The organism is Phyllobacterium myrsinacearum, assembly GCF_014138285.1.
GTDB lineage: Bacteria > Pseudomonadota > Alphaproteobacteria > Rhizobiales > Rhizobiaceae > Phyllobacterium > Phyllobacterium myrsinacearum_A.
In genome coordinates this window covers 115,344-171,122 of record NZ_JACGXN010000002.1, presented here as the reverse complement: position 1 = coordinate 171,122, position 55,779 = coordinate 115,344, and the positions used below count along the sequence as shown (strand labels likewise).

Below are 55,779 nucleotides of genomic sequence, written 5' to 3'. Positions count from 1 at the left end.
AACTGGCTCGCTTTCACTTGACATAGCCCTCGGCGTCGGCGGTTTGCCGAAAGGCCGTATTGTCGAGATTTACGGACCTGAAAGCTCCGGTAAGACGACCCTGGCGCTGCATACGATTGCTGAAGCCCAGAAAAAGGGCGGTATCTGCGCCTTCGTTGACGCGGAACATGCACTGGACCCGGTCTATGCCCGCAAGCTGGGTGTGGATCTGGAAAACCTGCTGATATCGCAGCCCGATACCGGCGAGCAGGCACTTGAGATCACTGATACGCTGGTGCGCTCCGGGGCAATCGATGTGCTTGTTGTCGACTCCGTAGCTGCCCTGACACCGCGTGCGGAAATCGAAGGCGAGATGGGTGATTCTCTCCCCGGCCTGCAGGCGCGTCTGATGAGTCAGGCACTGCGCAAGCTGACAGCGTCGATTTCGCGCTCCAATTGCATGGTCATCTTCATCAACCAGATTCGCATGAAGATCGGCGTGATGTTTGGTTCGCCCGAAACCACGACGGGCGGCAATGCGCTGAAGTTCTATGCTTCGGTTCGCCTCGATATTCGCCGTATCGGTGCGTTGAAGGAACGCGACGAGGTCGTGGGCAACCAGACCCGCGTCAAGGTCGTCAAGAACAAGCTTGCGCCGCCCTTCAAGCAGGTTGAATTCGACATCATGTATGGTGAAGGTGTTTCCAAGACCGGCGAACTGGTTGACCTCGGCGTCAAGGCAGGGATCGTTGAAAAGTCCGGTTCATGGTTCTCCTATAATTCCCAGCGTCTGGGGCAGGGCCGCGACAACGCGAAACTCTTCCTCAAGGATAATCCTGAAGTCGCCAATGAGATCGAACTGGTGTTGCGCCAGAACGCCGGTCTGATTGCCGAGCAAATGCTGGATAAGGGTCCGGACGATGTTGAAGACAATGATGGCCCCGAGGCCGCTGAAGGCTGATCTTCCAGGACGGGCCGTTTCTGGTCTGTGATTGAAAACCCGCATCCAGCCTCTGGATGCGGGTTTTTCTTTTGTGAAGTGTTTTCATGCTGCAAGACCTTGCCTCAGCTGGGCTCAAATCTCCCTCAAGCTCAGCATGAGGGAGAGGGCATGCATTTGAAGACAGTGCTGTTCACGAGCAAAGCCCATCATCACAGGGATTTTCTGGACAGGCAGCGGCCACATCGCTACAAGCGTTGCGTTCCGCCTCTTTGCTGCAACAAGGGGCTATTTCGCTTTGGTTTTAGACAAGTCAGAAGGCAATACACATGAGTGGCGTCAACGAAATCCGGTCGACATTTCTGAACTATTTCAAGAAGAACGGCCATGAGATCGTGGCGTCGAGCCCGCTTGTCCCGCGTAATGATCCGACGCTGATGTTCACCAATGCCGGTATGGTGCAGTTCAAGAATGTTTTCACCGGTCTGGAGCAACGGCCCTATAGCCGCGCCACGACATCGCAGAAATGCGTAAGGGCAGGCGGCAAGCACAATGACCTGGATAATGTCGGCTATACCGCCCGCCATCATACTTTTTTTGAAATGCTCGGAAATTTCTCCTTTGGCGATTATTTCAAGGAAGAGGCCATCAGCCTTGCCTGGAACCTGATCACCAAAGAATTCGGCCTTGACAGGAACAAGCTGCTGGTCACCGTCTATCACACGGATGATGCAGCCGCCGGGTTCTGGAAGAAGATTGCCGGCCTGTCCGATGACCGCATTATCCGTATCGCGACCAGTGACAACTTCTGGGCCATGGGTGACACCGGTCCGTGCGGCCCGTGCTCGGAAATTTTCTATGACCACGGTGAAGACATCTGGGGTGGTCCTCCCGGCAGCGCCGATGAGGATGGCGATCGCTTTATCGAGATCTGGAACCTCGTGTTCATGCAGTTCGAGCAGATCACCAAGGAACAGCGCATTGAATTGCCACGCCCGTCGATTGACACGGGCATGGGGCTGGAGCGTCTGGCTGCGGTGCTGCAGGGCGAGCATGACAATTACGATATCGACCTGTTCCGCGCGCTTATCCGCGCGTCGGAAGATGCAACCGGCGTCAAGGCGGAAGGTAAATTCCGGGCCAGCCACCGGGTGATTGCCGATCATCTGCGCTCATCGAGCTTCCTCATCGCCGACGGCGTGCTGCCGTCGAATGAAGGCCGGGGTTATGTGCTGCGCCGTATCATGCGCCGCGCCATGCGCCATGCGCAGTTGCTGGGTGCCAAGGAGCCGTTGATGTGGCGCCTGCTGCCGGCGCTCATCCGCGAAATGGGGCAGGCCTATCCGGAGCTGATCCGCGCTGAATCACTGATTTCCGAAACTCTGAAGCTCGAGGAAACCCGCTTCCGCAAGACGCTGGATCGCGGCCTTGGCCTGCTCAGCGACGCAACGGAAGGTCTTGGCGAGGGTGATCGTCTCGATGGCGAGACGGCTTTCAAACTCTATGACACGTTCGGTTTCCCGCTCGATCTGACGCAGGATGCGCTACGTCAGCGTGGCATCGCTGTTGACACCGACGCTTTTGCCGCCGCCATGGAACGACAGAAGGCGGAAGCGCGCGCCCATTGGTCCGGTTCCGGCGATGCGGCTACGGAAACCGTCTGGTTCTCGGTGCGTGACAAGGTCGGTTCCACCGAATTCCTGGGTTATGAGACCGAAAAGGCCGAAGGCGTCATCACTGCACTCGTGCGGGACGGTGCGCAGGTGGACAGCGCCGGCGAAGGCGAGAACATTGCCATTGTGGTCAACCAGACGCCGTTCTACGGTGAATCCGGCGGCCAGCAGGGTGATACTGGCGTCATTTCCGGTGACGGCTTCACAGTGGTCGTGACCGACACACAGAAGAAGAATGACGGCGTGTTCGTGCATCTTGGCAAGGTTCTCAAGGGCACCGTGAAGTTGGATGAGCCGGTTGAGCTGGTGGTCGATAGTGCGCGCCGGACGCGTATTCGCTCCAATCACTCGGCGACACACCTGCTGCATGAAGCGCTGCGCGAAACACTTGGTACGCACGTTGCCCAGAAAGGTTCACTCGTCGCACCGGACCGGTTGCGCTTCGATTTCTCGCATCCGAAGCCGATTTCGGACAAGGAACTGGCTGTGATTGAAGATCTGGCCAACGAGATCGTATTACAGAACGCACCGGTCAGCACCCGTCTGATGGCGGTTGACGACGCGATAGCTGAAGGCGCAATGGCGCTGTTCGGCGAGAAATATGGCGATGAAGTACGCGTTGTTTCCATGGGAACGGCGCTGCATGGTGAAAAAGCGGGCAAGAGCTATTCGACTGAACTGTGCGGTGGCACGCATGTTCGCGCAACCGGCGATATCGGCCTGATCCGGATTGTCTCGGAAAGTGCCGTGGCTGCCGGTGTCCGCCGTATGGAGGCATTGACCGGCGAAGCTGCACGCCGCTATCTCGAAGAGCAGGATGACCGGGTCAAAGCCATTGCCAGCGCGTTGAAATCCACGCCTGCCGATGCGTTGTCGCGTGTAACAACGTTGCTGGATGAGCGCCGCAAACTGGAGCGCGAACTCGTCGAAGCGCGCAAACAGTTGGCGCTTGGCGGTTCCAGCAATGGCGGCGCACAATCAGAGACTGTCAATGGCGTTGGCTTTATCGGCAAGGTTGTGACTGGCGTCAATCCGCGCGATCTGAAGCCTCTGGCCGATGATGCCAAGAAGACTGTCGGTTCGGGCGTCGTCACGTTCATCGGCGTCTCGGAAGACGGCAAGGCAAGTGCGGTTGTCGGCGTCACCGATGACCTCGTCGGCAAGTTCAGCGCTGTCGATCTCGTCAAGATCGCTTCCGCCGCGCTTGGCGGTGCTGGCGGTGGCGGGCGTCCCGATATGGCGCAGGCAGGCGGACCCGATGGTTCGAAGGCCGAAGCCGCTGTGACGGCGGTGCGCGACGCTTTGGCTGACTAGTTCAACGACCCGCTTTTCTAGTCGCGTGCAAGCGCGGCTGGTCGTGATCATCCTGACACGCGCAGGCCGGTGAGCCCGATGCCTCGAAGGCCGAAGCCGCTGTGGCAGCTGTGCGAGATGCTTTGGCTGACTAGTTCAACGAACCGCTTTTCCAGTCGCGTGCAAGCGCGGCTGGTCGTGAGCATCCTGACATGCGCAGCCAGGCGGACCCGATGGTTCGAAGGCCGAAGCCGCTGTGACGGTGGTGCGCGACGCTTTGGCTGATTAGTTCAACGGACCGCTTTTCCAGTCGCGTATAAGCGCGGCTGGCGACGACCATCCTGAAGGGCATACCGGTGGCTGTTAGCCGCAAGGCCGAAGCCGCAGTAGCCATCGCGAGCCACGCTTTTGCCGGCCCGTTCTGGCATTTGTTTCCAGTCCGTATGAGTTCCCGCAATCGTCCTGAAACTGCGCAGGCAGGCGCATTTGACGGCTCCAGAAGTGAAGCTGCGATAGCAGGCGTGCGCGAGGCATTGGCTTGCTATTTCCAGTAATATGGTTCCAGCCGCGTATCGGCGCAGCTGGAACATACCGGTGTGAGAATAGGCTCTCCACCGCGCCACCCCATTTCCTCATGTTCTTCTTGAGGTAATTTGTACACCTGCCCGTCATGTCTATCAATTAAACTATAGTAGAATTTAAAATATGCCGCGTTTCCGGTACTATTCTCCATGTCCCTGGCGCGTGCGTTTTGTTTGAAATTTTGAGCAGTGTTTTTGACTTATTATTTTTGAGAATTCTTGTGAAAGCTATACCGGCTCTTTTGTGTACTGCGATGGCACTTGCTTCCTGTCAGACGTCGACGGTGGTCAAAGATGTCCATATGCGGAGTGATACTGCCTACGGCCCCAGTGTCATGGCTTATTACGCTCTGTTCACGTCACTGAGCGTGCAGCCCTATTATTCGACAACGGTCGGATATGGATTCAAGACGCGCTATGTCGGGCCAGGCAAAAGCCTGATTTCCGAAGCGTGGAGCTACGGGAAACAGCTGCCATTCACCAAGGGATTGAGCACCCGGATACCTTGTTACTTCCAGCCGTGTGTGCCCACGCGTGAAGACACGGGCATGGTCTCGATGGACGAGGCGGACTTTGCTGCCGCTGCATCAAAGGGTTTTGAGTTCGAACTGGCAGGAAAGGCGGGGAAGATCGTTGGCAGCATTCCGGCCCACGCCTTCCGTAGGGTGCTCGACCTTAAATCGGGAATGAAATTGCCATCGGCGACGCCAAACTGTGCTGCGCTGGCAAAGCCGGGGAAACCGGCCAAAGAGGAAGAAAAGGCTGAAGACGATGAGTGAATTTCGCGGACGGCCTTGATTCAGGCAGTGGATAGATCGTCAAAGCAATCGAGGAGCACTGCGTTCGTTTGAGTTGCTATGACTTTGAAAGTTACTCTGTGTCCCTGATGCAGGAAACAGCATTGCGGGCAGTCGCCCTTTTTCACAGTAATCACCATTTCGTAGTGTCCCGGGCCACGAAATGGTTCGTATTCATGCGTACCTGGGCTGGTCGGTGTTATCCCTGGTTTAAACGCCCCAACTGGTTGGTCGTTGTAATAAAACCTGAGTTCATGGGGATCCGTCGTCGATGGATATTCGCTCATGACGAAAGGTAACGCATTGTCAATCTTGAGAAAAGCGAGAGATTCTGTGTGTTGCACGTCGTGATAATCACATCATGTGGCAATCCGTAAGGCTCTGCGTCGAGAACCGGTTTGGGTCCGGGGAGTTTGAGCCGCCGAGCACACCATTAAAAAGCAGTTGCAGAAATGAAATCGGGCCCCCGTCACCGAGGGCCCGATTGTTTCGTCCATCCCCGCCAGAAGCGGGTCTTTTCAAGGATGGCCGATCAGGCGGCCATGGCCTTGCGCAGGTTCTCGTCAATCTTGTCGAGGAAGCCAGTGGTGGACAGCCAAGGCTGATCCGGACCGATCAGCAGCGCCAGATCCTTGGTCATGAAACCGGATTCAACCGTATCAACGCAGACTTTTTCCAGCGTGTTGGCGAAGCGGTCCAGTTCCGCATTGCCGTCGAGCTTGGCGCGGTGGGCAAGGCCACGCGTCCAGGCGAAGATCGAAGCGATGGAGTTGGTGGAAGTTTCCTGCCCCTTCTGGTGCTGGCGGTAATGGCGTGTCACCGTACCGTGGGCAGCTTCCGCTTCCACCGTCTGACCATCTGGCGTCATCAGGACGGAAGTCATCAGGCCGAGTGAGCCAAAGCCCTGCGCCACGATATCGGACTGCACGTCACCATCATAGTTCTTGCAGGCCCAGACATAGCCGCCGGACCACTTCAGCGCCGATGCAACCATGTCGTCGATCAGACGATGCTCATAGGTGATCTTCTTCTCGGCAAACTTGTCCTTGAATTCGGCGTCGAATACTTCCTGGAAGATATCCTTGAAGCGGCCGTCATAGGCCTTGAGGATGGTGTTCTTGGTCGAGAGGTAGCAGGGAACGCCGCGATTATAGGCATAGTTGAGCGAGGCGCGGGCAAAGTCGCGGATGGAATCATCCAGATTGTACATGGCCATGGCAACGCCGGCACTTGGCGCATCATAGACGTCGTGTTCGATCGTCTTGCCGTCTTCGCCGACGAATTTGATCGACAGCTTGCCCTTGCCGGGGAACCGGAAATCGGTCGCGCGGTACTGATCGCCGAAAGCATGACGGCCGACGATGATTGGTTGCGTCCAGCCTGGAACCAGACGGGGAACGTTCTTGGCAATGATCGGTTCGCGGAAGATAACGCCGCCGAGAATGTTGCGGATGGTGCCGTTGGGCGACTTCCACATCTTCTTGAGGCCGAATTCCTCAACGCGCTGTTCGTCAGGCGTGATCGTGGCGCATTTGACGCCGACGCCATATTTGTTGATCGCATTGGCCGCATCAATGGTGACCTGATCGTCGGTCGCATCGCGGTGCTCGATGCCCAGATCGTAATATTTCAGGTCGATGTCGAGATAGGGATGGATCAGCTTCTCTTTGATGTACTGCCAGATGATGCGGGTCATCTCGTCGCCATCGAGCTCGACAACCGGGTTTGCAACCTTGATCTTAGCCATGAATAGTCAGCCTCTTTTTTGCTGGTCTGGGAATGCCAGCATCGGTTTTCGTTGAGGGTTCGCGCCCCTATAGCACTCGCAAACCAGAACGCAAAGACAGGCTTTAACGGTTTGATGGCAATCCATGCGGAATAATGGGCATGAGGGCGAACCATGCACCGTAACCCTGCGAAATACCGGCTTTGCAGCACTCAGGATTGCTCATCAAAAATTCGCGAGCTAAGAGGACGCCAGATACTCTAGGGAACACAGATGGCAGGTACAGACAGACAGCGCACTCTCATCGCCGAAGGGCCGGCGATCATATTGGTCGAACCGCAATTGCCGGAGAATATCGGCATGGTGGCGCGGGCCATGGCCAATTTCGGTCTGGCAGAGCTGCGCCTCGTCAAACCACGCGAAGAATTTCCCAACGATAAGGCGCGCTCCGCTGCAAGCCGTGCTGATCACATCATCGATGGGGCAAAGGTCTATGATGATCTGCCGTCGGCTATTGAGGATCTGCATTTCGTCTACGCGACGACCGCACGTGAGCGCGACGCCTTCAAACAGGTGCGGGGACCTGTCGAAGCAGGGCAGACACTGCGCCAGCGTTTCAACCGGGGCGAGAAAACAGGCATTCTTTTCGGCCGCGAGCGTTTCGGCCTCAATAATGACGAAGTCAGCCTCGCCGATGAGCTGGTAACATTTCCGGTCAATCCGGCATTTTCGTCGCTGAATATCGCACAGGCGGTTTTGCTCATGTCCTATGAGTGGATGAAGTCAGGGTTGGAGAAGGAAACGGACACGGCCTTCCGGGGGCCCGAGCTTGAGCCCGCGCCGAAGGAGCAGCTGCAGGGCTTTTTCAACCATCTGGAAGATGCGTTGCAGGCACGGGGCTATTTCCGTCCGATGGCCCGCAAGGAGATCATGGTCAACAATCTGCGCGGTGTGCTGACCCGAGCCGGATTTTCCGACTCGGAGCTAAAGCTCTTGCGCGGCGTTGTTGTCTCGCTGGATTATTTCAGCCCCAAGACACCGCGCGGTTCGGGGGCGCCAGAAGGGCGCAAGCGGGAAAAACCAGCGGCCAAGAAACCAGCGGCCAAGCCAACGAAACACGAGGATAAATCGGGCGATGAGTGACATAACAGACCGGCCGATCATTGCGTTTGACAGCGGCATTGGCGGTTTGACTGTTTTGCGCGAGGCGCGGGTGCTCATCCCGGACCGACGCTTTGTCTACATCGCCGACGATGCCGGTTTCCCCTATGGCGATTGGGAAGAGGAACCGTTGCGCGCGCGCATTCTCGGCCTGTTCGAGGGTTTTATTGCCAAATACGATCCGGAGATCGCCATCATTCCCTGCAACACAGCGTCGACGCTGGTGCTGGACGATCTGCGTCAGGCCTTTCCGTCCGTACCTTTTGTCGGCACTGTTCCGGCCATCAAACCCGCAGCCGAGCGTACCTCGTCGGGCCTTATCACGGTGCTGGCAACGCCTGGCACGGTCAAGCGCGCCTATACGCGCGATCTTATTCAATCTTTTGCCACGAAATGCCATGTACGGCTCGTTGGCAGCCAGAATCTGGCGCGCATGGCCGAAGCGCATATACGCGGTGATCATCTCGATGATGCGGCGATAGAGGCGGAAATCGCGCCATGTTTTGTCGAAATGGATGGTAAACGCACTGATATCGTCGTTTTGGCCTGCACGCATTACCCGTTTTTGGCCAATGTGTTCCGGCGTCTTGCCCCATGGCCCGTCGATTGGCTCGATCCGGCCGAAGCGATCGCCCGCCGTGCCTTGTCGCTGCTCAAGCCGAACGGTACCGGCACCGAGCCGGAGCATGGCGACGATATCGCGGTGTTCACATCAGGTAACCCCGACTTTTCCACCCGGCGGCTGATGCAGGGCTTTGGGCTTGCCACGGCCTGATCATGGCAGCGGGCGGTGGGACTGAAATCCCACCGCCGTTGGTTTTAAACCAATGCCGCTTCTTCCGTTTTCACGGATTGGCCAAGCTCCTTGCGGATGACAGGAGCAACTTCCGTCCCGTACAGCTCGATAGCCCTCAGCGTGTTCTTGTGCGGCAGGCTGCCGAGATCGATCTGCAACATGAAGCGATCGTGCTTGAAGTAGGTGTGTTGCAGCATGATCTTGTCGATGACTTCCTGTGGCGAGCCGACCAGAAGTGCGCCACGTGGGGTGCGCCCCGCCTCAAACTGTGCCCGGTTGCTCGGCGGCCAGCCGCGTTCGCGGCCGATCTTGTTCATCACCACCTCATAGGATGGCCAGTAGCCATCTGCTGCGGCCTGTGATGTCTCCGCGACATAGCCGTGCGAATTGATGCTGACTTTAAGCGTCTCCGGTGCATGACCGGCCTTTGCTCCCGCTTCACGGTAGAGATCGACCAGAGGCGCAAAGCGATGCGGTTCGCCGCCGATAATGGCAACGGCAAGCGGCAGGCCGAGCGTTCCGGCGCGGATGACCGAGGCGGGGGTGCCGCCGACGGCAATCCATACAGGCAGCGGATTCTGCAACGGACGTGGATAGACGCCAAGATTGTTGATCGGCGCCCGAAGGTTGCCTTTCCACGTCACGCGTTCGCTGGCTCGCAGTTTCAATAGCAGGTCGAGCTTTTCGGTGAACAGCTCATCGTAGTCGTTAAGGTCATAGCCGAACAGGGGAAATGACTCGATGAACGAGCCGCGACCCGCCATGATTTCCGCACGGCCCGACGAGATGAGGTCGAGCGTCGCGTATTCCTGGAACACGCGAACCGGATCCTCCGAGCTCAAAACGGTGACGGCGCTGGTCAACCGGATATTCTTGGTGCGTGCGGCGCCTGCGGCCAGAACCACGGCCGGAGTGGAAATGACGAAATCCGGGCGGTGATGCTCGCCGATGCCGAACACATCGAGACCGACCTGATCAGCCAGCTCCATTTCTTCCAGGAGGTTCTGCATGCGCTGGTGTGCGTCGATGGCAACACCGCTCTTCGGGTCAGGGCTCATGCCTGCAAATGTATAGATGCCGAGTTCCATGATCTTCACCTTCGTATCTTGTGTTGCTGCATAGGTAGGCACAGCTCCATTGCTTGTGAAGAACGCACATTCCGGTTGCCGAGGCACCAAAAGGAAACCGCCCCTGATGGGGCGGCCTGCTTATATCAGGTGCGTGATTCGTGGTTCGACAAGCTCACCATGAGGGCGAGGGATGGCTGCATGCTAATCGTCAGCGTTGCAGAACAAGCCAATCACCTGCGTTCAGAATATAACTCCCTGCAATCCTCACTCTCCCTCATGGTGAGCTTGTCGAACCACGCACGATGGTCATGCAATCAGATATCAGTATCCAACGGTGAAGCGCTGCTGGATGTGTTTGCCTGCCTCTGCTTCATCGACAATGGCGACAGCAAGGTCAGCCGCGCTGATAGTGCTGTGGCCCTCGGCATTGAACACGGGATTGTCCTTGCCGAGCCGATAGGTGCCGGTACGCGGGCCGGGCACAAGGGCGAATGGTGGAGAGATAAAGCTCCAGTCCAAACCATTTTCGGTCTTCAGGTCGTTCAGGGCCTGACGGGCGCCCAGGGCGCCTTCGCGATATTCGGCCGGAAAATCAGGGCCATCGACGAATTGCTTGCCTTCCTGATTCAACAGGCTTCCCGCACCGCCGACAACGATCAGGCGCTTCAGACCCGCCTTCTTCGTGGCTTCGCTGATTGCCTTGCTGGCTTTGACATGAACGGCCTGAATGTCAGGAACACCCCAGCCTGGATTATATGCCGAAAGCACGACGTCGTGACCCTTCAACTTTTCAGCGAGATCCGCGACATCGAGCACATCAGCTTTGACGGCTTTGATACCATCAAGCTTTTCAACCTTGTCGACGTTGCGAACCAGCGCCGTGACGGAATGACCGCGCGAAACGGCTTCTTTCAACAATTCTGTACCGACAAAACCTGTGGCGCCGATCAGTGCAATTTTCATTTTGGTCTCCTGAATGCTTGGGTACGGTTTGTTTTCTGGTTACTATTGATAACCATCTATGCTACAGGACGACGCTTGTGAAGAACGCACTTTTTCCGTTTCAGGGAACACCGGGGTAACCACCCCGGAAGCGATGAGGATTTTGGAAGATGAGCATACATTCGAAACCTGATGGCGATGTGCCCCTGCTTTCAACATCGGCTGCGATGACGACAGATGGTGCCGGCAGTTGTCCGATGCGGGAAGTGCTCGACATTGTGGGCGACAGCTGGAGCCTTCTGGTGATTATTAATCTTCAGGGTGGTCCTCGCCGCTTCAATGTGTTGCGCCGGATGGTGGAGGGGATTTCGCAGCGCATGCTGACGGTCACGTTGCGCTCGCTTGAGCGTGATGGTCTGGTGTCGCGTACAGTCAAGCCGACGTCGCCGCCGGAGGTTACCTATGCGCTGACCCCGATCGGTCATTCGATTGCGGTTCCTATCGGTTCCTTGGGGGACTGGGCGGTCAAGAACCGCGATCATTTGCGTGAAGCCCGCAAGGTTTTTGATGAGGCGCAGCAGGGATAGGAATTTCACGGTTAAGTATGCAACGTCTGCCGCACAGTGCTTTTGCAGGTTGTTGTCTCGGAACTCTCCTGTATTACGGGCGTTTTCCCTGTATGAAACCAACAGGGAGAAAGACAATGCCTGCAAAATCCCAGGCGCAGCAGAAGGCTGCTGGCGCTGCTTTGTCCGCCAAGCGCGGCGAGACCAAAAAAAGCGAACTCAAGGGCGCATCCAAAAGCATGTATGACTCGATGAATGAGACGCAGCTTGAAGAGTTTGCGGAGACAGACCGCAAAGGTCTGCCAAACAAGGTCAAATCCAAGAAATAAGATTGAGGTGCGCACTGCCATTACTGGCAGATGCGCGCCTTGCATGCCTTGCCGTGACAGCCGAGATCAAGATGCAGATTGCCCTGATGTGCTGCGTCGCCTTCCGGTCCGATGACAGTCATGAACTGCTCGCAGCTGCTCTTGTGGATCGAACGCCAGAATTCCTGTTCTTCCGGCGTGCCCTTCCAGCCCGACCCAAGTTCCGTGGTTTTGCCGTTGGTGAACTTGAATGACATGATATCCAATGCGTTGGCGAAGGCATGTTCCGATACGCGTCCCTTATTGCCATTGTTGACCTTGCGGCACTGATAGTCGGAACCCGTTGAAATGCTTTCGATCCCGGCGCCAAAAGACTTCTGCGCTGCTTTCTGCACGTCGCCAATCCATCCGGCAAGAGTTCCGGCCATTGTGCAGTTGGTGATGATGGGGGCTGCAAATTTTACCGGATTCTCCTTGCCGATTGCGGTGATCTTGAGCGGTGAGCGTTCGCCGCATGTGCCCTCGGAAAGCGGAGGAATGATTTCACCTTGAACGTCGCCGTTCATCAGCGCCGGACAGGCATTCTGGTACACCCGGTCGGGGGAGGTGGTGGGGTCGGGTTTTTCTGCCGTGTCTTCATCATCGGGTTTTGAACTGTCTTCGGCGCCTGCCTTCTGGCCCGCTGGAAGATTCGGACCAAGTTGCTCGCCGGTTTTCACATCGGGTTTTTCCGCGGGTTTGACATCCTTGGTGTCAGGTACAGGCTTTTGTTCAGGAACCGGGGTCATTTCCGGATCGGCTTTCTGAATGTCTTCGGCTGGCTTTTCGTCGGGCTTGGGGGCCTCAGGTGAGGGTTCGCTGCCGGGTTTGGCTTGCGGTATCGGTGGCACAAGGGGCAACACAGTTCGGCTGACCGAATGGTAATGCCGCCGCTGGCGTGCATCGGCAATGTCAGCTGTACCGAGCAAAGCCGTTGTTGTAAAACATGCCGTGAGGGATAAAAGAATGATCGTCGAGCAGCGCGACTGCTGTAAGGATAGGGTCATTTCCGGCTCTACTCCTGTTAAGCGTATAGCCTAACGCCTGACAGACAGTATCGGTTTCAAACTTTATAACCCCTTGAAATGCTCTGTCTCGCTTGACATCACGAAACCTTCACACTAGAAGCCACCCCAGCGCAGGGCTCAACGGCTCTGCGTTTCATTTGACGTGTCCCGTGAGTGATTTCGCAAAGCGTGCGTGAATCATTCTGTCAGTCTTCAAAAACAGAAGGCAGAGGAGGGCGCGTTTCCTTGAATCGAGGCGCAAGCTTCGATTTGTGTTTGTTTGAAAGGAAATGCGATGAGCAAGCGCGAATCGTCCAAGTATAAAATTGACCGCCGTATGGGCGAAAACATCTGGGGTCGTCCGAAGTCCCCGGTAAATCGTCGTGAATATGGTCCTGGCCAGCACGGTCAGCGCCGCAAGAGCAAGCTTTCCGATTTCGGCGTACAGCTGCGCGCCAAGCAGAAGCTCAAGGGCTTCTACGGCGACATCTCGGAAAAGCAGTTCCGCAAGACCTACGAAGAAGCTTCCCGTCGTAAGGGCGATACCGGCGAACAGCTGATCGGCCTGCTCGAGTCGCGTCTGGATGCAGTGGTGTACCGCGCCAAGTTCGTTCCGACGATCTTTGCAGCGCGCCAGTTCGTCAACCATGGTCACGTCAACGTCAACGGCCGTCGCGTCAACATTCAGTCCTACATCTGCAAGGCAGGTGACGTGATTGAAGTGCGCGAAAAGTCGAAGCAGCTCGTTATCGTTCTGGAAGCCGTTCAGCTCGCTGAGCGTGATGTTCCTGAATATCTCGAAGTTGATCACAACAAGATGGTTGCCAAGTACACACGCGTTCCGGCCTTCTCCGATGTGCCATACGCTGTACAGATGGAACCAAACCTGGTTGTCGAATTCTATTCGCGTTAACGCATAACCCCAAAAATCTCCTCGGATTTTTGGAAAGGATTATGCGTCACTCAAATTGGTGCTGCGTCCTTTATGCGTCCAATAGGACGCATGGCGCAGCACGCAGTTCTGAGTTTATGGAAAGCCGCCCAGAGAAATCAGGGCGGCTTTTTTTGTTTGATACCTTGCCGGAGCGCGCATGACCGACCTTCAGGATGTTGTCGACAGTGTCTATCAGGATCTTGCCAGCCGGATCGGCGAGGGCAAGCTGGCGGATTATATTCCGGAGCTTGCCACGGTCGATCCGAAACAGTTCGGGCTGGCCTTGTGCACCGTCGATGGCCAGGTGCACACAGCAGGTGATGCGGACACGTCCTTTTCCATCCAGAGTATTTCCAAGGTTTTTACGCTGACACTGGCGCTTGGCAAGATCGGCGACGGGCTGTGGAAGCGTGTGGGCCGCGAGCCCTCGGGCAATGCCTTCAATTCCATTGTCCAGCTGGAGCAGGAGAAGGGCAAACCGCGCAATCCCTTCATTAATGCCGGTGCTATTGCCGTGGCCGATGTCGTTCTGGCAGGGCATCTGCCGAAAGAGGCAATCGGCGAAATTGTTCAGTTCATCCGGCATCTGGCCGATGACGAGACTATCGCCATTGATCACAACGTGGCGCGATCCGAGACCAATACGGGCTATCGTAATGTCGCGTTGGCCAATTTCATGCGCTCCTTCGGCAATCTCAATCATCCGGCCGAGCACGTGCTTGGCGTCTATTTCCATCATTGCGCAATTGCCATGTCCTGTCGGCAGCTGGCCCATGCGGGGCTGTATCTGGCCTCTGCAGGTCGTAATCCGCTGAGCGGTGGTAGTGTCGTGTCATCGGGCCGGGCACGCCGCATTAATGCGCTGATGCTGATGTGCGGGCACTATGACGGCTCGGGCGATTTCGCCTATCGGGTCGGTCTGCCCGGCAAAAGCGGTGTGGGCGGCGGGATTCTTGCCATAGCGCCGGGCAAGGCATCGATTGCCGCCTGGTCGCCGGGACTGAACGAGAACGGCAATTCGCTGCTCGGTTCAGCCGCGCTGGAGCTTCTGGCACAAAGGACCGGCTGGTCGGTGTTCGGGCAGTAGGTTGGTTTACCCCCTCTGCCCTGTCGGGCTGCCGGGGCGAGCCACGGGTCTCGCCCGCCTTCGGCCCCCCGCAAGGGGGGAGATCAGCCTTCATGACTGCCTTCGCACAATTTGCAATGTTGAAAATAGCGCGAAATCTCTGATGTCGATGTGATCTCCCCCCTTGTGGGGAGATGGGCGACAGCCCAGAGGGGGGTGACTCAAGTTTGCAATCATCCCTTGCCTTCGCTTTCAAGCCAAGGCAATGAAGGCGCCAGAGGTGTTACAATGACCATTCATGATCAGGAATTGGCTGATGCTGCCGGTTGCCACCCGATGTTTCTCGGAGTGCCGTCCAATGTCGAATTCAACAAGCTGCGTAAGCGGCTCCTGCGCAATGCGAGGCAGGCGCTTGATGACTTTGGTATGGTGAAGCCGGGTGAACGCTGGCTGATCGGGCTTTCCGGCGGCAAGGATTCCTATGGGCTCCTCGCATTGCTGCTTGATCTGAAATGGCGCGGCATGCTGCCGGTGGAACTGCTTGCCTGCAATCTCGATCAGGGGCAGCCGAATTTCCCCAAGCATATCCTGCCTGAATTCCTTGAGAAGAACGGTATTGAACACCGTATCGAGTACAAGGATACCTATTCGATCGTTACCGACAAGGTGCAGGAGAACCAGACCTATTGCTCGCTCTGCTCGCGTCTGCGGCGCGGTCATCTCTACCGGGTTGCCCGGGAAGAGGGCTGTTCCGCGCTGGTGCTCGGCCATCACCGCGAGGACATTCTCGAAACCTTCTTCATGAACCTCTTCCACGGCGGCAGGCTGGCGGCGATGCCGCCGAAACTGCTCAATGACGAGGGCGATGTCATGGTGTTGCGGCCGCTGAGCTACTGCGCCGAAGACGATCTGGAAAAATTTTCTGGCGCCATGCAGTTTCCGATCATCCCCTGCGATCTCTGCGGCAGTCAGGACGGGCTGCAGCGCAACATGATGAAGGCGATGCTGACCGACATCGAAAAGCGCATGCCGGGCCGCAAGGAAATCATGATCCGCGCGCTTGCCAATACGCGCCCGAGCCATCTTCTCGACCGCAACATTTTCGATTTTGCCGGTCTTGCCACAAGCGGAGCCGAACCCAGTGCAGTTTAATGACAATGATATCGATTGGTTGAGTGATCTGCTTGCCGCCGTTGCGGTTCAGGAAATCATGCCGCGCTTTCGCCAGCTGGGCACGGATGATGTCAAACAGAAGACGTCTGCGCTGGATCTGGTGACGGAAGCCGACACGAGCGCTGAACGGGTGATCACAGAACGTCTGCGCGAGCGCTATCCCGATGCCTTTGTGCTCGGTGAAGAAGCCTGCGAACTGGATACATCCCTGCTTGGCAAGTTGAAAGACGCACCGCTGGCCTTCGTCATCGATCCTGTCGACGGCACCTATAATTTTGCCACCGGCGTGCCGCTGTTCGGTGTGATGCTGGCCGTTGTGGTCAATGGCGAGACGGTGGCCGGGATCATCCACGATCCCGTCGGCAAGGACTGGATCATTGGTGTCAAAGGGGCAGGGAGCCACATCCGCTCGGCCTTTGGTATCAGGCAGAAAGTATCTGTTTCGCCGCCGACGGCGGTCAATGAGATGCTGGGTGCGATTTCATGGCAGTTTCTCAGCGATCCCCTGCGGTCGACACTGGCGCGCAACCATGCCAAGTGCAACGCATCGTTCGGTTTCCGCTGTGCGGCGCATGAATACCGCCTGATTGCCTCGGGAAATGCGCATTTCGCCCTCTTCAACAAGCTGATGCCGTGGGATCATCTTGCCGGTGTGCTCATCCATCAGGAAGCGGGCGGCTATGCAGCCCGCTTCGATGGTTCTGCCTATCTTCCCAGACATCTGGACGGCGGCCTGCTGATTGCGCCCGATAAGGCCAACTGGCAGGATTTGCGCCAGACTCTTTGGTCCGAATAACTCGCTGGTTTAGACTCGCGGATTATGGGGATGGAAAAGTTTGCCCTTTTCGGCAATCAGCACGAACATCAGGCCGATCACCGAAACCACGAAGAAGCCCATGACGAGCGGCAAGGTCGTCCCATCATAGGACTGGCCGATGATGGCGCCGATCGCGCCGCCGCCTGCCGTGCCCATGAACCCAAGCACTGACGATGCCGTCCCGGCCACGTGGCCCAGCGGCTCCATGGCAAGCGCATTGAAGTTCGATCCGATCCAGCCGAACTGAAACATCGCCATAGCGAAGAGCAGCAGGTAAAGCGGGAACGGCGTTGGGTGCGGACCGAATATGGTCAGGAGCAACCAGACCGTATTGATCGTCAAAAAGCCCATGAGTGCGCCGTGCGACAGACGGCGCATGCCGAACCTGCCGACAAAGCGCGAGTTCACGAAGGATGAGAACGCCATCATGATGGCGATCGCTGAGAACGCCACCGGGAACCAGATGCCGAGATCATAGATGCCGATATAAATCTGCTGGGCCGAATTGATGAAGCCGAAGAGGGATCCGAACAGGAATGCACTCGCCAGCGTATAGCAAAGTGCAACGCGGTTCGTCAGCACGATCTTGAAGCCCTGGGCAACCGATGCCAGCGTAAACGGACGCCGGTCGGCCGGATCAAAGGTTTCGGGCAGGCGGAAATACATCCAGATGGTCACACCGGCTGCCACGACGGCCATGAACATGAAGATCAGGTGCCAGTCGCCGAACAGCATGACAGCCTGGCCAGTGCCCGGCGCGATAACCGGTACGATCATGAACACCATCATGATCAGCGACATGACTTCCGCCATCTGCCGCCCGCCATAAACGTCACGAACGATGGAAATCGTGATAACGCGCGTTGCCGCCGAACCAATGCCCTGGATGAGGCGGAAAAAGAGGAGGGAAGCAAAGCTTGGCACGAAGGCCGCGCTGGCTGCGGCTATGACGTAGACAACCAGGCCGAACAGCAGCGGCTTGCGACGACCGAAGCGGTCGGACAGCGGACCATAGAACAATTGCGATACCGAGAAACCCAGCAGATAGGCTGATATCACATATTGCCGGTGGTTTTCATTGGTCACACCAAGGCTCGCGCCGATCTGCTGCAAACCGGGCAGCATGATATCGATGGCAAGCGCGTTGATCGCCATGAGCATGGCCATCATTCCGATGAACTCGACTTTGCCCATGCCCATCAGGCGCGGCGCTGTCGCTTGTGTGGTGGTATCCATTATGAGACCTGCAAAACAAAGACAAAGGCGCTGGAACAGCCAGCGCCTTGAGAATGAGATTCCGGATTTCCCCGGAACCGATTGAAACTATTGCGTAGTCAGGCCGCTTTTGTAGCGACGCCCTTTTCGCTGAGCAGGGTTTGTAATTCGCCTGCCTGGAACATTTCGCGGATGATGTCGCAACCGCCGACGAATTCGCCCTTCACGTAAAGCTGCGGGATGGTCGGCCAATTGGAATAATCCTTGATACCCTGACGCAGTTCATTCGAGGTCAGAATATTCACGCCTTTGTAATCGACGCCGATGTAGTCAAGAATTTGGACGACCTGGCCCGAAAAGCCGCACTGCGGAAAGCCCGGCGTTCCCTTCATGAAAAGGACGACGTCGTTGCTCTTGACCTCATTGTCGATAAATTCATTGATACCGCTCATTTCGGCAACCTTTCATACCAAATGACAACGAATCGTCATCAATGGTCCAAATTGATCTCTTCTAAACAAATAGCGCTTCAATTCTGGCAAAACAAGGCTGGTTATCGTGTCATCTCGTATCATCATTGTGATCAGTCTCGCCGCTGTGGCAATTTTGGCAGGAATTTTCTGGTTTATGCGTCCTGCACCACCGCCCAAACCTGCGCCTAACCCGCCGATCAATATTTCTGACGGCGACCTGCCTGACATTTGCCGGAAGATGACGTTCGAAGGTGTCGATACCATTGTCTGTGAGGTCGATCTGCGAACCCACCGGATCGATCTGGCGCGCGCAGGCACCGATGGAGACCCCTACGGGTCGCTGAAGGCGTTCGTGATGTCGCGTCTGCAAGAGACGCGGCCGATCCTTGCCATGAATGCCGGCATGTATGAAGAAGACCTTTCTGCTGTCGGTCTTTACGTGGAGAACGGCAAAACAATCTCGGAATTGCAGGTCGGTGACGGCGAAGGCAATTTCTTCCTGAAGCCGAACGGCGTTTTCTTTGTCGAGAAGAATGGAACGCCGGGTGTTCTGGAGACGGCTGCTTTCGCTGCGGCCGCGCCTGATGTCCGCATTGCAACGCAATCAGGACCAATGCTGGTGATCAATGGACAGGTTCACCCGCGCTTTGAGCCGAATGGTACATCACGCCTGATCCGCAATGGCGTCGGTGTCCGTGATGCCAACACGGTCGTGCTGGCGATAACGATAGAGCCTGTGAGTCTGGGAAGCTTTGCCCGGCTGTTCAAGGACGGGCTTGGTTGCGCCAATGCGCTGTTTCTGGATGGTACGATCTCCGCACTTGCCAATGACCGGAAGACGCTCATCGGTGGTACGGATCCCGTTGGTCCGATTATCGCCGTGTTCGGAAAGAAGTGACTATTCCGGAGCACTGGTCTGAAGGGCGAGGGCGTGCAACACCCCGCCCATATTGCCCTTCAGCGCATCATAGACCATCTGGTGCTGCTGAACGCGCGACTTGCCGCGAAAACTCTCGGCGACGACTTCCGCTGCATAATGATCACCATCGCCTGCCAGATCGCGAATGGTCACTTGTGCATCAGGGATGGCGTCCTTGATCATTTTCTCGATGTCGTGCGCGTCCATAGCCATGTTCTGTCTCCCAAACTTTCGCCGGTCCTTTAAGAGGACAGGATCATGCAGCCTGTGTTTCTTCGCCGTCCCGACCGTTCATATAGTCAGGGAACCACGATTCGTGTGCTTTTGTCAGGTCTGCAACTGATATGGAGGCGAGACGCTCGATCGTCAATGTGCTGCCGCCAACCGTTCCAAGCTTGCGGAACGGAACGCCCGAGCCTTCTGCGTTAAGTGCGATGAAGTTGGCCATGTCAGGGGCCACTGCGACGAGGTAGCGCGCCTGATCTTCACCAAAAAGCACGGCGTGAGCCGGACCTTCGCCAACGTTGACATTTGCGCCCTTGCCGGAGGCCATGCACATTTCGGCAAGTGCAATGCCAAGGCCGCCGTCGGACAGGTCATGGCAGGCAGTGATCTGGCCATTGCGGATGGCGGAGCGGACAAAATTGCCATTGCGCTTCTCGATGTTGAGGTCAACCGGTGGTGGTGGACCATCGGCACGGCCATGCAGGTCACGCAGGTAGACCGATTGGCCGAGATGGGTGCCGTCACCGCCGATCAGAATCAGTACGTCGCCTTCATGCATGCCGCCGATCTTGGCCGTCTTGGACCAATCCGGGATGAGGCCGACGCCGGCAATGGTTGGTGTCGGCAGGATCGCCTGACCGTTTGTCTCGTTGTAGAGCGACACGTTGCCGGAAACGATGGGGAAGGCGAGTGCACGGCAGGCATCACCGATACCGCCAATGGCCTTCACCAGCTGTCCCATGATCTCTGGACGCTCCGGATTGCCGAAATTGAGATTGTCGGTGGCTGCAAGCGGCTCTGCGCCCACAGCCGTCAGGTTGCGCCAGCATTCAGCCACAGCCTGCTTGCCGCCCTCATAGGGATCGGCTTCACAGTAACGCGGGGTAACGTCCGACGAGAAAGCAAGCGCCTTGCTGCGGTGACCTTCAACACGCACGACACCGGCGTCACCGCCGGGCACCTGCAATGAATTGCCTTGAATCAGTGTGTCATATTGTTCGTAAACCCAACGACGCGACGACAGATCAGGCGAACCGATCAACTTCAGCAGCGCCACACCGTAATCGTCCACATCGGGAACGCTGGCAGCAGGCAGCGGGGCGTGCTTGCCGGGTTCCATCCATGGACGGTCATATTCAGGTGCCTGATCACCGAGATCCTTGATCGGCAAATTGGCGACTTCCTCGCCCTGATGGATAACCCGGAAACGCAGATCGTCAGTCGTGTAACCGACGATGGCGAAATCCAGACCCCATTTCTTGAAGATCGCCTGAGCTTCCGCTTCCTTTTCCGGACGCAGAACCATGAGCATGCGCTCCTGGCTTTCCGACAGCATCATTTCATAGGCGGTCATGCGCTCTTCGCGCACAGGTACGTCATCAAGATTCAGCCGAATACCGAGATTGCCCTTGGCGCCCATTTCCACAGCCGAGCAGGTGAGACCCGCGGCGCCCATGTCCTGAATAGCGATGACGGCACCCGACGCCATCAGTTCCAACGAGGCTTCGAGCAGGCATTTCTCCGTGAAGGGATCGCCAACCTGAACGGTCGGGCGCTTCTCTTCGATCGATTCATCGAATTCCGCCGATGCCATCGTGGCACCGCCTACGCCATCACGGCCGGTCTTGGCGCCGAGATAAACAACGGGAAGGCCAACGCCCTTGGCTTCGGACAGGAAAATCGCATCGGTCTTGGCAAGGCCAGCGGCAAAGGCATTGACGAGAATGTTGCCGTTATAGCGGGCATCGAAATTGACTTCGCCACCAACAGTGGGGACACCAAAAGAGTTGCCATAGCCGCCGACGCCTTCGACTACGCCTGAAACGAGGTGGCGTGTCTTGGGGTGAGACGGTGCGCCAAAGCGCAGCGCGTTCATGGCTGCAATCGGCCGTGCGCCCATGGTGAATACATCGCGCAGAATACCGCCAACACCTGTTGCTGCACCCTGATAGGGTTCGATATAGGACGGATGGTTGTGGCTCTCCATCTTGAAGACAACGCAGTCGCCATCACCGATATCGACAACACCGGCATTTTCACCCGGACCCTGAATGACCTGAGGGCCGGTTGTCGGCAGCGTCCGCAGCCATTTCTTCGAGGATTTGTAGGAGCAATGCTCGTTCCACATGGCGGAGAAGATGCCAAGCTCGGTAAAGCTGGGCTCACGTCCAATCAGGTCGAGAATGCGTTGATATTCGTCCGGCTTAAGCCCGTGCGAAGCAACGAGTTCCGGTGTGATCTGGATTGTGTTGGAGAGAGCCATAGGTAATACCAATTCCATTGCGCTTTTCTTGGGTTCTCTTAGAGCAATTTGCGCGGGGAATACACCGTCAAACGCGGAAAAAATGTCGCTTGCCGCGTTTCTTCAACAGGCGGTGTTGGATGAGGAAACGTCAGAGGCTTTGTGAGGGCAGCATGAGCATGGTTTGTGGTTCGACAAGCTCACCATGAGGGAGAGCGAGGATTGCAGGGTGTCCAGTTCTGCAATCTTCGCGATTAGCCTTGCAGCCACCCAACTCCCTCATGGTGAGCTTGTCGAACCACAAACCATGCTCATGCAATGGCTTTTAGGAATAGCTGTCATAACTCGCATTGCCGGTTTCCATCAGCCGGCGCAGGATGGACAGACCATTGGCCACCTCCTGCTTCGTTCCGGGTACCGAATAGCCGAAACGCACGCGGTGGAAAGTTTTTTCCGTGCGGCCCGGCTTGAACTCGTCCTCGTCATCGATGAGGACGCCCTCATTGAGCGCGGCACTCTTGAAGGTCGCGGACAGCCATGGTTCAGGCAGCTTCACCCAAATGAAGGGTGAATAGGGATGCGAGTTGACGTCAAAACTGGCGAAAATCGATCGCGCCAGGGATTCCCGCTCGGAGGTTTCTTCCCGCACCTTGACGCGGATGGCGTCGGCTTCGCCGGAATTGACCAGTTGCGCACCGAGTTCCGCCATGATGAACGGCATGCCGCCGGTGACCATCTTGTGGGCAGTCAGCACGCGCGATGCCAGATGTGGCGGGCAGGCGACCCAGCCGCCGCGAACACCTGCCGCAACAGATTTTGACAGGCCGCCGATGTGGAAGGTGCGTTCCGGAGCCAGTTCGGCCAGCTTGACGTGGTCCAAATTGAGAAGCGAGCCATAAATCTCGTCTTCGATGATCCAGACATTGTAGCGCCGGGCAATCTCGACAATGGCACGGCGATACTCCTCGGACATGGTCGTCGCAGTCGGATTCTGCAGCGATGGCATGAGGAACACCAGTTTCGGGTGTTGCTGCGCACAAAGCCGTTCAAAATCGTCGGGTGTGGCGCTGCCGTCCTCCGTGTTCATGATGATGCTGCGCCGTCCCATCAGATTGACGCTGCGTGCTGCTGAGCAATAGGTCAGGTCTTCGAACGCTATACGGTCGCCGGGGACAGTGACTGCTGCGATGATGGCAAGAATGGCAGAGTGCGCGCCAAGTGTCGGGACAATAGAGGATATGTCAGGGCGCCATTCCTGTGAACCGAGCCAGCGGCTGCCCGCCAATTGCCATGAAGGGGGCAGGGTGCGGGAATAGCTGGCAATTTCGGCGGGATAATTCCTGGTGATGCCGTTCAGAAAACGGTCCATCACAACCGCTTGTCCGACATCAATGGCGGCCGTGCTGTCCAGCCGGATATTCCCCGGCGGTATGATCGTGCTGCGCGTGCCGCCGAACGGTTCCGAGTGCGTGGCCGTGGGAAGCTGGATCAGCTTCGTTTCCTTGTGATCAATTACATAGGTACCCCGGCCGACTTCGCCGCTGACCAGACCGCGTTCGCGGATAAGATTGTACGCTCTGCCGACCGTACCTATTGTTACCCCGATATCGAATGCCAGATTGCGCTGAGGAGGCAATTTCGTGCCCGGCGCGAGCACACCATCCGCAATATCCGATTCAATCCGCTCTGCAAGCTGCAGATAAAGCGGACCCTTGCCGTGTTTCAGTTCTGGAAGCCAATTTGTCATGGTGACAATTATGTATATTGCGATTCCAATTGAGTCAATCCATTACAATCAGCGATACAATTCGAGTCAATCTGGCTTGATAGGATGGATATTATGAGTACAATTGATGCAATTGAAAGAGAATGTGCTGATGTAAAGCGTGTAGATCGCGATTTGACGACACGCGCACTGGGTAACAATACGACAGCGTTCGATCGGATGATGGAATGGTTGTGCGTGGCTGTGAGGAAACATCGAACCCGCATTCACCTGAGTGAACTTTCCGCTGAACAGCTCAAAGATATCGGAATGACGCCGTTTGATGCGAGGCGTGAATCACGCCGTTTCTTCTGGGATTAAGTACGCCGCAGCAAACCGGAAGAGAGCTGTGTTTCGGCGTGGGTGAGCTTCTCTGCTGCGATCAGGTCCGCTGATACTTGCCTTCAGTAATATTGGATGAATTTTTTGTGATTTACATATATATTACTAATTTAATCGTTTCAGGGAGGCGCATATGGGTACGACTTTTGTAGAACCTAACCGTCCCGTTATCCGGGGGCTGACCTATGCTTCACAGCCGGACTTCCTGTCACAATTTGCCGGCTGGGTGGAAAGCGCCCTGATGAAACGGCGCACAAGGCTCCAACTCGGCAAGCTGAGCGACGAAGGACTGAAGGATCTCGCCTTGACCCGTGATCATGTCGAGGCCGACCTTGATCGCTATCTGTCAGCCTGACATTGAAGAGCCGGTGCGCGAGGCACCGGCCTTTCAATATTGATGATGGATCAGCCTCGCGCGGTGCAGGATGGTTGTCCGCCCGCCCAGCGTTGTACATCTGACGCAATGCGATTTCCTGTTGAATGACCCATCAGCGGGCCAAAGGCTTCGACCTTGGCCGGATTTCCCTCGGCATGCACGACGAGTAGGGGACGGCCACCGGGATTGCCCGCCGGAACAACCAGAATGCGCGGACGTCCCGAATAGGAATTCAGCTCCGGAGCGAGGTGATAGGGCTTGAAAGCGGAGTCCTTCGATTTGAACCAGCAGTTGTTGGCAGCGAGGGCCACCCTTTCCATGGTGGCAAGGGCAGCCTTGTCCGAGCCGAACGCCAGAGAACCGGGCCCGGGCTTGCTGGGCGATTGGCATCCGGCAAGGGCCACGAGCGAAATCATCATGGCCATGCCAATCGTCTGCTTTTTCATCCAGCTATCTCCAATGATATAAGGGCGGTTGATCAGCTTACCTCAAGTTCCCCGAGGAACACTTTCAAGGCATCCGTCATCTCGAACCACACCAGCGATAGCACCGGATCCTGAACAATAAGTTGCTCATAGGCATCGAATTTCGGAAAAGGTTCGAGCAGGCGCGACCGGCGCGTCATCACCCGGAAATGGTTGAACAGGAAGCGGATGGGGGTGAGCCAGGCATCGGCCATGGTCATCTGCTTGCCAAGCACATAGGGGCCATGTCCCATGCGGTGTTCGATTTCACGCAAACCGGCTTCCAACTGGTTGAAAAGCTTGGTGATCCGCGCATCGTCCTTGGATTTGGTATGAACGAGTTCAAAAAGCTCCATGACCGGAACGAGAATTTCCAGTTCGGCGATACGGGCTGTCATGCGTACCACGGCGCGATCGCGCGAATCCGCCGGCAACAGAACCGGTTCAGGAAAATGCTCTTCCAGATATTCTGAGATAACCGTCGCTTCGATGATTGTCAGGCCGGAGCCTGTGATCAGAACCGGAATGCGGTTGAACGGGGAAATGCTGCGGAACTCTTCGGGTATCGGAAAACCCGGCGGCGGCGCTACAACCTTGATAGGTGCCTTCTTGTAATAGGCGATGCAGCGAACAATTGAGGAGTAGGGGGAGAGCGGCCGCGAATACAGTTTCATTCTCAATTCCTCCGTTTGAGTGCTGTTCCAGCCCATTGCAGGCCGAAACAGCATTTCTCAAGCGTATAGAATTTTACTCAGGCGGCAATCCCAAGAATGCCTGCAAACAAGGCACGGCCGTCGGAACCACCATGGGCAGCTTCAATCAGGTTCTCCGGATGCGGCATCATACCGAGAACATTGCCTTTTTCGCTGATGATACCGGCAATGTCGTTCATGGCGCCGTTGGGGTTTGTGCCTTCGGCATAGCGGAAAACCACCTGACCTTCGCCTTCGATGCGGGCCAAAGTCGTTTCGTCAGCGAAGAAATTGCCATCATGATGGGCGACCGGGCAGCGAACGATCTGGCCATGCGAATATCCGCGGGTAAAGGCGGTGTTGGCGTTGGTCACTTCCAGCTTCACTTCACGGCAGACGAATTTCAGCGATGCATTGCGCATCAGGGCGCCGGGCAGCAAACCTGCTTCCTGCAAAATCTGGAAACCGTTGCACACGCCCATGACCATGACGCCCTTGTCCGCCTTTTCGCGGATTGCCTGCATAACGGGCATGCGTGCGGCAATGGCGCCGCAACGCAGATAGTCGCCATAGGAGAAACCGCCGGGGATGACGATCAGGTCGACATCGGGGATTTCGGTATCCGTCTGCCAGACCGTCTGCGGTGCATGGCCAGAGATTTTCGTCAGCGCCGCAATCATGTCACGGTCGCGATTGAGGCCCGGGAGAAGAACGACAGCTGATTTCATTTTTTAAACAAGCTCCACCGCGTAATCTTCGATGACCGTGTTGGCGAGCAGCTTTTCGCACATCGCCTTGACGTTGGCTTCGGCAACGGCGCGATCCTTGGTGTCGATCTCGACATCAAAAATCTTGCCCTGGCGCACGGATGCGACGCCATCGAAACCGAGACTGCCCAGCGCGCCGACAATTGCCTTGCCCTGGGGGTCAAGTACGCCATTCTTCAAGGTTACAGTGACACGTGCCTTCATCGATTGTCTTCTCCGAGATTGTTCAATCAGCGATTATTTAACGAGAACCGGCCCGGTTGGCCGCAATTGTTCATTTTCATTCATGATGCCCAGACGGCGGGCGACTTCCTGATAGGCCTCGATCAGACCGCCCATATCACGGCGGAACCGGTCCTTATCAAGCTTTTCGCTGGTCTGGCTGTCCCAAAGGCGGGCGGAATCAGGCGAGAACTCGTCGGCAACAACGATACGCATCATGTCACCTTCCCACAAACGGCCGCATTCGATCTTGAAATCGACAAGCTGGATACCGACGCCGAGGAAGAGGCCACTGAGGAAGTCGTTGACGCGGATGGCCAGCGCCATGATGTCATCGATTTCCTGCGGCGCAGCCCAGCCGAAAGCCGTGATGTGCTCTTCGGAGACCATAGGATCGTCCAGAACGTCGTTTTTGTAGTAAAATTCGATGATCGAGCGCGGCAAAACCGTGCCTTCCTCGATTCCAAGGCGTTTTGCCAGCGAACCGGCCGCAATATTGCGCACGACCACCTGCAGCGGGATGATTTCAACTTCCTTGATCAACTGCTCACGCATGTTGAGGCGGCGGATAAAGTGCGTCGGAATACCCATGCGGTTCAGCTGGGTGAAGATGTACTCGGAAATCCGGTTGTTCAAAACACCTTTGCCATCAATGACTTCGTGCTTCTTTGGATGCAGCACGGTGGTGTCGTCTTTGAAATGTTGGACAAGTGTTCCTGGCTCGGGTCCTTCGTAAAGGATTTTGGCTTTGCCTTCGTAGACACGGCGGCGACGGTTCATTGCAGGTCTCTGGTATTGGAGTTATCGGTCGGCCTTGGTCATAGCCGTCATGTTGGCGCGCTAACTATCGTAAAAGCAAGCATTCTACAATGATACTTTGTAGAGCTCCCCCGAATTATGGGTTATATGGACTTTCTACGACAAAGTGACCCATGTTTGACTGACGAGGTTCAATTCAGACTTTCGATTTTGTGCAGAACAGTTATATGGACCTCAGAAGCTATGTTGATCGGGACCTTGCCCTAAAAATGCCAAGACCCGGGAGGCATCTTTCACCTGACGACAAATTCATTTTGCGGGAGCAAGAGAGGATGACAATGGAAGATCGCGAAAATGCCTTTGAAAGCAAATACGCACATGATGCGGAAGTTCGCTTTCGGGCAGAGGCACGGCGCAACAAGCTGATAGGTCAGTGGGCGGCGGAGAAACTCGGCAAGACAGGCGAAGAAGCCGAAGCCTATGTGCTCGAGGTCATCAAGGCCGACTTCCAGGAAGCGGGCGACGACGATGTTTTCCGCAAGATCCGCGCTGATTTTGACGCTGCTGGCGTCGACAAATCCGACCACCGCATCCGCCGGACCATGGAAGAGATGCTGCAGGAAGCCATTCGTCAGATCCAAGGATCCTGATCGTTATCACGTCGGTGTTTCTTGAAAACCGCCCTTCACGGGCGGTTTTTTATTGGCGCGATGCTGTCATTTTTGCTTCACTGAGCCACGAGTCGTTCAGCCCAATGGAATACGGGAGCCATCATGTCATTAGTGTCACGCTTGAGAGCGGGAGAAACTGTTTTCTCCGCTTGGTGCAATCTGTCCTATCCATTGGTCATAGAGACCCTGTGCAAGACGGATTTCACGGCTTTCATGCTCGACATGCAGCATGGTCCGTTTGATACGGAATCTGTTCTTCACAGCGTCGGTATCATCCAGAATGCGGGCAAGCATACGGTTGTGCGCATTCCTGTTGATCGTTTTGATATGGCAAGCCGGGCACTGGATTTCGGTGCCGAGGGTGTTATTGCCCCAATGATCAATAGCGCTGAGGATGCGCGGCGTTTTGCTGCTTCCATGAAGTATCCGCCCGTCGGTGAACGCTCATGGGGGCAATTGCGCGGCAGACCGGCAAGTTATGGGGCCGGCGGCTCCGGTGCTTATCTCGCCGAAGTCAATGCCAAGACGCTGGCTTTTGCCATGATTGAAACCCGCGCTGCCTTTGCCGCCCTGGATGACATTCTGGCCGTTGACGGTATTGACGGCGTTTTTGTCGGTCCATCGGACTTTTCCATTGCCTGGAGCAATGGCGCAGAAGTTGATGCGAGCTCGCAAGCGATTATCGAACCGCTCAAGGAAATTGCCGCCAAAGCGCAAGCTGCGGGTAAACTCTGCGGCATCTACGCGGCAGATGCCGAACTGGCGAAGCGTTTTACCGGTCTCGGTTTCACCTATGTCCCACTTTCGGTCGATACGGGCTATCTGCAACTGGGCGTGAAGACATTGCTTGCAGCGGTTAAATCATAGCTGCGATATAAACTTCGCAAAAACCATCGTACCTTCCGGCCAGGGTCCATGGCCGGAGTCAGAGTTGAGGTGGCCTGATTCACCGGCGTCGATAAACAGTGATCCCCAGGCCGCAGCCAGATCTTCTGCGACCGCATATTCGCAATAGTGATCGTTGCGGCTGGCAACGACCACGGACGGAAATGTGAAGGGTTCGCGCGGGTAGGGACCAAACGTCATCAGGTGCTTCGGGCGGATTTTCGGGTTCGACACATCAGGCGGTGTGACCAGAAACGCGCCTTTGATCTTGTCACCGATCTGCGGCAACGCATGGATGAAGGTCGGCACGCCAAGCGAATGGGCGACGACGACAACGGGCAGGGTCGCCTCGTTGACGGATTTGACCACTTCCGCCACCCAATCCTGAAGAACAGGTTTCGACCATTCCTTCTGCTCGACGCGCCGCGCCGTGGAAAGCTTTGCCTCCCAGCGCGACTGCCAGTGATCGGGACCGGAATTGGTGTAACCGGGAATGATGAGGATATCAGCGTCTTTGACTTTCATGCTCCCCATTTAGGAAAAATATCGGGAAATCGCAACGCCGCAAGATTGTAAACAATCCGGATTTGCCGGTTCACGAATGGTGAACATGCTGTTCGCCACTCCATGACTTGTATCTCTGGACGGAACGACCGACTTTAGCAGCATGAAACAGGTGTATCGCCGGGAGTACATATGAAGGTTACACGCAGAGAAGTTGTCGGCGGTGCCAGTATGCTTGCCTTTCAGGCGATTGCGGGATCAGCCCGCGCGGAGACAGACATGAACAGCATGCCTTTTGCAGCAACGGCACCGACACATGTGTCCAAGGTTGGCATCAAGGCCAAAGACGCGGATCTGCTGTCGAAATATTACAGTGACGTGGTGGGATTGCGCGAACTCTCCCGCAAGGGACAGTCAGTTATTCTGGGGGCGGGTGAGACGCCCTTGCTCGAAATCGAGCAGGCACCGACCATTCGTGCCGATGATCCACGTGGTGCGGGCCTGTACCACACGGCTTTTCTGCTGCCGCGGCGGGTCGACCTCGCCCGGTGGGCACGGCGTGCCATTGATCAGCGCACTGCCATTGTCGGCGCATCGGACCACATTGTCAGCGAGGCCATCTATCTGACGGACCCCGAGGGCAACGGCATCGAGATTTATGCGGATCGCCCGCACGAAAGCTGGAAGTGGAACGGTTCATCCATCGAGATGGGAACTGCCGCGCTTGACGTCGGCAATCTGCTTGGCGAGTTGAAGCCGGATACGGCTGAATGGACTGGCGCACCGGATGGTGCGATGGTCGGCCATCTGCATCTGCGTGTGGGTAACGCCAAGGACGCGGAAGACTGGTGGCACAAGGAACTTGGCATGCAGACCGTTGCCGGATTTGGCGGCAGCGCCGTTTTCCTGTCTACTGGAGGCTACCATCATCACGTTGCTGCCAATTCCTGGCAAAGCAAAGGTGCTGGCAAGCGGGACAATGACCGTTCCGGTCTTGCGTGGGCCGAATTCGTGTCAAGTGATGCCCGTGAAGAACGGGAAATCGTCGATCCCTGGGGCAATGTCATGCGCATCGTACCCGCAAAGGCCTGACCGGTATTCCCAAAACAAAAAGCCCGCGAAATCGCGGGCTTTTCTTTGATCAGACGTGAGGCGCTCAGGCCTCGCCGAACACCCGCTTGAAAATCGTATCAACGTGCTTGGTATGATAACCAAGGTCGAATTTTTCCCGGAGCGTTTCTTCCGGCAGTGCAGCGCGGACATCAGCGTCAGCAAGCAGTTCCTCAAGGAAGTCCTTGCCCTGTTCCCAGACCTTCATCGCATTGCGCTGGACGAGGCGATAGGAATCTTCACGGGACACACCCGCCTGCGTTAGAGCAAGCAGAACGCGCTGCGAGTGGATGAGGCCGCGGAACTTGTTCATGTTTTTCAACATGTTGTCCGGATAGATCAGCAGCTTGTCGATAACGCCGGTCATGCGGGCCAGAGCGAAGTCCAAGGTGATCGTCGCATCAGGGCCGATCATACGCTCGACGGATGAATGCGAAATATCGCGCTCATGCCAAAGAGCGACATTTTCCATGGCGGGCAATGCAAAGGCACGAACCATGCGGGCGAGGCCGGTCATGTTTTCTGTCAGCACCGGATTGCGCTTGTGCGGCATGGCGGACGAGCCCTTCTGGCCGGGCGAGAAATACTCTTCCGCTTCGAGAACTTCCGTGCGCTGCAGGTGACGAATTTCAACCGACAGGCGCTCGATGGACGAGGCAATGACGCCGAGCGTGGCGAAATACATGGCATGGCGGTCGCGCGGGATGACCTGTGTGGATACAGGCTCCGGTTCCATGCCCAGCGCTTTGGCTACATGCTCTTCGACATATGGATCGATGTTGGCGAATGTGCCGACAGCGCCCGAAATGGCACAGGTGGCGATTTCCGCGCGTGCCGCCACAAGGCGCGTGCGGCAGCGCTCGAACTCGGCATACGCCTGCGCCAGCTTGACACCGAACGTGGTCGGTTCGGCATGGATGCCGTGGCTCCGGCCAATCGTAACCGTATCCTTGTGTTCGAAGGCGCGCTTCTTCAGGGCAACCAAGAGCTTGTCGAGGTCGGCCAAAAGAATATCGCTGGCACGCATAAGCTGCACGTTGAAGCAGGTATCGAGCACGTCGGAAGAGGTCATGCCCTGATGGACGAAACGCGCATCGGGGCCGACAATTTCCGCCAGATGCGTCAGGAAGGCGATGACGTCATGCTTGGTTTCACGTTCGATCTCGTCGATGCGATCGATATCGAATGTCGCAGCGCCACCCTTTTCCCAGATTGTCGCGGCAGCTTCTTTCGGAATGACGCCGAGTTCTGCAAGTGCATCGCAGGCATAGGCCTCGATTTCGAACCAGATGCGGAATTTCGTTTCCGGGGACCAGATGGCGACCATTTCGGGCCGCGAATAACGCGGGATCATATTGTGTTCCTATAGGCAATCGATGGGCGGATGAGTGTGAAACCTGCTCTAACAGACCAAGCCGCTGTACTCAACGTGGCTTTTCAGCCCGCACAGTTATCTAGGCCAAAAATCACTGTTGCGTGGTTACAGCCAGCCAGCGGTAATCAGGGCCTTCAAAACCCAGCGTGCGCACGGCAATCAAGACGGCGAGGGCGGGTTTGCCGTCTGACAGGTAGAATGTCTGCACGGCCCCGATGCTATAACCCTGTGGGCAGCTGCGGCTGGCGGGAATGGTTTTGTCTTCGTGCAATGTCTTGATATCGGCAGACTGGCCCTGCTTGATCGTCAGGCGAAAGCCTTTGTAGGGTTCCGGCTCGGGGCATTTGTCCGGGCGCGGAACATCGATTTCATCCAGCATGGCTGTTATCGGCTCGTCCATCGCGGGGAAAACCGGGCGTGGATTGAACATGACCTTGAACTTGTCAGCTGAGAGTTCGGTGACAGGATTGGCCGCGACCGTATCGCCCGCATTGGTCCGCAATTCGGCGTCGGCAAAACCGGTCAGGCCTTGTGCATCGCGCCCCACCTTTTCGCGCGCATCGGCGAGAGAGGCCTTTTCATCGTCAAGGCGCACACGCACCGGTGTTTTGGGAAGGAAAGTGTCGGTTGCCGTGTCGATGTAATAGCGGTTGGCATAGGGAAACCCGGAGCCGTCCTGCACGCCGTATTCCTCAAAGGCAAAAACCTTGCCGTCTTTGGAAAAGCCAAGAATGTCGAGCTTTGCGACATCACCTGCCTGCGCTGCAAACGACCACGAACTTGCGACAAGGACGAGAGCGGCGCCGAGCAGGGAGAAAGCACGCATCATGAGCCCTTGAGCGTTGCGTTGCGGATCAGTTCGATATTGGCGCGGTAGCTTGCTTCCGATCCGCCCTTGAATACGGCAGAACCGGCAACCAAAGCATTGGCGCCCGCCTGCGTCGCCAGTCCGGCAGTGTCGGCGGTAATCCCGCCATCCACTTCCAGATCGATCGGGCGGTCGCCGATCATTGCCTTGACCTTGCGGAGCTTGTCCAAGGTTTCGGAGATGAATTTTTGCCCGCCAAAGCCGGGATTGACGGTCATGACCAGGATTAGATCGACGTCATTGAGCATATATTCGATAGCGGATTCCGGCGTGCCCGGGTTGATGGCGATCCCGGCTTTCTTGCCAAGGGCGCGGATGGCCTGCAGCGAGCGGTGGGCGTGCGGTCCGGCCTCCGCATGGATGGTGATGATATCAGAGCCAGCCTTGGCAAAGGCTTCAAGGTAGGGATCGCAGGGCGAAATCATCAGATGGGTGTCGAAGATGGCATCGGTCAATGGACGGATCGCCTTCACCACTTCCGGGCCGAAGGTGATGTTCGGGACGAAATGGCCATCCATTACGTCGATATGTACCCAGTCAGCACCCGCCTTGAGCACAGTGGTGACTTCCGAGCCGAGCTTCGAAAAGTCCGACGCGAGGATGGACGGGGCGATGACAAGCGGGCGGCTCATGGCGTTCTCCGGTAGAAATGTTGTGCGCGCCCGTTACCATGCGCGCCCGGATGGCACAATGAAAACCGTCAGGGGCGCGCGTTCCACACAGGAAACAGGTCATTTGGTGCGGCGGTAGCAGCAAATACGCCGCGCGCAACAGCGCGGGCCATGGTTGATGCCGCCGCCGCGCACAATTCGATGAATTCACCGATGTCGGGTGCACGTCCGGCGGTGCCGGTTGCAAGCGCAAACACCAAGTCGCCGTCAAACGGGGTGTGCGATGGCCAGATGGCGCGGGTAAAGCCGTCATGAGCCGCAATGGCAAGGCGCTTGGCCTGTGCCTTGGTCAATTGCAGATCAGTGGCAATGACGCCGATGGTTGTGTTGGTGTCTGTTGCCGCTTCCTTGAACTTGGTCTTGATATCCGCCGCATCGGCGGGAAGCGGATGCGGTAGGCCAAGCCCGCCAAACTCGTTGCCAATCTCGAAGGGAGCAGCCCAGAAATGGCGGCTGCGTCCGACCGTCACTGATCCGAGTGCATTGACGGCCACAAGGGCGCCCATGGTCGCGCCGCTTGGCAGGATAGAAGATGCGGAGCCGAGTCCGCCCTTCAGGCCAGTCACCAGGGCGCCTGTGCCGGCACCAGCGCTGCCGAGGGCGAAATCCCGCGATGCGGTTTGCACAGCTTCGTATCCAAGCTCGCGATAGGGTGGATACAGGCCCCAATCCTTGTCGCCGCCATTGATCAGATCAAACAGAATGGCGGCAGGGACGATCGGAATGCGCTGGGCTCCGACCTTGAAGCCGATGCGCTTTTCCCGCAGGGCGGCCTGCACGCCCGATGCCGCATCCAGACCAAAGGCCGAGCCTCCGGACAGGACGAGCGCGTTGATGGTCTCAACCGTGTTGTGTGGCTCCAGAAGGTCGGTCTCCCGCGTACCCGGTGCGCCACCGAGAACCTGAACGGCGGCTGTCGCCGGTTCATCGCAGAGAATGACGGTGGTGCCGGATTTGATGGTCGCGTCAGCTGCATTGCCGATGCTCAGTCCAGCCACATCGGTGATAAGATTGCGAGGACCTGTCTTCAGCGGCATCAGTTGGTCTCCTGCACGAACTGTTTTCCGTCATAGCGTTGCAGCCGATAGGTGTCGGCAATGCGCTCGCCATGGGCATCGAACTGGACGGGACCGATGGCGGTTTCGAAAACATTCTTGCGCAAAAGATCCGCCAGAGATGAGGCTTGTGCCTGCGCAGTCATCAGAAGCTGGATCGCCACTTCGGCTACCGCGTAGGAGGGAACGGCATAGCCTTCCGGCACCCTGCCTGCAAGCTCAATGGCATTTCTGGCGTTTCGTGCAGTTTCCAGTGTTTCAGGATCACGCGGTGCGATCATCAAGGTTCCCGCGGGCAGGTCACTGCCACTCGCGGCAGCATTGAGCGTTTCACCGCCGACCGTGATCAGCGGATAGTTAAGCGCTATGGCACTCCGGCCGATCGCCGCGATATCGTCCCGCTCGCCGCCGACGAAAACCTGCGTCGCGCCAGCGCGTTTCAGCCGCGATACGAGCGCATTCTGATTGTCGAGACCGGGGCGATACGTGTCGGCAAAAACCGGTTTTAGGCCTTTCTCCTCCAGCCGTGCGCGGACAGCTGAGGCAAGTTCGCGGCCAAAAATGGTGCCGTCATCAATGATGGCAAAGGGGGATGACCTCCAGAGACTTGCCAGAATATCACCGGTTTCGCGTGCGGCATTGCGTTCAGACGGAGCAATGCGGAACACGGGATAGGGTGTATCGGCGCGCAACTCTGTCAGCGTCTGCGCCCGAATCCCTGGCGTTATGACTGCGATGCCCTTCTGGCCGAGGATAGGCAGGGCGGCTTCAAGGGATTCCGTGCAAAGAAAGCCGACGACGATAGTGGCATTGGCCAGCACCATTTCCCGGGCGGCGGCGGCTCCACCTGCGGCATCGCATCTATCGTCGGCGGTCACGACACCGATGTCCTGCCCCTGCTTGTTGCCCGCTACAGCGGTATTGACGCCATCCACAAGCTGGTTACCCAGCCGTGAAAAGGAGCCGGAAAGCGGCGCAATAACGCCGATCTTATCCTGTGCACAGGCGACACTGCTGAACAACAGGCATAGGCCAAGCGTTGCTGCGCGTATCATGGGATTCATTGCGATATTGCCGTACCTTCGAGATAGGAGATGACCCAACGTTCGATTTGGGTAGCTGTTTCCTTCACTCTGCGCAATGCGGCTCTATATAAAAGGGGCAAGCATGGTGCGATAATGTGAGCGCCAGATCGCCAATCCGGATCGCAAACGAGGAAAAAATATTCTACCCCTATGGTTCAGGCGCATGTTGCGGTAGGGATGTTTTGGACAATGGAAATAAAATAGTGCTCATCGCCAAGGATCAAAAAATAGAACCGCTTGCCTTCCGCAATGCCATGAGTCATTTCGCGGAAGCGGTTCATATTATTACCACCGACGGACCTGCGGGCAGGCGCGGCGTGACTATTTCTGCAGCGTGTTCCGTGTCCGACGATCCAGCAACGATTCTGGTTTGCCTCAACCGGCAGCATGAGTTCAACCATCTCTTCATCGAGAATCAGGTTTTTGCGTTGAATGTGCTTTCAGCCAGCCAGCAGGCTGTTTCAGAGGCTTTCTCCGGCAAAGGCGATCTCACTCAGGAAGACCGCTTCGCACTCGGACAATGGCAGACGCTGCAAACCGGTGCACCGGTGCTTGCTGACGCGCTTGCCAGTTTCGACTGCCGTATTATTGCCACTCACGAAGTGGCAACGCACTATGTCATCTATGGCAAAGTCACCGCGCTGAATACCGGAGAACGCGGCCAGTCACTTGTCTATCTCAATCGCTCCTATCATGATGTAGGGAATTAGAGTCACAACGGAGAATCCATGGCTGACCGGACCGTTTCATCTTTGCCGCAATCGATCGACGAGACGTTGGCACTGCTTGAAACAGGCGGTTATGTCGCGGATCGGGCGCTGGCGACGGTGCTGTTTCTCAGCCTTCGGATGAAACGGCCGCTGTTCCTTGAAGGCGAAGCCGGTGTCGGCAAGACCGAAATTGCCAAAGTTCTGGCATCGACGCTGGATCGCCCGCTGATCCGTCTGCAATGCTACGAAGGCCTCGATATTTCCTCGGCCGTATATGAGTGGAACTACGCGGCGCAGATGATCGAGATCAGGCTGGATGAGGCGGCGGGTAATGTCGACAAGTCTGCTATTGAACGCAATGTCTTTTCCGAGAAATTTCTGATCCGAAGGCCTGTTCTGCAGGCGCTTTCGGGTGAACCGGGCAGGGCGCCGGTGTTTCTCATCGACGAACTGGACCGGACGGACGAAGCCTTTGAAGCCTTTCTGCTGGAAGTCTTGTCCGATTATCAGGTGACGATACCCGAGCTTGGCACCATTGTTGCCGCCGAACCGCCTGTTGTCATCATCACCACCAATCGTACCCGCGAGATTCACGACGCTTTGAAGCGGCGCTGTCTTTATCACTGGGTCGATTATCCCACGGCGGAGCGAGAGCTGGAAATCGTCCGGCGCAAGGTACCGGCGGCGAATGAACGGCTTTCGGCTGAGATTGTCCGTTACGTGCAGAAATTGCGCGACATGGATCTGTTCAAATTGCCCGGTGTTGCCGAGACGATCGATTGGGCCAGTGCCCTGACTGAAATGGACAAGCTCGCGCTGGACGCGGAAACGATCTCGGACACTATTGGCGTACTGCTCAAATATCAGGATGACATCGCCCGGATTGGAGCCGGGGAAGGGCGGCGCATTCTTGATGAGGTCAAAAGCGAACTGAACGCAGCTTAGGTGTCTGAAACAGATGGAGACATTCATTTCTTCACCGCAGATTGACCAGCAGGATAGCCGGTTGGCAGACAATATCGTCTACTTTGCCCGAACGCTGCGCAACGCGGGTTTGCGGGTTGGTCCGGCAGCCGTCAAGGATGCCATTGAGGCGGTGCTTGCCGCTGGCATAGGCTCGCGCGATGATTTCTACTGGACCTTGCATAGTGTTCTCATTACCCGCCGCGAGGACCACGTCACATTTGACGAGGCATTCCGGCTTTACTGGCAGTCGCGCGAATTCATCGAAAAGATGCTGGCGATGGTCTCGCCGGTTGCTCCAACGCAGGAGCGATCAAAATCGAAGGCGGCGAAGACCCGCGTTGGCGAGGCCATGTTCGAGGGCAATGCCGGCAATGAGCGGTTACCGGAAACCGACTTTGACGGGCGTTTTACGATCTCCGGCAAGGAGGTGTTGCATTCGAAGGATTTCGCCCAGATGACCGCCGATGAACTGGTGCAGGCGCGCCGCGCCATGGACCAGCTGATCCTGCCCGTGGACAAGGTTAAGACCCGGCGTTTTCGGGCTGATCCGAAGGGGCGGCGCATTGATCCGAGAGCCATGATGCGTTCGAGCCTGAAAACCGGTGGCGACCTCATCCTGCCGAAATTCCGGTCGCGGCGTGAAATACATCCGCCGTTGGTGGTTCTGGCCGATATCTCCGGTTCCATGAGCCAGTATACCCGTATTTTCCTGCATTTCATGCATGCTATGATGGCCACGCGCCGCCGCGTGCATTGCTTTGTCTTCGGAACGCGGCTGAGCAATATCACCCGTCCGTTGCGTTACCGGGACCCGGATGATGCGATTGCGCATTGCACGGGCGCTGTGCGTGACTGGTCAGGCGGAACGCGTATCGGTGAAACCCTCCGCGAGTTCAATCGTCACTGGTCGCGCCGGGTTCTGGGGCAAGGGGCGGTTGTTCTGCTGATTACCGATGGTCTCGAGCGCGGGGAAACCGGTGGGCTTGAAGCGGAGATGGAACGGCTGGCAAAATCCTGCCGCCGGCTGATCTGGCTCAACCCGCTGTTGCGTTTTGAAGGTTTCGAGCCGCGCGCGGGTGGTATCAGGGCAATGTTGCCCCATGTCGACGATTTTCGCGCGGTGCATAATCTCGATGCACTGGAGGATTTGTGCAGAGCGTTAAGCCGCCCGTCAGGAAAGAGCGATGACCCCAAGCGCTGGTTGCAAAACTCTTTCCCGCAACCCAGCTTATACGCATAATAGTGCGGGAGACTTGGCCATGACACAACAAACCACGAGTGAACTCGATCCGCTGCTGACGGCGGAGCACTGGATGTCCGCCGGCCGCGATGTTGCCATTGCCACAGTCATCGAAACCTGGGGATCGGCGCCGCGCCCGGTCGGCAGTCATCTGATCATCGACGAAAAGGGTAATTTTGAAGGCTCTGTATCCGGCGGTTGTGTCGAAGGCTCCGTCATTGCCGAGGCGATGGATGTCCTCGCCAGCGGTGAACCGCGCCTGCTGGAGTTCGGCGTTGCCGATGAAACGGCCTGGCAGGTAGGATTGTCCTGCGGCGGCCGCATCAAAGTCTACGTCGAACGGCTGGGCTGAGGACGCATCGTGGATCCCTATTGCCTCAAGAAACTGAATGCTGAACGCCGGGCCCGCCGGGCTGCGCTGCTTCTGACCGATCTCGGCGATGGCCGTGACCGGGTGATCAAAGAGGGTGATCCGGTTGCCGGACAGTTGGGTGAACTGATTGGCAGGGCATTTCTCTCCGGCCGGTCCGGCGTTGCCGAGGTTGATGGACGCTCGTTCTTCCTCAATGTCCATCTTCCCCCGCCGCGCCTTGTTGTTATCGGTGCTGTGCATATCAGTCAGGCACTGGCACCCATGGCGAAGCTTGCGGGCTATGATGTGGAGATTATCGATCCGCGTACTGCTTTTGCCACGCCGGAGCGCTTTTCCGATGTGACACTTTTTGCCGAATGGCCGCAGGATGTGCTGAAAACCCGGCCGTTCGATGCCTATACAGCCGTTGCGGTTGTGACCCATGACCCTAAAATTGACGATCAGGCACTGGAAGCAGCCTTGAAAGCGGGGTGCTTCTATATCGGCGCACTTGGCAGTCGCAAGACCCATGGCGCAAGAGTGGAGCGGCTGCGTGCGCTCGGTTTCGATGATGCAGGCATTGCCCGTATTCATGCGCCGATCGGCCTCGATATCGGCGCGGCAAGTCCATCCGAGATCGCTGTTGCCGTGCTTGCAGAGGTCATCGGTGCATTTCGTGCCCGCAGCCTGCATACACCGCTAACACTGGAAAAGACCGCATGATTTTCGGCAGTACCCCCTTGGATATGGCGCTTGGAGCCATTCTCGCCCATTCAACCCACGCGGGCGCAGCGAAGCTGAAAAAAGGCCATGTGCTGACACAGGACGATATCGAGCAATTGCGCAGCGCAGGCGTTTCGGAAGTGACTGCCGCACGCCTTGAAACTGACGATGTTGAAGAGAATGCCGCTGCCCGGCAGATAACCGGTGTCCTGCAATGGTTCGGCATTCAGGCCGGTCCTGCATCCACGGGCCGGGTGAATTGCTATGCCGGAAGTGCCGGGCTTTTTACCGTTGACGCGGATCTCATCAACGCCGTCAATTCCGTTGATCCATCGGTGACGATAGCCACCCTCAAGCCTTTCGAACGGGTGGAGCAGGGACAGATGGTTGTCACCATCAAGATTATTCCTTTCGCTGTGTCGAAGACGGTTCTTGATGAAATCGAAACACTCGCATGCCAGCGCAACGCCTTTGGTGTTCACGCTTTTTCCGATACGCGCGTCGGCTTGATCCAGACCACGCTCGCGTCGGTCAAACCCGGGGTCCTCGACAAGACCACGCGCGTTGTCGATGCACGTGTTGCCGCCAGCGGCGGCGCCCTTATCGGAGAGTTGCGCCCGGCGCATGAGACAGATCCACTTGCCGCCTCGATCAGGCAGATGCACCGTAACAGCGATATTGTCATCATTTTCGGCGCATCGGCGGTCGTCGATAAGGATGATGTCGTTCCGGCGGCCATCCGGGCAGCCGGCGGAATGGTGCATCACATCGGAATGCCGGTCGATCCCGGCAATCTGCTTGTGTTGGGCGAACTGGACGGCAAGCCTGTCATCGGTGCTCCCGGCTGCGCCCGCAGCCCGAAGGAGAATGGATTCGACTGGGTGATTGACCGGCTTATGGCGGATATCCTCGTGACCAAGGCGGATGTGGTCGGGATGGGCGTCGGCGGGCTTCTGATGGAGATTCCCACGCGTCCGCAGCCCCGTGACCCGCGACCTCCCTTGCCAAAACCGACGGTCGCCATAGCGGTCCTTGCTGCCGGACGGTCGACCCGTATGGGGGGCGCCAACAAGTTATTGGCCACATTTGGCGGCGTACCGTTGATCCGCCGGTCGGCTGAATTGGCAATCGAGGCGGGAGGAGAGCCGGTGATTGCGGTCCTCGGGCATATGGCGAAGGAGTGCAGTGCGGCGCTGGACGGACTGCCTGTGAGCATCGCACTCAACAAGGATCACACCAGCGGCCTTGCGTCGTCGTTGCATGTGGCCATACGGCATGTGCCGCCGTCGGCAGATGGCGTGATGATCATGCTTGCCGACATGCCGGCGTTGTCTGCGCATGATCTGCAAACCATGGTTCGGCAATTTCAGAGCGTCGGCGGGCAAACAGTGGTGCGGGCAACGTTCAAAGGCAAGCGCGGTAATCCGGTGATCCTGCCCCGGTTCCTCTTCGATGAGGTTTTTACCCTCGCCGGTGATGTCGGTGCACGGCATCTGGTCGAGCGTGGCGATATTCCTGTCATTGATATAGAGCTTGGCGAAGCAGCTGCCATCGACGTGGACACGCCCGACATGTTGCGGCTGGCAGGCGGTACCATCGTGGAAACGGTGCGATAATCAGAAGGTGTTCATTTGATCCGGACTATTATTCTTGGCGCGCTGGCTGCCGTCTGTTTGTCCAGTGCAGCGTTCGCAACGCAGCTTGAGCCCTTCAAGGACGACATATTTGCCTATCCGGGTATCATGAAGTCATCAGATGGCGGCGATTACATCGTGGTCGACTACAATGAAATGCGCGATATCAACGGTCGCGATGAGATACCCGAGCTCCGGGTCAAACGGAAATACATCGATCTTGCGGCCAAGCGGATGCAGAAGGATCTGGTGGTAACGACAGCCAACGGTCCCATCAAGGTGATGGCCGCCGGGAAAATTGATCCGGGCGCGTCTGTCATCACCATCTATCTCCACGGACAAGGCGGCAACCGTCAGCAAGGTATGAATGATTTTACCTTTGGCGGTAATTTCAACCGCATCAAGAATTTGATGGTTCTCAACGGTGGCCTGTATCTCACCCCGGATTTCCACGATTTCGGCGACAGGGGGGTGGCGCAGATTGCCGGCCTGATCGCCTATTTCAAGTCCCAGTCACCGCAGGCCAAACTGTTTGTTGCCTGTGGTTCAATGGGAGGTTCGCTGTGCTGGGGGCTTGCACAGAATGCAGAGGCGGCCAAAAACATTTCCGGATTGGTCATTCTTGGCTCGTTGTGGGAGGATAAGTTCATTGGCTCGCCTTCCTACAAGAGGCGCATTCCCGTTTTCTTCGGTCATGGCAGCCGCGACCCGGTGTTTGGCATTGATGATCAGGAAGCATTTTACCAAAAGATACGCAAATCGGCGAAAGGCTATCCTGTCCGTTTTGTCCGCTTCGAGACCGGCAACCACGGTACACCAATCCGTATGTCGGACTGGCGTGGTGTTTTGAACTGGATGCTCACTGTTTCTCCATAGGATGCGATCTGGGGATTGTGGCAATAAAGTCCCATTGTGGCCGTTGTGCCACTAGACAAATGGTTAAAAGCGAATAGTTTCCGGCCTAATCAGACATTACCCTGCGATGAGACTTTGCGGAGAAAGCCATGCGCCTGCCTACCTCTATTCTAAGCCGGATTGCCCCCTTGGCAATTCTTGTTCCTTTGGCTGCATGTTCGACCACCGGCGAGCCCAGCGCAGGACCGACATTTGCGACATTTTCTCCGGTTCGCCCGCCGGTCAGCTCGGCTCTTGCGGAACCGTGCATCGCGGCGGCTGCGAACAAGTATGTTCTATCTGAGCGGAATATCCGCGCAGTTGATGAGCGTGCGGTCGGTGCTGGTGTCAATGAAGTCAGCCTCAAGGTTGATATTCGCGATGCACTCTGCACCGTTACCGACAAGGGCAAGGTTCGCTCTGTTGTCGATACAATGCCGAAGAGCGCCGATCAGGTTGCCGCAGAAGAAGCTGCCGCTACCAAGAAGGCTGCCGGTGGCACCGCCGATACGCCGGTCAAGAAATCCAGGAAGAAGCAGGTTCAGCAGCAGGGCTGATTCTTCCGCTTTAATAACGGGACGGCGCGGTGCAAGCTGCGCCGTTTTTATTTGGATGCTGGCGGGGCGGGAACCAGAACCTTCAATTCACCCGCATGAATCTTGATCGTTACGTCCCGCTCCAGCGGAATAAGCTCGCCATCTATCGTGGCTTTGGCCCGGCGATGAAGATGCGGAAAATGCAGATCAACCTCCTTGGCCAATATTTCGTTCACGTCGTTGTTCTTGCGCCAGGAACCCATGAGCACGGTTGCCGCCAGTTTGGTCACCGAAAGGGGTGAAAGCCGCTCGGCGATGTAAACGCCCAACTCACCGCGATTCACGATGTCGGCTATCGGCAACATGCTTTGGCCATAGGGATTGTTGGAGATGGAAATTGCGGATACCGAGCGCTCTGTCGGTGCGCCGTCGATGGTCATACGCACGGCGAAGCGGGGCGGGCGGCCGATAGCCTTGGCAAAGGCCCGCATGCTGGCCAGGCGCTTGCCCCATCGAGAATTGAATTCCAGTGTGTTGCGCAGTTTGATCATCTGCGGCTGGAAACCGATCGAGAACTGATGGACGAATGTGCGTTCATTGGCGGTTGAGATATCAACGTGTTCAACCGTACCGCTGGCTAGACTTTCCAGTGCGGCATGCAAATCGAGTGGTATTTTCAGCGAGCGGGCGAAGAGGTTCATGGTTCCCGCAGGCAAGACCGCGAGTGGTACTCCGGCTTTCCAGGTAACGTCAGCGGCGGCGGAAATCGTTCCATCCCCGCCGCCTGCCATCAACACCCGATCATCATCTTTCGAAGCGGCATTCTTGAGGGCCTTGACGATATCCTTGCCAGCTACGCTCTCACTCTCGAAGGTATGTCCATGTTTTTCAAATATTTCTTTCGCGTGTAGGGCGAATGCCTTCATGTCGGTCGTGCGGAATGTACCGCCATCGCGGTTGAAAACGGCATGAATTTTCATGAATGGTCCCCGATGGCAGAAATAATCACGGCGAGCCAACCAGATATGACCGGCTCCTTCGAATGTCGCAATGCGCAATCAGGCCATTGGTTCCATTATTGACTGTGCAGAATCGACCAGATGCGGACTGGTGAAGCCGAGTTTTTGCAGTCCCTGGCGCACTTCCGGTGCGCTCATGAAGAGGCTCCACAGCAGGCCGGTCCTGTGGTTTTCGATCATCGAAATCACGGGGCCCTGATCAATACCGAGATAGGTTCTGGCGAACCATCCACTGTTCGGCGAGAATGCATCGACAAAGCCGAAACGCCCCCAGACCTTTCCCCGGGGCAGTGTGAAAAAATGTCGAAGGGCATGCATGGCTTCGTCAGGCAGATAGGGCAGACTGCAAATGGAGGCGGTCGGCGCAATCAGACCAAAATCCGACGCGGGCGAACTGGCAACGTAGCCTGTGGGGCCGTGGCTTGAGGTCAAGCCCCAGCTGTCGGGCCCATAGCCACGGTAGCCGTGGGGATTTTCCACGCAATGCGCGTAGTTGATGCGTACATGGTTGCGGTTCTGCTCCCAGTAGTCCGCATAGCGGTCCGATAGGCCGCGTGGATCAAGACCACAGAACGAATAATGCGCAAAGAATAACGGACCGCCGTAGTCCGGGCCGAGGGGCAGGTTTATGCCATAATAGTCACGCCGGTTGATGAACTGGCTGCCGGTGGCAAACCCTTCGTGATAGATGTCAGCTTCAATGCCGTGTCTGGGGGCACCAGCTGCCAGGACATAGGTAATGAGCGCTTCGTTCCAACCGCGGATCGGCACGTTGCGGGCAAAGTGGTAGCGAGGGCTGTGATGCCAGTACAGGACCTTTTCTCCGTGCTTGATATGCGCTGTCCACTCCACCGCATGCCAGAGATGGGTTATCCGGTCGCGCATAGCCGTCTCAGCCGCTGACGCCGCAGAAAAATACTGCCGCACACAAAACAGACCCTGAAACAGGAATGAGGTTTCGACCAGATCGCCGCCATCGTCCCGCAGGGAAAACGGAATGGTGGACCCGTCGGCACCGTTGAAGAAATGCGGAAACACACCGTGATAGCGCTTGGTGTGTTCCAGGGCGGTAAGCATTGTCTCGATACGGGTAATCGCCGCCGGACGCTCGATCCAGCCCCGTTCGATAGCCACCAGAATGGCCATGAAGCCAAACCCGCTTGCGCCCGTTGCCACGAGGTCGTTGTTCGGATCGGCACTTTTGCCGGAGCGGTCCCTTGCAAGACCACTTTGCGGATGAGCGCCTTCCCAGAAATACTGGAAGCTGGCCCGCTGAACCTTGTCGAGCAAAGCATCATCTTCGGCGCCGACGCCTGTTTTTCCGTGCACGAGTGTTTGATCCATAAAGGCTGAATATTCCTGATACAGGGCAAAACGGCGCTACACTTGCCGGAGTCTATCCGGTATTTGTCTCTTCTCTATACCATGTGTAGCGTGATCGTCAGCTTGCCAAGGTCAAAGTCGATCAAGGCGATCAATCTCGTGTGAAAGGCCCATGATGCAGAATGATCAATTCCTCTTCCAGCCCGTTTCCCAGCCGGTTTTGCGTGTGAACGGGTCGGATAAGCTGTTTCCCGTCCACCGGATTTACTGTGTCGGCCGAAATTACGCCGATCATGCCATTGAAATGGGCCATGACCCGAACCGTGAACCGCCGTTTTTCTTTCAGAAGAACCCGGACACGCTAATAACAGGCAATGGCGACTTTCCCTATCCGTCCGGCTCCAATGACGTGCATTACGAGATGGAAATGGTGATCGCACTCGGAAAGGGCGGAACGGATATTGCCGCCGGCAAAGCACTTGACCATGTGTTCGGCTATGCGGTCGGGCTCGACATGACAAGGCGCGACTTGCAGGGCGAGGCAAAAAAGCTTGGGCGTCCGTGGGAAGTGGGCAAGGCATTCGAGGCCTCAGCGCCATGTTCGGATATTGTTCCGGCGTCAAAAGTCGGTCACCCGTCTTCAGGTGCAATCTGGCTCAATGTGAACGGTAAGGAACGCCAGCGCGGTGACCTCAGGCAGTTGATCTGGAACGTTCCTGAAACGATCGCCTATCTCTCGACATTGTTTACGCTTCAGGCGGGGGATCTGATCTTTTCGGGAACGCCAGCGGGTGTCGGTGCCATCGTTCGGGGTGACGAAATGCACGGCGGTGTTGACGGCATCGGCGAAATTCGCACGCGTGTTGTTTAATATCATGGTTGGTTCGTTGCATTCAATTTGCCAGCGAAGGGAAACTGTTTCGCCGCTTTGCTCGCAAAAAAGTGCAAAATAAATTTTGAACGCTGATCTGCCGGACGGTGCTTCGGTATACCCCGCAGATCAGCGTCAAAAGGCTCGAAATGGCGCCGCAGGGCCTTATGTTTGACAGATTTGTGTCTCTTTATTGATGGTGTTCCGGCTAAGCAGATTCCTTTGACACAGTTATGAGAAAATCGGCTGTTGTCTTTGAAATCAAATGGTCTATTTAAGATTCTGATTTCCTCGAACCAGACCTCAAGAGCGCCCGTTTTATGAACCACCGCATTCTCTTCGGCTCCTATCCGATCCCGCGTTTTGCCGGGATTGCCAGCCATAATTTTGTGGTTTGGACGGATGAGACGGGCAGGCCGCTTTATGAAATCAATGGCGGTGCCGCCAATTCGGACGGCAGTTTCAACTATTGCGCAATCCGGGGCCGGCTGACCGCTGTCATCACCGACTATGCCAGCCGGGATCTGGTCTATTGCCCCGAGTTCTATGTGCGTCCGACATCGCGTACCACACTGTTGCTTGAAGGCAATTATACCGCCGTTGCCACGCGGTGGCGCGCTGCGGTTGATGTCGCTGCCCGCATCCGGGCTTCCGGTCTTGGCTATTCCTTCCTGATTCAGAACAGCAATTCAGTGGCCACGGCCATTGCGCAAGGCATGGGGCTCACGCCGCCATCAGCAGCGGTGGGACGCGTACGGGCTCCGGGATCGTATCGTCACCTTGCCTTGGATCGCGCCGCCTAGTAGCACAATTCATCATAATGAAATAACAAGCAGGACAATGCACTCGATTTTGGTGTGCCCAAAGTTGAGTGTTGCCGTTGTTGTGGCATATTGACGCCATTATTGCGGAGCTTATCGCGCCTGCCAAAAATCATGGTGGTTTTGGCATCTACTGGAAAGACTGTTCATTGATCTCGGACCCTTCCACGTCACCGGTTCACAGCAACGAGAAAGCGCTGCAGCAAATCAATGCGCGCTCTCAGCTCAAACTGCCGTGGGGCAAGAAGACGAAATCCGCGCTGTTTACCTTCATGGGTGTCGGCGTGGCTGTCCTTAGCCTATTGGTGTTGACGCATCTGTCGGGCGAAATTTCCTTCCGTGCCGTCAAGCATTCGATCCACGCCATACCCAATAGCACATTGCTGCTGGCGTTGTTCTTCACATTTGTGAGCTTTGCTGCGGTTGCGCTTTATGACGTCGTGGCTGTCGAAACGATCGCGCCCAAACGCGTTCCCTACTATATTTCCGCCATGGCGGGTGCGGCGGGCTATGCCATCTCCAACGCACTCGGCTTTTCCCTGTTGACCGGCGGTGCACTGCGTTACCGGGTCTATGCGGCTGAAGGCATTAACGTCGCCGATATCGGCAGGATTATCGGTACATCCTGGCTGGCGATCTGGTTCGCCTTTACTATCATGATTGCCGTGGCGCTGGTCATCGATCCCACGCGTATTCCATGGATTGTATCGTTTGGCCCGGATCTGGACCAGTTTATCGGTGCGTCCATCCTTGTGGCTGTCGCCATTCTGCTGGTCTGGCTATCACGCCGCGAACGCACGCTGAAGGTTGGCCGCGTGTCCGTCCGCCTGCCATCGTCGCAAGGTGCCATGCTGCAGATCATCGCCGGCCTGGTTGATGTAGCCGCCGCCGCTGCGACGCTCTACGTCCTGATGCCGCATGGAGCCGTGGGAAGTATCGCCGCTTTCGCCCTGATCTATGTGGTGGCTGTCGCGCTTGGTATCATCAGTCATGCTCCCGGAGGTATCGGCGCGTTTGAGGCCACGATGATCGCGGGTCTTGGCATTGGCCGCAATCCCGATGCCATCGCCGCACTGCTGACCTACCGGGTGATCTATACCCTCATACCGTTCCTTCTGGCCGTCATCGGTTTTGTTATCTCCGAAATATTGCGTCGTCGTCACCTGATCGCAGGGCCGACAATGCTGGCGGTGCGGGTCTTTGAAACGCTGATACCACCGCTTTCGGCCGGCATTGCCTTTCTCGGTGGTATCGTGCTGCTGATCTCGGCCGTCACACCTGATTTCAGCCGCCGGCTCGAGGTTCTTTCCGACTTTGTACCCATGCCGTTTCTGGAGATGTCACATCTCGGCGCGAGCTTCGTTGGTTTGGCCCTGCTGATTGTGGCACGCGGCCTTGCGCGGCGCCTCTGGCGTGCCTGGGTCATGGCGGTTGTTCTGTTCAGTCTGGGTGCCGTTTTCTCGCTGGCCAAGGGACTGGACTGGGAAGAAGCATTGGCACTGACCTTGATGGCCGGGGTTCTCCTGCTGTTTGGCGACTCCTTTTATCGCAAGCCGATGGGCGAAAGCTTCAAACTGACGTGGGGTTGGCTGGCCAGCATCGGCACCACGGCTTTTGCTGTCCTGTGGCTGGGTTTCTTCGCCTACCGCCATGTGGAATATGCCAATCAGTTGTGGTGGGAGTTTGCCTGGGATGCACAGGCGTCACGGTTCCTGCGCGGCAGCGTTGTGGTTTTGACTGTGCTGGCGGCAATCACCGTCAACACGATCATCAACGGCGTCGGACGCGGCAAGCTGCGTGCTCAACCAATTCCCGAAGAAGTACCTGACCTGGTGGCACAATCGCCGCGTGCATCCGATGCGCTGGCGCTACTGGGCGACAAGCGTTTCCTTCTGGACAGTAAGGGGCGCGGTTTTGTCATGTATGCCCGCTCGGGGGGGAGTGTTGTGTCCATGGGCGAACCTGTTGGCAGCGATGATTGCGTCGCCGAACTTGCCTGGGCGTTCCGAGATATGGCGGACCGTTCCGGCTCGCGTACTGTTTTCTATGGGGTTGGGCCGGAGCGGCTGCCCCTGTTCCTCGACATGGGCCTTACCGCGTTGAAGCTGGGTGAGGTTGCCCGGGTGGAACTCGCCGACTTTTCGCTTGAAGGCTCGAAGCGCCAGCCCTTGCGGTACGCGGCGCGGCGTCTGGAAAAGGAAGGGATTTCTTTCGAGATCCTGCCAAAAGATCAGACGCCCGGTGTGATGGATGAATTGCGCGAAGTGTCCGATGCATGGCTGGAAATGAAGTCGGGCTCCGAAAAGCGCTTTTCGCTTGGTTCATTCGAAACGGCCTATCTCTCGCATTTCGATGTTGCGGTCCTGCGCAAGGAAGGTGCCATCGTCGCCTTCGCCAATGTCTGGCGCGGGGCAGGGCAGAAGGAAATCGCTGTTGATCTCATGCGGCATCGGCCGGATGCTTCCAGCGTGATCATGGATGGCCTGTTTGCCAATCTGCTGATGGCTGCCAAGGCTGAGGGCTATCAGTGGTTCAATCTTGGAGCAGCGCCGTTATCAGGCCTTTCCGACAGCCATCTTGCCTCGCGCTGGAACCGCATCGGTTCTTTCATCTACCGGCGCGGTGCCGAATTTTATCGATTTGACGGATTGCGTGCGTTCAAGGATAAGTTCGGCCCGAAATGGACTCCCTACTATCTGATTTGCCCCCCAGGCCTTGCCACTCCACGTTCCTTGATCGATGCAACGAATCTGGTGAGCGGCAGCCCCTTCGAGGTCTTTAAACGATGAAATTTCTACGCAGGCCCTATCTGTATCTTGTTGCTGCGCTTGTGATCCTTAGCATCATACTTTCGTTTGCTGCCGGATATCTCCCGAGATTTGGCTTCGGGACGTCCGGACGCATCCTGGTCACATCCGAACGCCTCAGCGATGTGCCATTGCTGCAACCCAGCATCAAGCCGACCGGCATTGCCATTCTTGTGTCGCAGAAGGGCGGTATTGCTGCCGATGACGAGGCGTTGTCCAAGTTGCTGCTCGACCGGGGTTTTCTTGTCCTGATGGTCGACCTGGAAAGATGGCGTCAGCAACTCAATCAGGATACGGGCGAATGCACTTACTTCGTCTCTGATCTTGAGGGTATTGCGAAGGAGGCTCAGCGGATGATTTCTCTCGATACCTATATGCATCCTGTGGTGATCGGCATCGGTGAAGGCGGCGTGATGGCTTATGCATCCGTTGCCAATTCTCCGGCGGCAACGCTGGCCGGGGCCGTTGTTCTTGATCCATCCGTTGCGCTGGCCACCAAACTGCCGTCCTGTGAAGGTGCGGACTTCGAGCCGGTGGCCGGGCAGGGTTTCAGTTATTCCTATGATGCGGATCTGCCCAATCCAGCAACCATTGTTCGCGAGAAGCCCGATCCAGCGCCGTCAGGCCCCGCAACGCCCGGTTACTTCAAGGCGCAGGAAAAGCTGGCAGCATCAAAGCCCGAACGCATGCAGATCGCGGCCGATGCGGCGGTGGAAATAGCCAAGGAAGATGCTTCGGCTGACTCGCTGCCCATCGTTGATATTCCAAGCAGCAGCGGCCCGGCAAAATATCTGGCGGTCTTCTTCTCCGGTGATGGCGGCTGGCGCGACATCGACAAGTCGGTCGGCGATATCATCGCCAAGGAGGGCGTGCATGTGGTCGGTGTCGATTCGCTACGCTATTTCTGGTCGGTCCGCAAACCCGAAGATATTGCCAAGGATATCGGCCGCATCATCAAGAAGGCCGATCCCACCAGCAAACTGCCCGTGGTCTTGCTGGGCTATTCCTTTGGTGCGAACACTGTGCCCTTTGCGTGGCCATTCCTGCCGGATCATCTGCAAAAGCGCATTGCAATGGTCGGCTTGATCGGCACCGAAGAGACCACGCCGTTCCAGGTTTCGGTCGGCGCCTGGCTTGGCCTTGGCGGCGACAACGAAGTGGCACCGGCTGTTGCCAAGCTGCCGCCCGAAAAGGTGTTGTGCGTCTATGGTACGGAAGAGGATGATACGGCCTGTACCGATCCGGCACTGAGCGCGGTACAGAAAATCCTGTTGCAGGGTGATCACCACTATGACGAGAAATATGACGCGCTGGCTGCCAAGCTGATGGAAGCCATGGGGACGCGTGCGCCTGCGACTGCTATCCCGGCTCCAGCAAAATAATATCGACAGCAGACAATGATGAAGGGGCTGCCGAAATGCAGCCCCTTTCTTTTATCCGCCCCAAATTTAGATCCTGCTGTTGTGGCCAATATGTGTAATCTGCCAAGGCAGTTGTCGAATCCTTGCAGAGATCGTCCATGACGCTGGATCAGTTACGCATCTTCATAGCGGTCGCCGAGCGCGAGCACATCACGCATGCTGCCGCGGCTCTCAACATGACGCAATCGGCGGTGAGCGCGGCCATTACAGCGCTTGAAAGCAGACACGGTATTACATTGTTTGATCGGATCGGGCGTTCCATCGTGCTCAATCAGACCGGCCGGGTTTTCCTGAAGGAGGCCGTGGCTGTTGTGGCGCGCGCCAAGGCGGCAGAAGCTGCCCTGGCCGACTTAGCCGGTTTGATGCGCGGTGAACTGTCGATCATGGCGAGCCAGACCATCGCGGGTTACTGGTTGCCTGAAAGGCTCGGTGCATACAGGAAGCGCTATCCGGGCATCACGCTTGATATCCGGATCGGCAATACCAAGCAGGTGGCGGAAGCCGTCGAAGCCAGCGAGGCTGAACTCGGACTTGTAGAAGGCAAGGTCGACCACAAACTTCTGTCGAGCAAGATCATGGCAATGGATGATATGGTCATTGTCGTTGCGGCAGGGCAACCCTGGGCGGCACATCGGACCGTGGGGGCAAAGGATTTCAGGGATGTAGCCTGGGTGCTGCGTGAGAAAGGTTCCGGTACTCGCTCCGCTTTCGAACAACTGCTGGGCTCCGTGGGGATGGACCTCTCCATGCTGGATATCGCCATGGAACTGCCTGGAAACGAGGCGGTGATTGGCGCTGTCGAGGCTGGTGTGGGCGCAACATTGATATCGCGCAGTGTTGCTTCTTCCAAATTGCGCGCAAAACTATTGCGCGAGGTTGCTTATCCCAGCACACCGAGACCGTTTTATCTGCTGCACCATCGCGAGCGGTACTACAGCAAAGCCGCCGATGCCTTTGTGTCTCTTGTCGGCGAGTAGAGCGAAATCATTCGTTTTTATCGAATGAATTGACAATTTTAATGCGTTGGAATTGATGAGTCCAAGTTTGTTAGAGATGTCCTGCCACACATGCAGAGACCATCATGACAACGCTCGATACATCGACACCCTCCATTGCCCGCTCGAATCAGCGCACCGGATACGGCATTATCCGCCAGTTTACACCCAATTGGTTCGCGGTAACGATGGGGACGGGCATCCTGTCCGTTGCTCTGGGTCAGTTCCCTGGGCAAGCACCCGCTTTTGCCGTGGGCGAACTGTTGTGGCTCGTTAACATCGGGCTCTTTGCGACGTTTACGCTCGCCTATCTCGCGCGCTGGCTGCTCTATCCGCAGGAAGCAAGACGCGTATTCGATCATCCTGTGATGTCGATGTATTTCGGCTGTATTCCGATGGGGCTTGCCACCATTATCAATGGCTTCCTCATATTCGGCATTGCTCATCTTGGCGAGGGGGCTGTTACAATTGCATACAACCTCTGGTGGATCGACGTGGCGATGTCAGTGGGTTTTGGTTTGGCCATACCGTTCTTGATGTTCACGCGGCAATCGCATGTGATGGAGCAGATGACATCCGTGTGGCTTCTGCCCGTTGTGGCATCGGAGGTAGCGGCAGTCAGTGGCGGCCTGTTGCTGTCGCACATCGCCGAACCTTCAACGCAGCTTTCCGTTCTCCTTGCCAGTTATGTACTCTGGGCGCTGTCGGTGCCGCTGGCGATGTGCATTCTCGTTGTTCTGTTCCTGAGGATGGCGCTGCACAAACTGCCTCCGGCCAATATGGCAGCTTCAAGCTGGCTGGCGCTTGGGCCGATCGGAACCGGCGCGCTCGGCATGTTTGTTCTCAGTGCCAATGCATCCGATATTCTCGCCGCACAGGGGCTTGGGGCCGTCGCCAGTGCGATCTCCGGCACGAGCCTGATTGCCGGTATCATTCTCTGGGGCTATGGGTTGTGGTGGTTGGCCATGGCGGTGATGATCACGATCCGATATTTTCGCAATGGCATTCCATTCAACATTGGCTGGTGGGGCTATACATTCCCGCTCGGCGTTTATGCCGTGGCAACCCTGCGTCTGAGCCACACCTTCCCGGTTGCGAGCATCGGCCTCTTTGCGGGAGTCCTGATTGGCATACTCGCAGTGGTCTGGCTTGTGGTCAGCCTTCGCACGCTTCGGGGCGTCTGGCTGGGGCAAGTCTTTGTTGACCCCAGCCTTGAGACGCGCACCGCTTAACCAGCGACGCTGGTTGCAGTCTTGCTTTTTTCCTTTTTCGGTTCGACCAATACCTGGGATGCCTTCTTCTTGCGGGCATCCGCATAACGCTGGGCAATGACGGCACAGGCCATAAGCTGGATCTGATGGAAGAGCATCAGCGGCAGGACGATACTGCCGATGTTCTGTCCACCGAAAATCACGGTGGCAATCGGCACGCCGCTGGCGAGGCTCTTCTTCGAGCCGCAGAAGGTAATGGCTATCTCATCTTCCTTGGAGAAACCAAGCCAGCGGCTGCCATACATGGTCGTAAGCAGGACAAGCGTCAGCAGAACGATGTTAACAGCAATCACGACGCCGATATCGCGCAAGGACATGGTTTTCCAAAGGCCTTCATTTACCGAGTCACTGAAGGCGAGATAGACCACCATCAGGATAGAGCCACGATCCACTGGCATCAGGATTTTCTTCTTGCTGCGGATGAAATCGCCTATCCACGGCTGCAATACCTGCCCCAAAACGAATGGTGCCAGCAATTGCAGCAGGATGGATTGCATTGCATCCAGCGAGAATCCGACATGACCATTTGCAGATAACAGGACACTTGCCAGAAGTGGCGTCAGGAACATGCCAAAAATATTCGAAGCGGAAGCCGAGCAGATGGCCGCGGGCACATTGCCGCCGGCAATCGAAGTGAAAGCGATGGACGATTGTACCGTTGAAGGGAGTACACACAGAAACAGGATGCCCGTATAGAACGCAGGCGGCAGGATCGCCGGGACGAGGATGCCTGCAGCGAGGCCGAAGATCGGGAACAGTACAAAGGTGGCGGCAAGAATCGTCAGATGCAGTTTCCAGTGCAGGAACCCGGCAATGACCACTTTGCGCGACAAACGTGCGCCGTGCAGGAAGAACAGAAGCCCGATAGCCACTTTCGTCGCCAGCGCGAAATAATCGGCCTCAATGCCGCTGACAGGGAAAAAGGATGCAAGCACAACGGTCGCTACAAGCATCAGCGTGAAATTATCAGGCAAAAAGCGGGACATGGTCGTCATTCCGGTACGATAAATTTGCAGTAGCATTCACTATCATGATACATGATGCAAGGAATAACACTTATCACGTTTCAGGATTTCGTATGCTTGACCTCATGCAGTTACGCAGTTTCGTCACCCTTGAACAGATGGGAAGTTTTTCTTTGGCAGCAAAGAAGCTGGGTTTGGGGCAATCCACGGTTAGCCAGCACATCCAGCGGCTTGAGACGCAGCTTGGCCGCAGTCTGGTGCAGCGGGATACGCATCGCCTTGCATTGACGCCGGATGGCGAAGCGCTGCTTGCCCATGCGCGAACCATGCTGACTATCAATGGCGAGGTACAGGCACATTTTGCTGAAAACAGTTTGCGCGGTCATTTGCGGCTCGGCGTTTCCGAGGATTTTGTCATCAGTCTTCTTCCGGATGTGCTGGAGGATTTTGGTCGCACACATCCGTCCGTTGATCTGGAACTGACGGTATCGTTGAGTGGTGTTCTCTACGAAATGCTGGATCGGGGTGAGATCGATCTGATACTGGCAAAACGCCAGCGGGGTGATCCGCGCGGCGAACTGGTTTATCGCGGTCCCTTGGTTTGGCTGGCACGTGATCCGGCGCGTCTTGGCGAAAAGCATAAGGTCCTGCCGTTGATCGCATTTCCACCGCCCAGCATCATCCGGCGTTTGGCGCTGGAGGCACTGGAGAAGCATCAGATTCCCTGGCGTATCGTGTGTACATGCGGCAGCCTCAGCGGACTGGTCGCCGCAGCAAGGGCCGGCATGGGCGTTCTCGTGCAGCCACGAAGCATGGCGCCGACAGGCTTGCAGGAAATTCCGGCGGGGCGGCTTCCGCCGCTTGAGGATGTCGAATTTGTCCTCTTGCCGCGCAAAGGTGCGGACCGGGAGCTGGTTTCGGCGCTTTCGAAGGAAATTCTGTCGAATATTCGCAATTTTTAGATCACTAGATAGGTCAGGCCTCCGTAAGATCGCTGAAAACCAGCCCCTTCGCATTGGCTTTGGCGGAGACCTTGATCGTGGCGATGCATGCGCTCACCCGGTTGACGTCGGCGTGCATGACACCTTCGGCGATCTCCAGAACTGCAATGCTGCAACGCATCAGCGGGAAATGACGCTCGCCGCCTGACCGGTCATGGGCGCGTATGGCGCCTGTCTCGCGGTCTTCCGGTGTATAAAGATCCAGCACATTGGTCTGGAAATCATTCAAGAGAGTGGTCAACCTTTCCTCTATTTCCTGACGGGTATTACCGCTGATGCCGATGAAGAAGTCGTCGCCGCCTACATGACCGAGGAATTTGTCGTCACCAACAAAATGGTGCCGGAGCAGGGAAGCAAAAAGGCCAATGGCCAGATCGCCTTTTTGAAAGCCGTAATGGTCATTGAACGGTTTGAAATTGTCGAAATCGCAGTAGCAGAAGAAGCGCGTTGCGGAACTGTCACGCATGACATCTTGCACATAATCGCGGATAGAGCGGTTGCCGGGCAGACCGGTAAGCGGATTCTGGTCCTGCGCAGTCTTGAGCTGTTTTTCGTTGATGATTTTGAGCAGTGACGAAGCGGATAATACGCCGGCATAGCGCAGGTTTTCCGTCAGGATCACACAGTCGCTGCCCTCGATTCCAGCAAAAATCTTGAGCATCTGTTCGGCCGGTGTG

57 protein-coding genes (2 of these 57 running past the window's edge) are annotated in these 55,779 nt (G+C 56.7%); 33 read left to right on the top strand and 24 right to left on the bottom strand.

Features of this window, described 5'->3' with window-relative positions:
- From recA to FHW16_RS10420, 4 genes are all read left to right on the top strand, one after another.
- On the top strand, window positions 1-940 hold the 3' portion of the coding sequence (gene recA, locus FHW16_RS10435; protein WP_182549139.1) for a recombinase RecA. The gene continues 155 nt to the left of window position 1, outside the view; 940 of the gene's 1,095 nt are visible here — the last part of the coding sequence; its start codon lies beyond the left edge, outside the window; its stop codon occupies window positions 938-940.
- Window positions 941-1,248: 308 nt separating this feature from the next.
- Window positions 1,249-3,906 carry an alanine--tRNA ligase gene (alaS, locus tag FHW16_RS10430; RefSeq protein WP_182549138.1) on the top strand — a complete coding sequence of 886 codons (2,658 nt, stop codon included), beginning with the start codon at window positions 1,249-1,251 and terminating at the stop codon, window positions 3,904-3,906.
- Window positions 3,907-4,241: 335 nt separating this feature from the next.
- Entirely contained in the window at window positions 4,242-4,439 is a 198-nt protein-coding gene (locus FHW16_RS10425; protein WP_182549137.1) for a hypothetical protein, read from the top strand.
- A 329-nt stretch (window positions 4,440-4,768) separates the two neighbouring features.
- Window positions 4,769-5,245 (top strand): hypothetical protein, encoded by a 477-nt coding sequence (locus tag FHW16_RS10420; RefSeq protein ID WP_182549136.1) that lies wholly within the window; start codon window positions 4,769-4,771, stop codon window positions 5,243-5,245.
- 550 nt (window positions 5,246-5,795) lie between these two features.
- Here FHW16_RS10420 and FHW16_RS10415 read toward each other — a convergent pair.
- Window positions 5,796-7,010 (bottom strand): NADP-dependent isocitrate dehydrogenase, encoded by a 1,215-nt coding sequence (locus FHW16_RS10415; RefSeq protein WP_182549135.1) that lies wholly within the window; start codon window positions 7,008-7,010, stop codon window positions 5,796-5,798.
- 252 nt (window positions 7,011-7,262) lie between these two features.
- On the opposite strand from FHW16_RS10415, the gene FHW16_RS10410 reads away from it, so the two are divergent.
- On the top strand, window positions 7,263-8,132 hold the full coding sequence (locus tag FHW16_RS10410) for an RNA methyltransferase (RefSeq protein ID WP_182549134.1): 870 nt from the start codon (window positions 7,263-7,265) through the stop codon (window positions 8,130-8,132).
- A complete protein-coding gene (gene murI, locus FHW16_RS10405) occupies window positions 8,125-8,925 on the top strand; it encodes a glutamate racemase (RefSeq protein ID WP_182549133.1) in 801 nt (266 codons plus the stop codon). Before FHW16_RS10410 ends, murI begins: the two co-directional genes overlap by 8 nt.
- Before the next feature lie 44 nt (window positions 8,926-8,969).
- Here the strand turns inward: murI and FHW16_RS10400 are convergent, their stop codons facing one another.
- Both FHW16_RS10400 and FHW16_RS10395 read right to left on the bottom strand, forming a co-directional pair.
- A complete protein-coding gene (locus FHW16_RS10400; RefSeq protein ID WP_182549132.1) occupies window positions 8,970-10,034 on the bottom strand; it encodes an LLM class flavin-dependent oxidoreductase in 1,065 nt (354 codons plus the stop codon).
- Window positions 10,035-10,337: 303 nt separating this feature from the next.
- The gene (locus FHW16_RS10395; protein WP_182549131.1) at window positions 10,338-10,979 is read right to left on the bottom strand and encodes an NAD(P)-dependent oxidoreductase; all 642 of its coding nucleotides are present in this window, start codon (window positions 10,977-10,979) and stop codon (window positions 10,338-10,340) included.
- A 149-nt stretch (window positions 10,980-11,128) separates the two neighbouring features.
- Here FHW16_RS10395 and FHW16_RS10390 point away from each other — a divergent pair, with 149 nt between their 5' ends.
- Both FHW16_RS10390 and FHW16_RS10385 read left to right on the top strand, forming a co-directional pair.
- On the top strand, window positions 11,129-11,545 hold the full coding sequence (locus tag FHW16_RS10390) for a winged helix-turn-helix transcriptional regulator (protein ID WP_182549130.1): 417 nt from the start codon (window positions 11,129-11,131) through the stop codon (window positions 11,543-11,545).
- 116 nt (window positions 11,546-11,661) lie between these two features.
- Entirely contained in the window at window positions 11,662-11,853 is a 192-nt protein-coding gene (locus tag FHW16_RS10385; RefSeq protein WP_182549129.1) for a DUF3008 family protein, read from the top strand.
- 20 nt (window positions 11,854-11,873) lie between these two features.
- On the opposite strand, the gene FHW16_RS10380 is transcribed toward FHW16_RS10385, so the two are convergent.
- Complete coding sequence (locus FHW16_RS10380) at window positions 11,874-12,878, bottom strand: extensin-like domain-containing protein (RefSeq protein WP_182549128.1); 1,005 nt, start codon at window positions 12,876-12,878, stop codon at window positions 11,874-11,876.
- Window positions 12,879-13,173: 295 nt separating this feature from the next.
- Between FHW16_RS10380 and rpsD the strand changes: the two genes are divergently transcribed.
- The 4 genes from rpsD (at window position 13,174) to FHW16_RS10360 (ending at window position 16,847) form a co-directional block, all read left to right on the top strand.
- Complete coding sequence (gene rpsD / locus FHW16_RS10375) at window positions 13,174-13,791, top strand: 30S ribosomal protein S4 (RefSeq protein WP_182549127.1); 618 nt, start codon at window positions 13,174-13,176, stop codon at window positions 13,789-13,791.
- Window positions 13,792-13,969: 178 nt separating this feature from the next.
- Window positions 13,970-14,899: a glutaminase gene (locus tag FHW16_RS10370; protein WP_182549126.1), complete on the top strand. Its 930-nt coding sequence runs from the start codon at window positions 13,970-13,972 to the stop codon at window positions 14,897-14,899.
- A 267-nt stretch (window positions 14,900-15,166) separates the two neighbouring features.
- Complete coding sequence (gene ttcA / locus FHW16_RS10365; protein WP_182549125.1) at window positions 15,167-16,030, top strand: tRNA 2-thiocytidine(32) synthetase TtcA; 864 nt, start codon at window positions 15,167-15,169, stop codon at window positions 16,028-16,030.
- The gene (locus FHW16_RS10360; protein ID WP_182549124.1) at window positions 16,020-16,847 is read left to right on the top strand and encodes an inositol monophosphatase family protein; all 828 of its coding nucleotides are present in this window, start codon (window positions 16,020-16,022) and stop codon (window positions 16,845-16,847) included. Before ttcA ends, FHW16_RS10360 begins: the two co-directional genes overlap by 11 nt.
- 9 nt (window positions 16,848-16,856) lie before the next feature.
- On the opposite strand, the gene FHW16_RS10355 is transcribed toward FHW16_RS10360, so the two are convergent.
- Together FHW16_RS10355 and grxD are read right to left on the bottom strand one after the other, a co-directional pair.
- A complete protein-coding gene (locus FHW16_RS10355; protein WP_182549485.1) occupies window positions 16,857-18,062 on the bottom strand; it encodes a multidrug effflux MFS transporter in 1,206 nt (401 codons plus the stop codon).
- 140 nt (window positions 18,063-18,202) lie between these two features.
- Window positions 18,203-18,535: a Grx4 family monothiol glutaredoxin gene (gene grxD / locus FHW16_RS10350; RefSeq protein ID WP_091878419.1), complete on the bottom strand. Its 333-nt coding sequence runs from the start codon at window positions 18,533-18,535 to the stop codon at window positions 18,203-18,205.
- Between the two features lie 106 nt (window positions 18,536-18,641).
- Between grxD and FHW16_RS10345 the strand changes: the two genes are divergently transcribed.
- Window positions 18,642-19,454: a phosphodiester glycosidase family protein gene (locus FHW16_RS10345; protein WP_348643873.1), complete on the top strand. Its 813-nt coding sequence runs from the start codon at window positions 18,642-18,644 to the stop codon at window positions 19,452-19,454.
- Here FHW16_RS10345 and FHW16_RS10340 read toward each other — a convergent pair whose 3' ends face one another.
- From FHW16_RS10340 to FHW16_RS10330, 3 genes are all read right to left on the bottom strand, one after another.
- Entirely contained in the window at window positions 19,455-19,688 is a 234-nt protein-coding gene (locus FHW16_RS10340; RefSeq protein ID WP_091877529.1) for a BolA/IbaG family iron-sulfur metabolism protein, read from the bottom strand.
- Window positions 19,689-19,731: 43 nt separating this feature from the next.
- Entirely contained in the window at window positions 19,732-21,963 is a 2,232-nt protein-coding gene (gene purL / locus FHW16_RS10335) for a phosphoribosylformylglycinamidine synthase subunit PurL (protein WP_182549123.1), read from the bottom strand.
- Between the two features lie 304 nt (window positions 21,964-22,267).
- Window positions 22,268-23,689: a PLP-dependent aminotransferase family protein gene (locus tag FHW16_RS10330; RefSeq protein ID WP_182549122.1), complete on the bottom strand. Its 1,422-nt coding sequence runs from the start codon at window positions 23,687-23,689 to the stop codon at window positions 22,268-22,270.
- A gap of 93 nt (window positions 23,690-23,782) precedes the next feature.
- Here FHW16_RS10330 and FHW16_RS10325 point away from each other — a divergent pair, with 93 nt between their 5' ends.
- Window positions 23,783-24,028 (top strand): DUF1127 domain-containing protein, encoded by a 246-nt coding sequence (locus tag FHW16_RS10325; protein ID WP_182549121.1) that lies wholly within the window; start codon window positions 23,783-23,785, stop codon window positions 24,026-24,028.
- Window positions 24,029-24,182: 154 nt separating this feature from the next.
- A complete protein-coding gene (locus FHW16_RS10320; RefSeq protein WP_182549120.1) occupies window positions 24,183-24,404 on the top strand; it encodes a DUF1127 domain-containing protein in 222 nt (73 codons plus the stop codon).
- Between the two features lie 50 nt (window positions 24,405-24,454).
- On the opposite strand, the gene FHW16_RS10315 is transcribed toward FHW16_RS10320, so the two are convergent.
- The 5 genes from FHW16_RS10315 to purC all read right to left on the bottom strand — a co-directional run bounded on the left by FHW16_RS10315 (window position 24,455) and on the right by purC (window position 27,350).
- The gene (locus tag FHW16_RS10315) at window positions 24,455-24,871 is read right to left on the bottom strand and encodes a hypothetical protein (RefSeq protein WP_182549119.1); all 417 of its coding nucleotides are present in this window, start codon (window positions 24,869-24,871) and stop codon (window positions 24,455-24,457) included.
- A 32-nt stretch (window positions 24,872-24,903) separates the two neighbouring features.
- On the bottom strand, window positions 24,904-25,563 hold the full coding sequence (locus FHW16_RS10310; RefSeq protein ID WP_182549118.1) for a glutathione S-transferase family protein: 660 nt from the start codon (window positions 25,561-25,563) through the stop codon (window positions 24,904-24,906).
- 77 nt (window positions 25,564-25,640) lie between these two features.
- Entirely contained in the window at window positions 25,641-26,309 is a 669-nt protein-coding gene (gene purQ / locus FHW16_RS10305; RefSeq protein WP_182549117.1) for a phosphoribosylformylglycinamidine synthase subunit PurQ, read from the bottom strand.
- 3 nt (window positions 26,310-26,312) lie between these two features.
- Entirely contained in the window at window positions 26,313-26,552 is a 240-nt protein-coding gene (gene purS, locus FHW16_RS10300) for a phosphoribosylformylglycinamidine synthase subunit PurS (RefSeq protein ID WP_105732450.1), read from the bottom strand.
- 33 nt (window positions 26,553-26,585) lie between these two features.
- Window positions 26,586-27,350 carry a phosphoribosylaminoimidazolesuccinocarboxamide synthase gene (purC, locus tag FHW16_RS10295; protein WP_105732451.1) on the bottom strand — a complete coding sequence of 255 codons (765 nt, stop codon included), beginning with the start codon at window positions 27,348-27,350 and terminating at the stop codon, window positions 26,586-26,588.
- 311 nt (window positions 27,351-27,661) lie between these two features.
- Between purC and FHW16_RS10290 the strand changes: the two genes are divergently transcribed.
- Together FHW16_RS10290 and FHW16_RS10285 are read left to right on the top strand one after the other, a co-directional pair.
- The gene (locus FHW16_RS10290) at window positions 27,662-27,979 is read left to right on the top strand and encodes a DUF1476 domain-containing protein (RefSeq protein WP_182549116.1); all 318 of its coding nucleotides are present in this window, start codon (window positions 27,662-27,664) and stop codon (window positions 27,977-27,979) included.
- Window positions 27,980-28,102: 123 nt separating this feature from the next.
- Entirely contained in the window at window positions 28,103-28,867 is a 765-nt protein-coding gene (locus tag FHW16_RS10285) for an HpcH/HpaI aldolase family protein (RefSeq protein ID WP_182549115.1), read from the top strand.
- On the opposite strand, the gene FHW16_RS10280 is transcribed toward FHW16_RS10285, so the two are convergent.
- Window positions 28,862-29,410, bottom strand: a complete 549-nt coding sequence (locus FHW16_RS10280; protein ID WP_182549114.1) for an RBBP9/YdeN family alpha/beta hydrolase — start codon at window positions 29,408-29,410, stop codon at window positions 28,862-28,864. The two genes, FHW16_RS10285 and FHW16_RS10280, sit on opposite strands and share 6 nt — an antisense overlap.
- Before the next feature lie 171 nt (window positions 29,411-29,581).
- Between FHW16_RS10280 and FHW16_RS10275 the strand changes: the two genes are divergently transcribed.
- Entirely contained in the window at window positions 29,582-30,481 is a 900-nt protein-coding gene (locus FHW16_RS10275; protein ID WP_182549113.1) for a VOC family protein, read from the top strand.
- Between the two features lie 64 nt (window positions 30,482-30,545).
- Here the strand turns inward: FHW16_RS10275 and purB are convergent, their stop codons facing one another.
- The 5 genes from purB to FHW16_RS10250 form a co-directional block, all read right to left on the bottom strand.
- Window positions 30,546-31,853: an adenylosuccinate lyase gene (gene purB / locus FHW16_RS10270; RefSeq protein ID WP_182549112.1), complete on the bottom strand. Its 1,308-nt coding sequence runs from the start codon at window positions 31,851-31,853 to the stop codon at window positions 30,546-30,548.
- Between the two features lie 112 nt (window positions 31,854-31,965).
- Complete coding sequence (locus FHW16_RS10265; RefSeq protein ID WP_182549111.1) at window positions 31,966-32,700, bottom strand: DUF2259 domain-containing protein; 735 nt, start codon at window positions 32,698-32,700, stop codon at window positions 31,966-31,968.
- A complete protein-coding gene (rpe, locus tag FHW16_RS10260; protein WP_182549110.1) occupies window positions 32,700-33,374 on the bottom strand; it encodes a ribulose-phosphate 3-epimerase in 675 nt (224 codons plus the stop codon). Before rpe ends, FHW16_RS10265 begins: the two co-directional genes overlap by 1 nt.
- A 68-nt stretch (window positions 33,375-33,442) precedes the next feature.
- Window positions 33,443-34,450 carry a P1 family peptidase gene (locus tag FHW16_RS10255; RefSeq protein WP_182549109.1) on the bottom strand — a complete coding sequence of 336 codons (1,008 nt, stop codon included), beginning with the start codon at window positions 34,448-34,450 and terminating at the stop codon, window positions 33,443-33,445.
- The gene (locus FHW16_RS10250) at window positions 34,450-35,523 is read right to left on the bottom strand and encodes a branched-chain amino acid ABC transporter substrate-binding protein (RefSeq protein WP_182549108.1); all 1,074 of its coding nucleotides are present in this window, start codon (window positions 35,521-35,523) and stop codon (window positions 34,450-34,452) included. Before FHW16_RS10250 ends, FHW16_RS10255 begins: the two co-directional genes overlap by 1 nt.
- A 284-nt stretch (window positions 35,524-35,807) precedes the next feature.
- On the opposite strand from FHW16_RS10250, the gene FHW16_RS10245 reads away from it, so the two are divergent.
- From FHW16_RS10245 to FHW16_RS10210, 8 genes are all read left to right on the top strand, one after another.
- Window positions 35,808-36,263 carry a flavin reductase gene (locus tag FHW16_RS10245; RefSeq protein WP_182549483.1) on the top strand — a complete coding sequence of 152 codons (456 nt, stop codon included), beginning with the start codon at window positions 35,808-35,810 and terminating at the stop codon, window positions 36,261-36,263.
- 18 nt (window positions 36,264-36,281) lie between these two features.
- On the top strand, window positions 36,282-37,208 hold the full coding sequence (locus tag FHW16_RS10240; RefSeq protein WP_182549107.1) for an AAA family ATPase: 927 nt from the start codon (window positions 36,282-36,284) through the stop codon (window positions 37,206-37,208).
- A gap of 13 nt (window positions 37,209-37,221) precedes the next feature.
- Window positions 37,222-38,469 carry a vWA domain-containing protein gene (locus FHW16_RS10235; protein ID WP_182549106.1) on the top strand — a complete coding sequence of 416 codons (1,248 nt, stop codon included), beginning with the start codon at window positions 37,222-37,224 and terminating at the stop codon, window positions 38,467-38,469.
- A 19-nt stretch (window positions 38,470-38,488) separates the two neighbouring features.
- Window positions 38,489-38,821, top strand: a complete 333-nt coding sequence (locus FHW16_RS10230) for an XdhC family protein (RefSeq protein WP_182549105.1) — start codon at window positions 38,489-38,491, stop codon at window positions 38,819-38,821.
- A gap of 9 nt (window positions 38,822-38,830) precedes the next feature.
- Window positions 38,831-39,544: an XdhC family protein gene (locus tag FHW16_RS10225; RefSeq protein ID WP_182549104.1), complete on the top strand. Its 714-nt coding sequence runs from the start codon at window positions 38,831-38,833 to the stop codon at window positions 39,542-39,544.
- On the top strand, window positions 39,541-41,160 hold the full coding sequence (locus FHW16_RS10220) for an NTP transferase domain-containing protein (protein WP_182549103.1): 1,620 nt from the start codon (window positions 39,541-39,543) through the stop codon (window positions 41,158-41,160). Before FHW16_RS10225 ends, FHW16_RS10220 begins: the two co-directional genes overlap by 4 nt.
- Before the next feature lie 15 nt (window positions 41,161-41,175).
- Entirely contained in the window at window positions 41,176-42,054 is an 879-nt protein-coding gene (locus FHW16_RS10215) for an alpha/beta hydrolase family protein (protein WP_182549102.1), read from the top strand.
- A 128-nt stretch (window positions 42,055-42,182) separates the two neighbouring features.
- Window positions 42,183-42,629 carry a hypothetical protein gene (locus tag FHW16_RS10210; protein WP_246711709.1) on the top strand — a complete coding sequence of 149 codons (447 nt, stop codon included), beginning with the start codon at window positions 42,183-42,185 and terminating at the stop codon, window positions 42,627-42,629.
- A gap of 47 nt (window positions 42,630-42,676) precedes the next feature.
- Here the strand turns inward: FHW16_RS10210 and FHW16_RS10205 are convergent, their stop codons facing one another.
- A complete protein-coding gene (locus FHW16_RS10205) occupies window positions 42,677-43,588 on the bottom strand; it encodes a diacylglycerol/lipid kinase family protein (protein ID WP_182549101.1) in 912 nt (303 codons plus the stop codon).
- A gap of 78 nt (window positions 43,589-43,666) precedes the next feature.
- Complete coding sequence (locus FHW16_RS10200) at window positions 43,667-44,971, bottom strand: glucoamylase family protein (RefSeq protein ID WP_182549100.1); 1,305 nt, start codon at window positions 44,969-44,971, stop codon at window positions 43,667-43,669.
- Window positions 44,972-45,125: 154 nt separating this feature from the next.
- Between FHW16_RS10200 and FHW16_RS10195 the strand changes: the two genes are divergently transcribed.
- The 6 genes from FHW16_RS10195 to FHW16_RS10170 all read left to right on the top strand — a co-directional run bounded on the left by FHW16_RS10195 (window position 45,126) and on the right by FHW16_RS10170 (window position 53,097).
- Entirely contained in the window at window positions 45,126-45,821 is a 696-nt protein-coding gene (locus FHW16_RS10195; protein WP_182549482.1) for a fumarylacetoacetate hydrolase family protein, read from the top strand.
- A gap of 320 nt (window positions 45,822-46,141) precedes the next feature.
- Window positions 46,142-46,624, top strand: coding sequence for a hypothetical protein (locus tag FHW16_RS10190; RefSeq protein ID WP_182549099.1), 483 nt, complete (start codon window positions 46,142-46,144; stop codon window positions 46,622-46,624).
- A 146-nt stretch (window positions 46,625-46,770) separates the two neighbouring features.
- Window positions 46,771-49,431 carry a bifunctional lysylphosphatidylglycerol flippase/synthetase MprF gene (gene mprF, locus FHW16_RS10185; RefSeq protein ID WP_432652024.1) on the top strand — a complete coding sequence of 887 codons (2,661 nt, stop codon included), beginning with the start codon at window positions 46,771-46,773 and terminating at the stop codon, window positions 49,429-49,431.
- A complete protein-coding gene (locus tag FHW16_RS10180) occupies window positions 49,428-50,831 on the top strand; it encodes a virulence factor family protein (RefSeq protein WP_182549098.1) in 1,404 nt (467 codons plus the stop codon). The genes mprF and FHW16_RS10180 overlap by 4 nt, the downstream gene beginning before the upstream one ends.
- A gap of 137 nt (window positions 50,832-50,968) precedes the next feature.
- Window positions 50,969-51,847 (top strand): LysR family transcriptional regulator, encoded by an 879-nt coding sequence (locus FHW16_RS10175; RefSeq protein WP_182549097.1) that lies wholly within the window; start codon window positions 50,969-50,971, stop codon window positions 51,845-51,847.
- Window positions 51,848-51,951: 104 nt separating this feature from the next.
- Window positions 51,952-53,097 carry a TDT family transporter gene (locus FHW16_RS10170; protein WP_182549096.1) on the top strand — a complete coding sequence of 382 codons (1,146 nt, stop codon included), beginning with the start codon at window positions 51,952-51,954 and terminating at the stop codon, window positions 53,095-53,097.
- Here FHW16_RS10170 and FHW16_RS10165 read toward each other — a convergent pair.
- Window positions 53,094-54,122: a bile acid:sodium symporter family protein gene (locus tag FHW16_RS10165; protein WP_182549095.1), complete on the bottom strand. Its 1,029-nt coding sequence runs from the start codon at window positions 54,120-54,122 to the stop codon at window positions 53,094-53,096. The two genes, FHW16_RS10170 and FHW16_RS10165, sit on opposite strands and share 4 nt — an antisense overlap.
- A 92-nt stretch (window positions 54,123-54,214) precedes the next feature.
- Here FHW16_RS10165 and FHW16_RS10160 point away from each other — a divergent pair, with 92 nt between their 5' ends.
- Window positions 54,215-55,063 (top strand): LysR family transcriptional regulator, encoded by an 849-nt coding sequence (locus tag FHW16_RS10160; RefSeq protein WP_182549094.1) that lies wholly within the window; start codon window positions 54,215-54,217, stop codon window positions 55,061-55,063.
- Between the two features lie 13 nt (window positions 55,064-55,076).
- Here the strand turns inward: FHW16_RS10160 and FHW16_RS10155 are convergent, their stop codons facing one another.
- A protein-coding gene (locus tag FHW16_RS10155) for a GGDEF domain-containing protein (RefSeq protein WP_182549093.1) crosses the window boundary here: on the bottom strand, window positions 55,077-55,779 show its 3' end. Its footprint extends 1,097 nt past the window's final position; only the last 703 of its 1,800 coding nucleotides appear in the window; its start codon lies beyond the right edge, outside the window; its stop codon occupies window positions 55,077-55,079.

What these genes read in the sequence shown, in the direction of transcription:
- alaS (WP_182549138.1), top strand. Translation starts at nt 1,249, where the DNA reads ATGAGTGGCGTCAACGAAATCCGGTCGACATTTCTGAACTATTTCAAG.
- FHW16_RS10420 (WP_182549136.1), top strand. Translation starts at nt 4,769, where the DNA reads ATGCGGAGTGATACTGCCTACGGCCCCAGTGTCATGGCTTATTACGCT.
- FHW16_RS10415 (WP_182549135.1), bottom strand. Translation starts at nt 7,010, where the DNA reads ATGGCTAAGATCAAGGTTGCAAACCCGGTTGTCGAGCTCGATGGCGAC.
- FHW16_RS10410 (WP_182549134.1), top strand. Translation starts at nt 7,263, where the DNA reads ATGGCAGGTACAGACAGACAGCGCACTCTCATCGCCGAAGGGCCGGCG.
- murI (WP_182549133.1), top strand. Translation starts at nt 8,125, where the DNA reads ATGAGTGACATAACAGACCGGCCGATCATTGCGTTTGACAGCGGCATT.
- FHW16_RS10400 (WP_182549132.1), bottom strand. Translation starts at nt 10,034, where the DNA reads ATGGAACTCGGCATCTATACATTTGCAGGCATGAGCCCTGACCCGAAG.
- FHW16_RS10395 (WP_182549131.1), bottom strand. Translation starts at nt 10,979, where the DNA reads ATGAAAATTGCACTGATCGGCGCCACAGGTTTTGTCGGTACAGAATTG.
- FHW16_RS10390 (WP_182549130.1), top strand. Translation starts at nt 11,129, where the DNA reads ATGAGCATACATTCGAAACCTGATGGCGATGTGCCCCTGCTTTCAACA.
- FHW16_RS10385 (WP_182549129.1), top strand. Translation starts at nt 11,662, where the DNA reads ATGCCTGCAAAATCCCAGGCGCAGCAGAAGGCTGCTGGCGCTGCTTTG.
- FHW16_RS10380 (WP_182549128.1), bottom strand. Translation starts at nt 12,878, where the DNA reads ATGACCCTATCCTTACAGCAGTCGCGCTGCTCGACGATCATTCTTTTA.
- rpsD (WP_182549127.1), top strand. Translation starts at nt 13,174, where the DNA reads ATGAGCAAGCGCGAATCGTCCAAGTATAAAATTGACCGCCGTATGGGC.
- FHW16_RS10370 (WP_182549126.1), top strand. Translation starts at nt 13,970, where the DNA reads ATGACCGACCTTCAGGATGTTGTCGACAGTGTCTATCAGGATCTTGCC.
- ttcA (WP_182549125.1), top strand. Translation starts at nt 15,167, where the DNA reads ATGACCATTCATGATCAGGAATTGGCTGATGCTGCCGGTTGCCACCCG.
- FHW16_RS10355 (WP_182549485.1), bottom strand. Translation starts at nt 18,062, where the DNA reads ATGGGCAAAGTCGAGTTCATCGGAATGATGGCCATGCTCATGGCGATC.
- grxD (WP_091878419.1), bottom strand. Translation starts at nt 18,535, where the DNA reads ATGAGCGGTATCAATGAATTTATCGACAATGAGGTCAAGAGCAACGAC.
- FHW16_RS10340 (WP_091877529.1), bottom strand. Translation starts at nt 19,688, where the DNA reads ATGGCTATGGACGCGCACGACATCGAGAAAATGATCAAGGACGCCATC.
- purL (WP_182549123.1), bottom strand. Translation starts at nt 21,963, where the DNA reads ATGGCTCTCTCCAACACAATCCAGATCACACCGGAACTCGTTGCTTCG.
- FHW16_RS10330 (WP_182549122.1), bottom strand. Translation starts at nt 23,689, where the DNA reads ATGACAAATTGGCTTCCAGAACTGAAACACGGCAAGGGTCCGCTTTAT.
- FHW16_RS10325 (WP_182549121.1), top strand. Translation starts at nt 23,783, where the DNA reads ATGAGTACAATTGATGCAATTGAAAGAGAATGTGCTGATGTAAAGCGT.
- FHW16_RS10320 (WP_182549120.1), top strand. Translation starts at nt 24,183, where the DNA reads ATGGGTACGACTTTTGTAGAACCTAACCGTCCCGTTATCCGGGGGCTG.
- FHW16_RS10315 (WP_182549119.1), bottom strand. Translation starts at nt 24,871, where the DNA reads ATGAAAAAGCAGACGATTGGCATGGCCATGATGATTTCGCTCGTGGCC.
- FHW16_RS10310 (WP_182549118.1), bottom strand. Translation starts at nt 25,563, where the DNA reads ATGAAACTGTATTCGCGGCCGCTCTCCCCCTACTCCTCAATTGTTCGC.
- purQ (WP_182549117.1), bottom strand. Translation starts at nt 26,309, where the DNA reads ATGAAATCAGCTGTCGTTCTTCTCCCGGGCCTCAATCGCGACCGTGAC.
- purS (WP_105732450.1), bottom strand. Translation starts at nt 26,552, where the DNA reads ATGAAGGCACGTGTCACTGTAACCTTGAAGAATGGCGTACTTGACCCC.
- purC (WP_105732451.1), bottom strand. Translation starts at nt 27,350, where the DNA reads ATGAACCGTCGCCGCCGTGTCTACGAAGGCAAAGCCAAAATCCTTTAC.
- FHW16_RS10290 (WP_182549116.1), top strand. Translation starts at nt 27,662, where the DNA reads ATGACAATGGAAGATCGCGAAAATGCCTTTGAAAGCAAATACGCACAT.
- FHW16_RS10285 (WP_182549115.1), top strand. Translation starts at nt 28,103, where the DNA reads ATGTCATTAGTGTCACGCTTGAGAGCGGGAGAAACTGTTTTCTCCGCT.
- FHW16_RS10280 (WP_182549114.1), bottom strand. Translation starts at nt 29,410, where the DNA reads ATGAAAGTCAAAGACGCTGATATCCTCATCATTCCCGGTTACACCAAT.
- FHW16_RS10275 (WP_182549113.1), top strand. Translation starts at nt 29,582, where the DNA reads ATGAAGGTTACACGCAGAGAAGTTGTCGGCGGTGCCAGTATGCTTGCC.
- purB (WP_182549112.1), bottom strand. Translation starts at nt 31,853, where the DNA reads ATGATCCCGCGTTATTCGCGGCCCGAAATGGTCGCCATCTGGTCCCCG.
- FHW16_RS10265 (WP_182549111.1), bottom strand. Translation starts at nt 32,700, where the DNA reads ATGCGTGCTTTCTCCCTGCTCGGCGCCGCTCTCGTCCTTGTCGCAAGT.
- rpe (WP_182549110.1), bottom strand. Translation starts at nt 33,374, where the DNA reads ATGAGCCGCCCGCTTGTCATCGCCCCGTCCATCCTCGCGTCGGACTTT.
- FHW16_RS10255 (WP_182549109.1), bottom strand. Translation starts at nt 34,450, where the DNA reads ATGCCGCTGAAGACAGGTCCTCGCAATCTTATCACCGATGTGGCTGGA.
- FHW16_RS10250 (WP_182549108.1), bottom strand. Translation starts at nt 35,523, where the DNA reads ATGATACGCGCAGCAACGCTTGGCCTATGCCTGTTGTTCAGCAGTGTC.
- FHW16_RS10245 (WP_182549483.1), top strand. Translation starts at nt 35,808, where the DNA reads ATGAGTCATTTCGCGGAAGCGGTTCATATTATTACCACCGACGGACCT.
- FHW16_RS10240 (WP_182549107.1), top strand. Translation starts at nt 36,282, where the DNA reads ATGGCTGACCGGACCGTTTCATCTTTGCCGCAATCGATCGACGAGACG.
- FHW16_RS10235 (WP_182549106.1), top strand. Translation starts at nt 37,222, where the DNA reads ATGGAGACATTCATTTCTTCACCGCAGATTGACCAGCAGGATAGCCGG.
- FHW16_RS10230 (WP_182549105.1), top strand. Translation starts at nt 38,489, where the DNA reads ATGACACAACAAACCACGAGTGAACTCGATCCGCTGCTGACGGCGGAG.
- FHW16_RS10220 (WP_182549103.1), top strand. Translation starts at nt 39,541, where the DNA reads ATGATTTTCGGCAGTACCCCCTTGGATATGGCGCTTGGAGCCATTCTC.
- FHW16_RS10210 (WP_246711709.1), top strand. Translation starts at nt 42,183, where the DNA reads ATGCGCCTGCCTACCTCTATTCTAAGCCGGATTGCCCCCTTGGCAATT.
- FHW16_RS10205 (WP_182549101.1), bottom strand. Translation starts at nt 43,588, where the DNA reads ATGAAAATTCATGCCGTTTTCAACCGCGATGGCGGTACATTCCGCACG.
- FHW16_RS10200 (WP_182549100.1), bottom strand. Translation starts at nt 44,971, where the DNA reads ATGGATCAAACACTCGTGCACGGAAAAACAGGCGTCGGCGCCGAAGAT.
- FHW16_RS10195 (WP_182549482.1), top strand. Translation starts at nt 45,126, where the DNA reads ATGCAGAATGATCAATTCCTCTTCCAGCCCGTTTCCCAGCCGGTTTTG.
- FHW16_RS10190 (WP_182549099.1), top strand. Translation starts at nt 46,142, where the DNA reads ATGAACCACCGCATTCTCTTCGGCTCCTATCCGATCCCGCGTTTTGCC.
- FHW16_RS10180 (WP_182549098.1), top strand. Translation starts at nt 49,428, where the DNA reads ATGAAATTTCTACGCAGGCCCTATCTGTATCTTGTTGCTGCGCTTGTG.
- FHW16_RS10175 (WP_182549097.1), top strand. Translation starts at nt 50,969, where the DNA reads ATGACGCTGGATCAGTTACGCATCTTCATAGCGGTCGCCGAGCGCGAG.
- FHW16_RS10170 (WP_182549096.1), top strand. Translation starts at nt 51,952, where the DNA reads ATGACAACGCTCGATACATCGACACCCTCCATTGCCCGCTCGAATCAG.
- FHW16_RS10165 (WP_182549095.1), bottom strand. Translation starts at nt 54,122, where the DNA reads ATGTCCCGCTTTTTGCCTGATAATTTCACGCTGATGCTTGTAGCGACC.
- FHW16_RS10160 (WP_182549094.1), top strand. Translation starts at nt 54,215, where the DNA reads ATGCTTGACCTCATGCAGTTACGCAGTTTCGTCACCCTTGAACAGATG.